The 57363-nt window shown below is 69.5% G+C and carries 50 protein-coding genes and 1 pseudogene (1 of these 51 only partly in view); 33 read left to right on the forward strand and 18 right to left on the reverse strand.

Annotation, left to right across the window (positions count from 1 at the left end; all coding sequences use genetic code 11):
* On the forward strand, positions 1–300 hold a 300-nt coding region (gene tnpA / locus ACWGKS_RS20300; RefSeq protein WP_452523522.1), incomplete at its 5' end, for an IS200/IS605 family transposase.
* Positions 301–542: 242 nt separating this feature from the next.
* Here the strand turns inward: tnpA and ACWGKS_RS20305 are convergent.
* Positions 543–734, reverse strand: a complete 192-nt coding sequence (locus tag ACWGKS_RS20305; protein ID WP_358509714.1) for a hypothetical protein — start codon at positions 732–734, stop codon at positions 543–545.
* Positions 735–1155: 421 nt separating this feature from the next.
* Between ACWGKS_RS20305 and ACWGKS_RS20310 the strand changes: the two genes are divergently transcribed.
* Positions 1156–2280 carry a calcium:proton antiporter gene (locus ACWGKS_RS20310; protein WP_358509533.1) on the forward strand — a complete coding sequence of 375 codons (1125 nt, stop codon included), beginning with the start codon at positions 1156–1158 and terminating at the stop codon, positions 2278–2280.
* Between the two features lie 7 nt (positions 2281–2287).
* On the opposite strand, the gene ACWGKS_RS20315 is transcribed toward ACWGKS_RS20310, so the two are convergent.
* A complete protein-coding gene (locus tag ACWGKS_RS20315; RefSeq protein ID WP_452523524.1) occupies positions 2288–3136 on the reverse strand; it encodes an SGNH/GDSL hydrolase family protein in 849 nt (282 codons plus the stop codon).
* A gap of 112 nt (positions 3137–3248) precedes the next feature.
* Between ACWGKS_RS20315 and ACWGKS_RS20320 the strand changes: the two genes are divergently transcribed.
* Genes ACWGKS_RS20320 through ACWGKS_RS20330 form a run of 3 tightly spaced genes read left to right on the forward strand, consistent with a single transcriptional unit; the run spans position 3249 to position 5856 of the window.
* The gene (locus ACWGKS_RS20320; protein WP_358509539.1) at positions 3249–3923 is read left to right on the forward strand and encodes a response regulator transcription factor; all 675 of its coding nucleotides are present in this window, start codon (positions 3249–3251) and stop codon (positions 3921–3923) included.
* A complete protein-coding gene (locus ACWGKS_RS20325) occupies positions 3923–5362 on the forward strand; it encodes a HAMP domain-containing sensor histidine kinase (RefSeq protein WP_358509542.1) in 1440 nt (479 codons plus the stop codon). The genes ACWGKS_RS20320 and ACWGKS_RS20325 overlap by 1 nt, the downstream gene beginning before the upstream one ends.
* 20 nt (positions 5363–5382) lie before the next feature.
* Positions 5383–5856: a hypothetical protein gene (locus ACWGKS_RS20330; RefSeq protein WP_452523526.1), complete on the forward strand. Its 474-nt coding sequence runs from the start codon at positions 5383–5385 to the stop codon at positions 5854–5856.
* Between the two features lie 16 nt (positions 5857–5872).
* Here ACWGKS_RS20330 and ACWGKS_RS20335 read toward each other — a convergent pair whose 3' ends face one another.
* On the reverse strand, positions 5873–7087 hold the full coding sequence (locus ACWGKS_RS20335) for an acyltransferase family protein (RefSeq protein ID WP_358509547.1): 1215 nt from the start codon (positions 7085–7087) through the stop codon (positions 5873–5875).
* 251 nt (positions 7088–7338) lie between these two features.
* Here ACWGKS_RS20335 and mtr point away from each other — a divergent pair, with 251 nt between their 5' ends.
* From mtr to ACWGKS_RS20370, 7 genes are all read left to right on the forward strand, one after another.
* A complete protein-coding gene (mtr, locus tag ACWGKS_RS20340; protein ID WP_358509549.1) occupies positions 7339–8748 on the forward strand; it encodes a mycothione reductase in 1410 nt (469 codons plus the stop codon).
* A gap of 271 nt (positions 8749–9019) precedes the next feature.
* Positions 9020–12451: a phosphodiester glycosidase family protein gene (locus ACWGKS_RS20345; protein WP_452523529.1), complete on the forward strand. Its 3432-nt coding sequence runs from the start codon at positions 9020–9022 to the stop codon at positions 12449–12451.
* Between the two features lie 209 nt (positions 12452–12660).
* Positions 12661–13749, forward strand: coding sequence for a hypothetical protein (locus tag ACWGKS_RS20350; RefSeq protein WP_358509555.1), 1089 nt, complete (start codon positions 12661–12663; stop codon positions 13747–13749).
* A 398-nt stretch (positions 13750–14147) separates the two neighbouring features.
* On the forward strand, positions 14148–15173 hold the full coding sequence (locus ACWGKS_RS20355) for an iron-siderophore ABC transporter substrate-binding protein (RefSeq protein ID WP_358509558.1): 1026 nt from the start codon (positions 14148–14150) through the stop codon (positions 15171–15173).
* Complete coding sequence (locus ACWGKS_RS20360) at positions 15170–16216, forward strand: FecCD family ABC transporter permease (protein WP_358509560.1); 1047 nt, start codon at positions 15170–15172, stop codon at positions 16214–16216. Before ACWGKS_RS20355 ends, ACWGKS_RS20360 begins: the two co-directional genes overlap by 4 nt.
* Positions 16213–17265 (forward strand): FecCD family ABC transporter permease, encoded by a 1053-nt coding sequence (locus ACWGKS_RS20365; RefSeq protein WP_358509563.1) that lies wholly within the window; start codon positions 16213–16215, stop codon positions 17263–17265. The genes ACWGKS_RS20360 and ACWGKS_RS20365 overlap by 4 nt, the downstream gene beginning before the upstream one ends.
* Positions 17262–18074, forward strand: coding sequence for an ABC transporter ATP-binding protein (locus ACWGKS_RS20370; RefSeq protein ID WP_358509566.1), 813 nt, complete (start codon positions 17262–17264; stop codon positions 18072–18074). Before ACWGKS_RS20365 ends, ACWGKS_RS20370 begins: the two co-directional genes overlap by 4 nt.
* 70 nt (positions 18075–18144) lie before the next feature.
* On the opposite strand, the gene ACWGKS_RS20375 is transcribed toward ACWGKS_RS20370, so the two are convergent.
* The 3 genes from ACWGKS_RS20375 to ACWGKS_RS20385 form a co-directional block, all read right to left on the reverse strand.
* Positions 18145–19143 (reverse strand): iron-siderophore ABC transporter substrate-binding protein, encoded by a 999-nt coding sequence (locus tag ACWGKS_RS20375; RefSeq protein WP_358509569.1) that lies wholly within the window; start codon positions 19141–19143, stop codon positions 18145–18147.
* Positions 19144–19245: 102 nt separating this feature from the next.
* Complete coding sequence (locus ACWGKS_RS20380) at positions 19246–20040, reverse strand: ABC transporter ATP-binding protein (protein ID WP_358509571.1); 795 nt, start codon at positions 20038–20040, stop codon at positions 19246–19248.
* Between the two features lie 11 nt (positions 20041–20051).
* Positions 20052–22454, reverse strand: a complete 2403-nt coding sequence (locus ACWGKS_RS20385; RefSeq protein ID WP_452523533.1) for an FtsX-like permease family protein — start codon at positions 22452–22454, stop codon at positions 20052–20054.
* Positions 22455–22828: 374 nt separating this feature from the next.
* Here ACWGKS_RS20385 and ACWGKS_RS20390 point away from each other — a divergent pair, with 374 nt between their 5' ends.
* Complete coding sequence (locus ACWGKS_RS20390) at positions 22829–24586, forward strand: ABC transporter ATP-binding protein (RefSeq protein WP_358509577.1); 1758 nt, start codon at positions 22829–22831, stop codon at positions 24584–24586.
* A complete protein-coding gene (locus ACWGKS_RS20395; RefSeq protein ID WP_452523535.1) occupies positions 24583–26391 on the forward strand; it encodes an ABC transporter ATP-binding protein in 1809 nt (602 codons plus the stop codon). The genes ACWGKS_RS20390 and ACWGKS_RS20395 overlap by 4 nt, the downstream gene beginning before the upstream one ends.
* Before the next feature lie 75 nt (positions 26392–26466).
* Here the strand turns inward: ACWGKS_RS20395 and ACWGKS_RS20400 are convergent, their stop codons facing one another.
* The gene (locus ACWGKS_RS20400; protein WP_358509580.1) at positions 26467–26766 is read right to left on the reverse strand and encodes a WhiB family transcriptional regulator; all 300 of its coding nucleotides are present in this window, start codon (positions 26764–26766) and stop codon (positions 26467–26469) included.
* A gap of 358 nt (positions 26767–27124) precedes the next feature.
* A complete protein-coding gene (locus ACWGKS_RS20405) occupies positions 27125–27787 on the reverse strand; it encodes a histidine phosphatase family protein (protein ID WP_358509583.1) in 663 nt (220 codons plus the stop codon).
* A 140-nt stretch (positions 27788–27927) separates the two neighbouring features.
* On the opposite strand from ACWGKS_RS20405, the gene ACWGKS_RS20410 reads away from it, so the two are divergent.
* Entirely contained in the window at positions 27928–28611 is a 684-nt protein-coding gene (locus ACWGKS_RS20410) for a GntR family transcriptional regulator (RefSeq protein ID WP_358509586.1), read from the forward strand.
* Between the two features lie 80 nt (positions 28612–28691).
* Positions 28692–30002 (forward strand): MFS transporter, encoded by a 1311-nt coding sequence (locus ACWGKS_RS20415; protein WP_358509589.1) that lies wholly within the window; start codon positions 28692–28694, stop codon positions 30000–30002.
* A gap of 68 nt (positions 30003–30070) precedes the next feature.
* Here the strand turns inward: ACWGKS_RS20415 and ACWGKS_RS20420 are convergent, their stop codons facing one another.
* Both ACWGKS_RS20420 and ACWGKS_RS20425 read right to left on the reverse strand, forming a co-directional pair.
* A complete protein-coding gene (locus ACWGKS_RS20420; RefSeq protein ID WP_358509592.1) occupies positions 30071–31165 on the reverse strand; it encodes a cytochrome P450 family protein in 1095 nt (364 codons plus the stop codon).
* Entirely contained in the window at positions 31147–32472 is a 1326-nt protein-coding gene (locus tag ACWGKS_RS20425) for a cytochrome P450 family protein (protein ID WP_358509594.1), read from the reverse strand. The genes ACWGKS_RS20420 and ACWGKS_RS20425 overlap by 19 nt, the downstream gene beginning before the upstream one ends.
* Before the next feature lie 209 nt (positions 32473–32681).
* Here ACWGKS_RS20425 and ACWGKS_RS20430 point away from each other — a divergent pair, with 209 nt between their 5' ends.
* Positions 32682–33476 (forward strand): SAM-dependent methyltransferase, encoded by a 795-nt coding sequence (locus ACWGKS_RS20430; RefSeq protein WP_358509597.1) that lies wholly within the window; start codon positions 32682–32684, stop codon positions 33474–33476.
* A gap of 169 nt (positions 33477–33645) precedes the next feature.
* On the opposite strand, the gene ACWGKS_RS20435 is transcribed toward ACWGKS_RS20430, so the two are convergent.
* Positions 33646–33903, reverse strand: coding sequence for a DUF397 domain-containing protein (locus tag ACWGKS_RS20435; RefSeq protein ID WP_358509600.1), 258 nt, complete (start codon positions 33901–33903; stop codon positions 33646–33648).
* On the reverse strand, positions 33890–34756 hold the full coding sequence (locus ACWGKS_RS20440; protein ID WP_358509603.1) for a helix-turn-helix domain-containing protein: 867 nt from the start codon (positions 34754–34756) through the stop codon (positions 33890–33892). Before ACWGKS_RS20440 ends, ACWGKS_RS20435 begins: the two co-directional genes overlap by 14 nt.
* 231 nt (positions 34757–34987) lie before the next feature.
* Between ACWGKS_RS20440 and ACWGKS_RS20445 the strand changes: the two genes are divergently transcribed.
* Positions 34988–35554: an ATP-binding protein gene (locus tag ACWGKS_RS20445; protein ID WP_358509606.1), complete on the forward strand. Its 567-nt coding sequence runs from the start codon at positions 34988–34990 to the stop codon at positions 35552–35554.
* Positions 35555–35662: 108 nt separating this feature from the next.
* Complete coding sequence (locus ACWGKS_RS20450; RefSeq protein WP_452523540.1) at positions 35663–35944, forward strand: hypothetical protein; 282 nt, start codon at positions 35663–35665, stop codon at positions 35942–35944.
* 406 nt (positions 35945–36350) lie between these two features.
* Here the strand turns inward: ACWGKS_RS20450 and ACWGKS_RS20455 are convergent.
* The 4 genes and pseudogenes from ACWGKS_RS20455 to ACWGKS_RS20470 form a co-directional block, all read right to left on the reverse strand.
* Positions 36351–36551: pseudogene (locus ACWGKS_RS20455) on the reverse strand (hypothetical protein); the annotation flags it as partial.
* A gap of 75 nt (positions 36552–36626) precedes the next feature.
* A complete protein-coding gene (locus ACWGKS_RS20460; protein WP_358509608.1) occupies positions 36627–38591 on the reverse strand; it encodes a caspase, EACC1-associated type in 1965 nt (654 codons plus the stop codon).
* Entirely contained in the window at positions 38588–38980 is a 393-nt protein-coding gene (locus ACWGKS_RS20465) for an effector-associated constant component EACC1 (protein ID WP_358509611.1), read from the reverse strand. Before ACWGKS_RS20465 ends, ACWGKS_RS20460 begins: the two co-directional genes overlap by 4 nt.
* A 320-nt stretch (positions 38981–39300) precedes the next feature.
* The gene (locus ACWGKS_RS20470) at positions 39301–39684 is read right to left on the reverse strand and encodes a winged helix-turn-helix transcriptional regulator (RefSeq protein WP_358509614.1); all 384 of its coding nucleotides are present in this window, start codon (positions 39682–39684) and stop codon (positions 39301–39303) included.
* A gap of 113 nt (positions 39685–39797) precedes the next feature.
* Here ACWGKS_RS20470 and ACWGKS_RS20475 point away from each other — a divergent pair, with 113 nt between their 5' ends.
* Entirely contained in the window at positions 39798–40655 is an 858-nt protein-coding gene (locus ACWGKS_RS20475) for an SDR family oxidoreductase (protein WP_358509617.1), read from the forward strand.
* Positions 40656–40712: 57 nt separating this feature from the next.
* Here the strand turns inward: ACWGKS_RS20475 and ACWGKS_RS20480 are convergent, their stop codons facing one another.
* Both ACWGKS_RS20480 and ACWGKS_RS20485 read right to left on the reverse strand, forming a co-directional pair.
* Positions 40713–44090, reverse strand: coding sequence for a hypothetical protein (locus tag ACWGKS_RS20480; RefSeq protein WP_452523543.1), 3378 nt, complete (start codon positions 44088–44090; stop codon positions 40713–40715).
* Between the two features lie 161 nt (positions 44091–44251).
* Entirely contained in the window at positions 44252–44773 is a 522-nt protein-coding gene (locus ACWGKS_RS20485; protein ID WP_358509622.1) for a hypothetical protein, read from the reverse strand.
* Between the two features lie 468 nt (positions 44774–45241).
* On the opposite strand from ACWGKS_RS20485, the gene ACWGKS_RS20490 reads away from it, so the two are divergent.
* From ACWGKS_RS20490 to ACWGKS_RS20550, 13 genes are all read left to right on the forward strand, one after another.
* Complete coding sequence (locus ACWGKS_RS20490; RefSeq protein WP_358509625.1) at positions 45242–46504, forward strand: ABC transporter substrate-binding protein; 1263 nt, start codon at positions 45242–45244, stop codon at positions 46502–46504.
* Positions 46501–47484, forward strand: a complete 984-nt coding sequence (locus ACWGKS_RS20495; protein WP_358509628.1) for a carbohydrate ABC transporter permease — start codon at positions 46501–46503, stop codon at positions 47482–47484. Before ACWGKS_RS20490 ends, ACWGKS_RS20495 begins: the two co-directional genes overlap by 4 nt.
* A complete protein-coding gene (locus ACWGKS_RS20500) occupies positions 47481–48350 on the forward strand; it encodes a carbohydrate ABC transporter permease (protein WP_358509631.1) in 870 nt (289 codons plus the stop codon). Before ACWGKS_RS20495 ends, ACWGKS_RS20500 begins: the two co-directional genes overlap by 4 nt.
* 261 nt (positions 48351–48611) lie before the next feature.
* Complete coding sequence (locus tag ACWGKS_RS20505; RefSeq protein WP_358509634.1) at positions 48612–48920, forward strand: hypothetical protein; 309 nt, start codon at positions 48612–48614, stop codon at positions 48918–48920.
* A 232-nt stretch (positions 48921–49152) separates the two neighbouring features.
* Entirely contained in the window at positions 49153–50181 is a 1029-nt protein-coding gene (locus tag ACWGKS_RS20510; RefSeq protein ID WP_358509637.1) for a Gfo/Idh/MocA family oxidoreductase, read from the forward strand.
* A complete protein-coding gene (locus ACWGKS_RS20515) occupies positions 50165–51043 on the forward strand; it encodes a sugar phosphate isomerase/epimerase family protein (protein ID WP_358509640.1) in 879 nt (292 codons plus the stop codon). Before ACWGKS_RS20510 ends, ACWGKS_RS20515 begins: the two co-directional genes overlap by 17 nt.
* Entirely contained in the window at positions 51040–52338 is a 1299-nt protein-coding gene (locus ACWGKS_RS20520; RefSeq protein ID WP_452523548.1) for a M20/M25/M40 family metallo-hydrolase, read from the forward strand. The genes ACWGKS_RS20515 and ACWGKS_RS20520 overlap by 4 nt, the downstream gene beginning before the upstream one ends.
* Complete coding sequence (locus ACWGKS_RS20525; protein WP_452523550.1) at positions 52335–53471, forward strand: Ldh family oxidoreductase; 1137 nt, start codon at positions 52335–52337, stop codon at positions 53469–53471. The genes ACWGKS_RS20520 and ACWGKS_RS20525 overlap by 4 nt, the downstream gene beginning before the upstream one ends.
* Positions 53468–54388, forward strand: coding sequence for a Gfo/Idh/MocA family protein (locus ACWGKS_RS20530; protein ID WP_452523552.1), 921 nt, complete (start codon positions 53468–53470; stop codon positions 54386–54388). Before ACWGKS_RS20525 ends, ACWGKS_RS20530 begins: the two co-directional genes overlap by 4 nt.
* Positions 54385–54855 (forward strand): DUF6917 domain-containing protein, encoded by a 471-nt coding sequence (locus ACWGKS_RS20535; protein WP_452454999.1) that lies wholly within the window; start codon positions 54385–54387, stop codon positions 54853–54855. The genes ACWGKS_RS20530 and ACWGKS_RS20535 overlap by 4 nt, the downstream gene beginning before the upstream one ends.
* 154 nt (positions 54856–55009) lie before the next feature.
* Positions 55010–55540, forward strand: a complete 531-nt coding sequence (locus ACWGKS_RS20540) for an EF-hand domain-containing protein (protein ID WP_358509655.1) — start codon at positions 55010–55012, stop codon at positions 55538–55540.
* Between the two features lie 74 nt (positions 55541–55614).
* Positions 55615–56820: a DegT/DnrJ/EryC1/StrS family aminotransferase gene (locus ACWGKS_RS20545; protein WP_358509658.1), complete on the forward strand. Its 1206-nt coding sequence runs from the start codon at positions 55615–55617 to the stop codon at positions 56818–56820.
* On the forward strand, positions 56817–57363 hold the 5' end (the start) of the coding sequence (locus ACWGKS_RS20550; RefSeq protein ID WP_358509661.1) for a DegT/DnrJ/EryC1/StrS family aminotransferase. It continues 599 nt past the right edge of the window; only the first 547 of its 1146 coding nucleotides appear in the window; its start codon is at positions 56817–56819; its stop codon lies off the right edge, out of view. Before ACWGKS_RS20545 ends, ACWGKS_RS20550 begins: the two co-directional genes overlap by 4 nt.

Consider the following 57363-nt stretch of genomic DNA (forward strand, 5'->3'; position numbering starts at 1 on the left):
TGCGAAGAGATCATGCGAGCCGTCTGTGCCGACTTCGAAACCGAGTTGGTCGAGTTCAACGGCGAACGCGATCACGTCCACCTGCTCGTGCGCTACCCGCCCAAGGTCGCCATCTCCCGACTGGTCGGCTCTCTCAATGGCGTATCCGCCCGCAGGCTCCGCCAAGAGTTCCCCGGCCACCTTCGCAAGTACTTGCGGGGCGACCACTTCTGGTCCCCGTCCTACTTTGCCGCGTCCTGCGGCGGCGCCCCGTTGGTGATCATCAAGGAGTACATCGAGAACCAGAAGCGTCCAGGCTGAGGTCAACAGTGCAAACCCGTGCTCTGGTGCGGGTCACCGCTATCTTGAGAAGCGATTCCTCCCGGGCGTGAACGCCCGGGGTTCCTCGCTAGATCAGGCTGAAAACGCCGCGAGGACCTCCTCGGAGGTCCTCGCGAACCCCGCCTGAGCCGGGGCGTCGAAGGAGGGCGGGTCCTCGGGGTGTCCGGGCGTCGGGACCCCGTTCCCGCTGTGCGCGGGACGACCGCCGCCCGGACGCGGCACTAGGCCCGCTGGTGCGCCTTCCATGACCGGTGGAGTTCACGCCGACGCTCGTACTCCCTCTTCAGGCGTTGCCGCGGATCGGTTTCAGTGCTCAACGCAGGCGGGCCCATGACGTGCAGGAGCGCGTAGTTGATGCGGAACCCCGTCCTGTACAGCAACGAGAACGAGTCTTTTCCACGCGGCTTGTCCATCGCCGTCCATTCACTGTTCGCCGGGATCGCGGAAGCGGGCCGCGAGGGTGTCATCGAGCAGGGAATCCATCGCCGTGAAATCTGCGGCCTTCCCCGTCCAGCAGCGTATCCGCCCGGTTCTCACCGTCCTGGTCGGCCCGTCCCATACGAGAGTCGAGCGGAGGACGTGGCGCGGGAAGGTGGCCGTTCCGGTGGTGTCCTGGCGGGGGACCCGACTGAAACGGGCTAGGGTCGGAGCACGGTTACACGACCCGACCACCGCGAGCGATCCGTGGGTGGGCCGGGTACCATCGGGCGTTGAAGAGCCCCGGTCGGGACGACCTACCGGTGATAGCGCGAGCAGGGACGACCCAGCAGAAACGGACACCTGTCTGTGTCTTTGTCTTTCACGGCTACTCTCCGCACCGTCATCACCCCCGGTGTGATCCTCCGCCTCCTCCTGGGCTGGGGCGCGTTCCTCGCCCTCCTGGTCGCGCGACCGTTGCTGTCCACACATCTGCCGACGCCGGTACTGGTGAGCGCGCTGGCGGCGATCATCACCGTGATCGTGGTGTGCGCCTTCGGTGTGGTCGGCGAGGCCGAGCACCTGGCACGCCGTCTGGGCGACCCGTACGGCACGTTGGTGCTGACGCTGTCGATCGTGCTCATCGAGGTCATCCTCATTTCCGCGGTGATGCTCGGCCCGGGTGAGCACGCCACCATCGCCCGCGACTCCGTCATGGCGGTGTCGATGATCATCTTGAACCTCGTCATCGGCGTCGGCCTGCTCGTCGGCGGGATGAGGCACCGCGACCTGCGCCCGAACCGCACCGGCGTGTCCGCCTACCTGTCACTCCTGGTCGTCCTCATCACGGTCGCCTTCGCGCTGCCCGGTCTCATCGGCGTCGACGGTGCCTACACCGCCGGGCAGGCGATCCCGATCATCCTGCTCACGGTGATCCTCTACGCGTTCTTCCTGTACCGGCAGATGGGCGCCCAGCGCGAGGACTTCCAGGAGGTCGCCCCCGGGCCGGGTCCTTCCGAAACCGTCGACCCCGCCGCCGGGCAGGTCACCGAAGAGCGCCCATCGGTGCTCGGTGTGATCTCCCGACACCGGGCGGAGGTGACCCTGCGAGCGCTCGTCCTGGTGACCACGGTGATCCCGATCGTGCTGCTCTCCCACGACATGGCCACGCTTCTCGACGACGGCCTCGATCGGGCGGGCGCTCCGGTCGCGCTCTCGGGCATCCTCATCGCGATGATCGTGTTCCTGCCCGAGACGATCACGGCGATCCGCGCCGCGCACATCGGGGAGATCCAGCGTGTGAGCAACCTCTGTCACGGTGCCCTCGTCTCCACGGTCGGGCTCACCATCCCCGCCGTGCTCACCACCGGTCTCCTGACCGGGAAGACGGTCGTCCTGGCGGAGAGCCCGGCCGACCTGGCGCTGCTCGCGGTGACGCTGCTGTTGACCCTGACGACCTTCTCGGGAAATCGAGTGACCGCGCTGCACGGCGCCGCCCACCTTCTGGTGTTCGTGCTCTACGGGCTCACCGTCTTCGCTTGAGGGCCGGTCAGCACGCTCCGAACCGGTCGTCCGAGGCCCAACCGGTGTCGGCCCACTCCTCGGGCGCCGCCGGGGTGATGTCGGGGAATCGACCTTGCAGCTCGTCGAGCATCCAGTGGGTCAGCCGGGCGGCGCCCTGGGGGCACAGGTGGATGCCGTCGGGGTTGCGGTCGGGTTCACCGTCCCTGCTCGCCCGGTAGTCCTCTCCCCAGACCTCACCGGCCTCCAGGACCTCGGCCCGGCCCTCGGAGTCGGCCGCGACCGAGCGCGCCACCTCCGGGGCCCGGTCCAGGTCCTCCATGTGGGGTTCGTAGAACTCGTCGGGTTCGATCGGTGGCATGGTGACGAAGAGCAGCGTCGCGTCGACCTCGGTGACGGTGTCCACCAACTTCTCGTAGCCCTCCCGTTGCTCCTTTTCGGTGCCCCAGTCGTATCCGGTGATCTGGTAGATGACCAGGCCGGGTTCGGCGGTCTCGACCTCCTCGGGCAACGTCTCCCACTGTTCCTCGGAGAACGGCCCGACGACGTTGCCCCCGCCATCGGAGGCGAGTGACTCGAACTCGACCCCGCTCGCTTCGAAGGCCGCGTCCAAGGCGAGTGCGACGTCCTGGCCAACGGAGTCGCCGAGCAGGAGGACCTTGGGCGGTGCCGTCGTGGTCCGTGCGTCCGAGGCCGGGGGCGTGGACGGGGTGTCCGCTTCGGAGGAGCCGGTACAGGCGGTCGACGCCAGAGCCAGCGAAGTCAGGGCGGCGGTCGTGGCCAGGGCCGTTCGACCGCGGGGAGAGATGGAGGCGGGCCCGGTGATCGTCCCGGTCCGCGTGGGTGACGTCGTGTCGGGGTTCTGTGTCGTGGTCATGGCACCGATCGTCCCCAGGCGGTGTCCCGGTGCCTGCGCCGTCATGTCGCGGATGTGTCGCAGAACCTCCGCCGCCCCGCCCGGGAAGGTCACGACGACCCATACTGGACGCGTGACGGAGATCCTGCTCATCGAAGACGATCCGCTGCTACGACGCGGAATGCAGCTCGCCCTGTCCAGGCACGGCCACGAGGTCCGCACGGCGGACACGGGCGAGGAGGGGCTGCGCGAGTTCCGCGAGAGGAGACCGGGCATCGTGGTGCTCGACCTGATGCTGCCGGGCATGGACGGGTTCCAGGTCTGCCGTCGCATCCGGGCCGAGGGCGAGGTGCCCGTGATCATGCTGACCGCCCGAGGCGACGACTTCGACGTCATCGGTGGCCTGGAGGCGGGTGCCGACGACTACGTGGTCAAACCGGTCCAACCCACCGTGCTCGACGCACGCGTTCGCGCCGTGCTGCGACGCACGGTCGACGTGTCGAACGAGGTGCGGGTCCACCGCGACCTGCGCGTCGACACGGTGTCGCTGACGGTGACGGTGGGCGAGGCGCCCGTCATGCTGACCCCGACCGAGATGCGCCTGCTGCTCACCCTGTCCCGGTCGCCCGAGCGGGTGTACAGCAGGCAGCGACTGCTTGAGGAGGTCTGGGAGCACGACTACCTCGGCGACTCCCGGCTCGTGGACAACTGTGTGCAGCGACTGAGGGCGAAGATCGAGGCCGACCCCGCAGCGCCGGTGTACGTCCAGACCGTGCGCGGGTTCGGTTACCGGTTCGGGCCGGTGTGATGGGTCGCTGGTGGCCCCGAGGTCTGCGCCCTCGCCTGTTGGCGGGCTTCGCGCTGGTCACGGTACTGGGGTCGCTGGCCGCGACCTGGGCCATCACCGAATCGGCCGGCGAGGCGCTGGTGGCCTCGAACCAGCGGCGAATCTCGGAGACCGTCTCCGCGCAGATCGGCGCGGTCGCCCACGAGGTCTCCCATCCGCCCGACCAGGCCGCGCTCGACCGTCTACGCGACAGTGTGGGCACCGACACCCTGGTGGTCTTCGAGGACCTGCGATCGGTCGACGGGACGGAGACCGACCTGATCACCGACGGGTTGCGCGAGGCGGTGCGGGAGGGGGACCGCGTCGTCACCCAACGCGTCGTCGACGCGGACCGACCATGGCTCCTGGTGGGCGCCCCCGTCATGATCACCGCGCCGGACGGTGAGCGCACCCCGTCCGGGATCGAGGTGTACGCCGTGCGGGACCTGTCGGCGGTGCAGGAGGAGGTCGACGCCCTGGTGAGGGCGGCGGCAGTCGCGGGCGCGGCGGTGCTTCTCCTGGCCGCCCTTTTGGCCCTCTTCACCGCACGTGGGGTGCTCCGCCCGGTCCGCGAGCTCCGAGACACCGCGCGGAGACTGTCCGCCGGTGACCTGGACGCGCGGACCGAACCACAGGGGGTGGACGAGCTGGCCGAACTCACCGTCACGATCAACGAGATGGCGGAGTCGGTCCAGGGCTCCATGGCGACCATGGAGAGGATGCGGGCCGACGCCAGGAGGTTCGCCGCGGACGTCTCCCACGAGCTGCGCACCCCGCTGAGCACGTTGACGGCGGTGACCGAGGTCCTGGCGGCCTCAACGGAGGACATGGCGGAGGACGCCAGGGAATCGGCGCGGATGGCCATCAGCGAGACCCGACGGCTGGTCCGATTGGTCGAGGACCTGATGGAGGTCTCCCGATTCGACGCCGGATCGGCCCACCTGCGAGAGGAGGAGGTGGACATGGTCTCGGCGGTCCGCGACACCCTGCGGGCCCGAGACCGGCTCGACCAGGTCGAACTCCACGCTCCTGAGGAGTTGCCCGTGCGCGTGGATCGTCGACGGCTGGACGTGATCGTGGCCAACCTGGTCGGCAACGCCCTGCGGCACGGGGAACCTCCTGTGCGAGTGGGCGTCTTCGCCGACCGGACCCATGTGAACCTCGTGGTGACCGACGGAGGACCGGGCTTGGCCGAACACGTGGTGCCGCACGTGTTCGACCGGTTCTTCAAGGCCGACGCCGCACGTACCCGCACCCCGGGCAGCGGGCTCGGACTGGCCATCGCGCTGGAGAACGCCCGCCTGCACGACGGTGACCTCACCGCCGGTAACGGTGACGATGGTGGTGCGCGTTTCGTACTGCGGCTGCCCAGAGCACCCGGGGACATCGATCCGGGCCGGGAGCGGGGGGTGCGGGGGTGAGATCGGACTTTTCTGCGACGGTGGTGTGTGCGCTGGTGTCGGTGCTCCTGGTCGCCGCGGTGGGCTGCGGGGTCCGGCCCTCCGGTGTCTCCGACGCGGGTGAGGCGCCCACCGGTGTGGCCCCCGGGATGACGTTGTACTTCGTGGACGACAACGATGAACTCCGGCCCCAATTTCGGCGAACCCAGCGCCTGGGCACGGTTTCCGACGCGGTGTCGTTGTTGTTGACCGGCCCGGGCGATTCCGGGGTGCGAACGGAGATCGCGTCGACGTCGGTCACCAGCGTCGAGGTGACGACCCACCCCGAGGCGATCGAGTTGCGGGTGCCCCTGGACATCGGCGACGTGACCCCGATGGGCATCGACCAGATCGTGTGCACCGCGCGGACCTCTCATGTGCAGAACGGCGGATCCGAGCGAACGCGTGTACGGATCCGCTTCGTGCAGTTCACCCCCGAATCGGAGGTACACCGCACCTGCCCCCTGTACGAGTGAGCGCCGCGTCGGAGCGTCAATCCAGTTTGGTCACGTCCACCGTGGCCGGTGGGGGAGCGGGGAGGAGCAGCCACAGCAGGGCGAGGGCGACCATGACGGCCGCGAACGCCACCAGGCCCCCGCGTCCCCTGGCCCATTTCGCGTGGAACCGGACCGGATCCTCGACGAGGTACTTCGACAGCACGGCCGCACCGATGGACACGGCGCTCACGACCAGGGTCCAGGTCCATCCGTGGAGCCCGGTCACCTCGGGGGAGAGCAGCACGATGACCGGCCAGTGCCACAGGTACAGGCTGTAGGAGATCAGTCCCGTCCACCGCAACGGCCCCCAGGCCAGGATCCGCGCGACGGTGGTCCGCGGCGCGTGCGCGATCACGGCGATCAGCATGGCGGCCGCCATCGAGTGCGCGAACAGGCCGCCGGTGAACAACCATGGCGAGGTCGTGCCGTCGACCAGGACCCAGGACACACCGAGTCCGAGCGCCGCCACGACCAGTGCGGCTCCCGCCCATCGATCGACCCCTCGGGCCAGAGCGTCACGGACGGGAGGTGTGGCGACCAACGCGCCCAGCAGAACGGAAAAGGCCCGGGTGTCGGTACCGATGTAGACACGGGTGGGGTCCGCCGGGTCGACCAGACAGATCATCAGGACGAGGGAGAGGGCCGAGCCCGCGGCGGCGACCCCCGCCACCCAACGGTCGGGAGCGCTGAGGAGCCGCGCGGCCACCAGCAGTAACACCGGCCACACCAGGTAGAACTGTTCCTCGACCGCGATGCTCCACAGATGTTCGAACACGCGGGCCGAGCCGAAGGCGTCCCAGTACCCCGCCGACTCCGCGATCAGATGCCAGTTGAGGACGTTGAGCTGTACCCACGGTCCGTCCGCGAGCGTGGTGCGCACCATGTCGGGCGGCCCGAAGGACCAGACCAGCAGGGTGACGGTGGTGAGCATGACGACCAGGGCAGGTAGCAGTCGGCGGATCCTCCGCCCCAGGAACGCTCCGAGCGACACGTTCGCGCTCTCCCGGATCTCGCGCAGCAGCAGGTCCGTGATGAGGTAGCCGGAGAGGACGAAGAACAGGTCGACCCCGAGGAACCCACCGGACAGGTGGCCGGTGTGGAACAGCAGCACCCCGATGACCGCCACGCCCCTGAGCCCGTCCAACGCGGGTACGTGTGTTCTGCGGGTGGGAGGGGCCGGGGAGCGCGCGGTGGTCGGGTTCCGAGTCATGTGGAGAAGGGTGTCCGGCGCCGATGTTCGCCTCGTCCCCGGGATGTCCCGACTCCGTCGCAGAGCCCCTCGGGTGGTCGGACGAGGGGCTCTGCGACGGATCGGAATATCGCCGTCCGGGCCGTCCTTGGGTACTCGTGTGCGCTCGGATCGGGTGTCGGGGTCCCTGAGACCCTGGGGTGTCCAGGGTGGGGCCGGGCATCGGGTCCACCCTGGACGCGCACGCGCAGAACCCGTAGTGAGGACATGACATGGACGCCCCTGCCAGTGACATCGTGGTGGATCACCACTACGACCTGGTCATCATCGGTACCGGATCGGGGAACTCGATTCCCGGCCCCGAGTTCGAGGACCGGTCGATCGCGATCATCGAGAAGGGGACGTTCGGCGGTACCTGTCTCAACGTCGGCTGCATCCCGACGAAGATGTTCGTCCACGCCGCCGACACCGCGCTGGAGACCGCCCAGGCCGGGCGGCTGGGTCTGAACGCCCGGGTCGACTCGGTGGACTGGCAGGGCATCGTCGGCCGGATCTTCGAGGACCGCGTCGACCCGATCGCCGCCGGTGGCGAGGAGTACCGTCGCGGCCCGAAGACCCCCAACATCGACGTCTACGACCAGCACGCCGTGTTCGTGGGCGAGCGTACCCTGCGCACCGGTCAAGGCGATGAGCAGAAGATCATCTCCGGTGACCAGGTGGTCATCGCCGCCGGTTCTCGACCCTTCGTCCCCAACGCCATCGAGGCCTCGGGGGTGCGCTACCACACCAACGAGGACGTCATGCGGCTGCCGGAGCCGCCGAAGTCGCTGGTCATCGTGGGCGGCGGCTTCATCGCGATGGAGTTCGCCCACGTCTTCGACGCGTTGGGCTCCGACGTCACGATCATCTCCCGCTCGGCGCTGATGCGCGGACTGGACAAGGACCTGGGCGAGCGGTTCAACGCACTGGCCGCGGAGCGATACCGCCTCATCTGCGGCCCCACCGCGATCGGCGCCGACGAGTCGGAGGGCGAGGTGACCGTCCGTCTCGACGACGGCTCCTCCGTGACCGGTGACGTGCTGCTGGTGGCCACCGGGCGGGTGCCCAACGGCGACCGATTGGACCTGGCCTCCGGCGGGATCGAGATGACCGACGAGGGAGGCGTCGAGGTCGACGAGTACGGCCGCTCGACCTCGGCGAAGGGCGTCTGGGCCCTAGGCGACGTGTCCTCGCCCTACATGCTCAAACACGTGGCCAACGCGGAGATGCGGGCGGTGCGCCACAACCTGCTCCACCCGGACGACCTGCGTAAGATGCCGCACGACCACGTTCCCGCGGCCACCTTCACCCACCCGCAGATCGCCACCGTCGGGATGACCGAGGCCCAGGCCCGCGAACGGGGCCACAACGTGACGGTCAAGGTGCAAAGGTACGGGGACGTCGCCTACGGCTGGGCGCTGGAGGACACCACCGGTATCTGCAAACTGATCGCCGACCGCGACACCGGCAAGTTGCTCGGCGCGCACTACATGGGTCCTCAAGCGGCCACCCTGATCCAGCAGATGATCACCGTCCTGGCCTTCGACCTGGACGTGCGTCGGGTCGCGACGGAGCAGTACTGGATCCACCCGGCGCTGCCCGAGGTCACCGAGAACGCCCTACTGGGCCTGGAGTTCGATTGATCGAGCGTTCCGACGGGTCGCGGTGACCGTTCCCGCGACCCGTCGGGTACATGACGAGCACGCCGCCTCCAGGTGAAATCTGCCTGAGAGGCGGCCCGCCCGGCGGCGACGGTGAAGAGGCCTCTGTGCAGGTGCCCGGCGCATCGCCGGTCCGGGCCGAGGAGTCGATCGGAATTCGGGGTGCGTTGGCTTCCTACCCAAGAGGGTCGCCCGGTGGTAGGAAGTCAACGCAAAGGGTTCCCCCCGTACATCCCCCGCCCGGAGGCTTCCCATGGATCGCCGGTGGTCGATTCGTTCACGCACGCGTGCCATCGTGGCCGCGGGCTCCGCTCTGGCCCTCACCCTCACCCTCACCTCGGTCGCGAGCGCGGACACCGATGATCCGCGCGAGCGCACCGGGTTCAGCGAGACCGTCGAGATCCCACCGGCCGGCTCGGTCGCCCGGGCCGAGGACCCCGCGCCGAGACTGGAGACCTTCGACACCGAACGCCCGGTCGCCCCCGGTGTCACGCTGAACTCCTTCGACGCCTACGGGCCCGACGCCTACACCGGGACGCCGAACTGGTTGCAGGGCGACCTGCTGACCACCGACCTCACCGGCGGAGTCAGCGTGGACTACCTGTTCCCCGGACAGGTGACCGAAACAGCGCCGGTGAGCGAGCAGGCGGACGAGGTCGAAGCGGTCGCCGCGGTGAACGGCGACTTCTTCGACATCAACGCCTCCGGTGCCTCGCAGGGCGTGGCCGTGCGGGACGGTGAACTGATCCAGTCGCCGATCGCCGGCGACTACCGGGAGTCCGCCGCGATCTTCACCCCCGACGGGCTCGGCTCGATCGGTGAGGTGTTCTTCGAGGGCACCGTGGAGCTGCCCAGCGGCGAGGCGCCGTCGCTGGACGCGATCAACAAGCCGGCGCTGGGCACGGGCGAGATCGCCGCGTTCACCCCGCTGTGGGGAAGCTACTGCCGTTGCCGGGCCACCGAGGACGCGACGCGGACGCTGGAGGTCGTGGTCACCGACGGCGTGGTCGCCGAGATCGTGGACGAGCCGCGCGAAGGAGAGATCGCCCACGACGCCTTCGTCCTGGTCGGTCGGGAGGACGGCGCCCAGACCCTGTCCGCACTGGAGGTGGGCGACGCGGTCGGTATCGACTACGACGCGAGGGCCGCCCAGGACCAAGAGATCCACGCCGCGCTGAACGGCCGTCAGATGCTCGTCGTCGACGGGCAGGCCCAGGAAGCGAGCGAGAACGACAACACCCCGGGCGCCCCGCGCATGGCCATCGGCTTCTCCGAAGACGGCTCGCGGATGTACCTGCTCAGCGTCGACGGTCGGCAGCCGTCCTTCGCCGAGGGGGTGGGCCTGGACGAGTTGGGTCGGATGATGGTCGAGGCCGGCGCGCACACCGCGGTCAACCTCGACGGCGGCGGCTCGGCCACCATGGTCGCGCGCACCCCGGGTGGGGACCGTGTCCAGGTCGAGAACCGCCCCTCCGACGGGGAGGAACGCTCCGTGCCCAACGGGCTCGCCCTGTTCGCCCCCCAGGGCAGCGGCCGGCTCGACGGGTTCTGGGTGCGGACCCGGGTCGAACCCGAACGCGCCGAGGGCTCCGGCCACGTCGCGCCCGGCCGCCCCGACCGCGTCTTCCCCGGCCTGACCCGGACACTCACCGCGGCCGGCCATGACGAGACCTACGCGCCGGTGGAGAGCGACCCGATCTGGCGCTCCGACGACAACGGGGTCGGTTCGGTGGATCGGGAGGGCGTGTTCACCGCCCACGCGGCCGGTACCGCCACCGTCACCGCCAGGGAGCGCGGCGCCACGGGCGACGTCGACCTGACCGTGCTGGGCGAGCTCACCCGGATCGAGACCACCCCCGAACGGGTGGGACTCACCGACGCCGAGGCCGCCACCGTGATCGAGGTCATCGGCTACGACGCCAACGGATTCACCGCGCCGATCGAGGCCGCCGACGTCGAAACGAGCATCGACGAGTCCGTCGCGGAGGTCTCGGTGACCGAGGACGGGAGGTTCGAGATCCGGGCCGTCACCGACAGCGGAGCGACGCTCGCCACGATCCGGGTCGGTGAGGTCGAGACGACCCTCGCGGTCACCGTCGGTCTGGACGAGGTCGTCGTCGCCGACTTCGAGGACGCGGCCGACTGGTCCTACTTCGGTGAGCGCGCCGAAGGGGAGGTCGCGGTGGCCGAGGGGCGGGAAGGCGACGGGGTCGGTCTGACCTACGACTTCACCACCTCCACCGGGACCCGTACCGGCGGCGCCCTGCCACCCGGTGAGGAACTACGGATCCCCGGCCGGCCGCGGGAGCTGCGTGCCTGGGTGCACTCCGAGGGCAACGGGGAGTGGGCGAGCATGCAGGTCTGGGACGGGACCGGCCAGTTGCTGCCCGCGATGCGCGCCGGATACCTGGACGAACCGGGCTGGCGGCAGGTGGCCTTCGAAGTGCCACCGGGCACGCGATACCCGATCTCACTGCGCCGGATCTACTTCGCCGAGACCGAACCCGACGCGAGTTATCACGGCGAGGTGATCGTCGACGACCTGACCGCGATGGTGCCGCCACCGTTGGACGTGCCGCCCACCGAACCGGTCGTCGACCCGGTGGTGGCGCCCGGCGAGACCGTGGCCGGGCAGGACTGGCGGTTCGCCGTGTTGTCCGACGCCCAGTTCGTCGCCCGAGACCCCGACAGCGAGATCGTCGCCAACACCCGGCGCGCGCTCCGCGAGATCCGAGAGAGCGACGCCGAGTTCCTCATCATCAACGGTGACCTCGTGGACGAGGCCGCGCCGGAGGACTTCGCGCTGGCCCGACGCATCCTCGACGAGGAACTGGAGGGTGAGCTGCCCTACCACTACGTACCGGGCAACCACGAGGTGTCCGAGGGGACGTTGGAGAACTTCCGGGACGCGTTCGGGGAGACCCGTCGGGTGGTCGACCACCACGGCACCAGGTTCATCCTCCTGGACACGGCACGGCTCTCCTACCGGGCCGGCGACTGGTCGCAACTGCCGCTGCTGCGCGAGGAACTCGACGCCGCGGCCGAGGACCCCGCCGTGACCTCGGTCGTGGTGGCCCAGCACGTGCCCTTCCGCGACCCGCTGCCCTCCAAGGCCAGCGAGCTGTCGGACCGCAAGGAGGCGACCACCGTCGAGAACTGGCTGGCCGACTTCCAGTCCGACAGCGGCAAGGGCGTGGCGTTCATCGGAGCGCACGTCGGCGTCTTCCACGCCGACCGGGTGGACGGTGTGCCCTACGTCATCAACGGCAACGTGGGCAAGAACCCCTCGGCCGGTCCCGCGGACGGCGGCTTCACCGGCTGGTCGTTGTGGGGGATCGACACCGGTGGTGACCCCACGGCGGACTGGGTGACGACCCAAACGCGCCCCCACGTGGACGGGCTGGAACTGGACGCGCCGACCTCGGTCGCGGTCGGAGAAAGGGCCGAGGTCACCGCGACGGTGGACAACGACGGCACCGCGCTGCCGGTCACCTACCCGGTGAGCGCGGACTGGTCCGGTTCCGAGGACGTCCACATCGGGCCGGTCGACGAGGCCGACGCCGATCACGTGGCCGCCTTCGATCCGCGGACCGGCCGGTTGAGCGCGTTGGCAGAGGCGACCATCGAACTCGACGTCACCGTGAACGGCGTCACCGAAGGGGTCGTCATCGAATTGACGCCCTGACCTCGGGCTTGCACGGGAGCGCCTCAGGGCCGTCCGCCGGTAGGAGGAGACCCTGAGGCCCCCGGTCTCGGTTCGGCGCCTGTCGGCACCCAGGGAAAGCGCATACCCGCCAGGAAAGCGCACGTCATCCCCGCAGCGGAGAGAAGGCGCTTACCTGGGTCGGTCTCACATCGAGACGGGTTGTCGGCGCGAGCCCCTAGCCTCTCGCCATGACGCGATTGGTGTGTACCGACGAGACGATGTCCGGCGATCGTGAAGAGGCGCTGATACACGACTTCGACGGGTTCTACGAGTTCGAGACCGCGTTGGTGGCCACGATCGAACGGGAAGGCGCGCCGGCGGCGTGCGAAATGCTCCTCGCGGACAAGGAGGGGATCGGCACCTCGGAGAACCTGAGGAGACTTTCCGAGAACATCCGACTCCTGATGCTCGAAGCCTTCACGGACCTGTACGAATCGGCTGGTTCGGCGGCCCGACGCGAGTCCATTCTCCTCACGCACGCGTTGCTGTCGTTTTCCTCGGGCAGGCCGGATGATCGTTTGGCGAGCGCACGCCAGGAGGCTTTGAAGGCCGTTCCGAGAAGACGCCACGGTATCCACTTCGCAGTGGAAATGGCATGGGTCGAGCTGGCCTCCGGGCGGGGTGTCCCAGTGGACTTGGGCGCGGAAATGCGACGCGCGGACGCCGCCGGCAACTCCTTCAAGGTGAAAGAGCTGAAGAAGACCGTGCCGATGCTGGACGATCACCACCCGCCGCTCAACGAGGGCCAACCGTGGACGGATCGCGCGCTCGCCGAACTCGTGGAGTTGCCGGCCGCATGGACCGATCTGCTCAGGCACGCGGTCACCGCGAGGGCCCCTCGTCCTGGCGCGGCGTGGGAGAGGAAGGGTCGGGCGCTGCTCGCCGAGCTCGACGCGGAGGCGTTCCGGGACCGGTCCCTGGGCTGGCTGTCGTTGGCGAGCGATCCGCGCACGGTCGAGAATTTCGACGACCACAACCACTTCGCGACCCGTGGCCTGGTGTGGCTGCTGTCGTTCCTGCCGCAAGACCCACGGACGGTTCGCGGTCTGGGGTCGGTGCTGGAGGAGTCCTTGCGAAAGGCGCCGGGCATCGGGCCGGCCCTGCCCAAGCTCGCCAACGCCTGCGCGAACGCCCTGGGCGCGATGGAGGGACAGGCGGCTCTGGCCGAGCTCGCCCGGCTCACCACCCGGGTGACCTACAAGTCGACCCTCAGGCTCCTCGAAAAGGCTTTGGACGCGCGGGCTCAGGCCTTGAACGTGAGTCGTGAGGACCTCTAGGAACCGACCGTGCCGGCCTGCGCTGGTACAACGCCACCGGCAAGCGGGTGAAATCGGTTTCGGCCCCGGTCCGTGGTCGTGAGCGCCGTCGCGGCCACGGACTCGGCTGACCGGAACGTCGGCTGGAGCCGGTGTTCCGGGGGCCGAACGCTGCGATTTGTCCGTTTCGCGAATGTCTGTGTCACATCTGCGTGATTGCACGGTCGGGCCTTGCGCTCTAAGTTCGGTTAGGCAACCCTTACCTTTCGGGGTGGTCCTCGGTGCGCGCACCGAGCGGCCTTTCTCGGCGCATCCCCATGACCTCACCGAACGTCGCCGCGTCGAACCGATGAGTCATGCGCTCAAGGGCGGGTTGCGCCGACTCCAGGGGCATCTGGCCCCACAACCGAAAGGACACCATGCGCCACGTGACAAGGACGGTCGCCCTCTCCACGGCCGCGCTGTTGGCGGTCGGACTCGTGGCGTGCTCCTCGGACACCCCCGACGAGGAGGCCCAGGCCTCCGGGGACTGGACGCCGATCACCATCGAGCACGCCCTGGGCACCACCACCATCGAGTCCCAGCCCGAGCGCGTCGCCACCGTCGCCTGGGCCAACCACGAGGTCCCCCTCGCGCTGGGCGTGGTCCCCGTCGGTATGGCCGCCGCCAACTTCGGCGACGACAACGACGACGGTGTCCTGCCCTGGGTGGAGGAGAAGCTGGAGGAACTCGACGCCGAGACCCCCGTGCTGTTCGACGAGACCGACGGCATCGACTTCGAGGCCGTGGCCGACACCGCCCCCGACGTCATCCTGGCCGGCTACTCCGGCCTGACCCAGGAGGAGTACGACACCCTCAGCGAGATCGCCCCCGTCGTCGCCTACCCCGAGACCCCGTGGGGCACCGCCTGGCGGGAGATGATCGAGTTCAACAGCAAGGGCCTGGGCCTGGAGGAAGAGGGCCAAGAGCTCATCGGCGAGCTGGAGACCGAGATCGAGGCCACCGCGGCCGAGTACGCGCAGATCGAGGGACGGGCCACCATGTTCCTCACCCACGTGGACACCACCGACCTCAGTGAGGTCAGCTTCTACACCGCCCACGACACCCGGGCGATGTTCTTCGAGGACCTGGGCATGGCCACCCCCGGCAGCATCGCCGACGCCACCGCCGAGACCGACCAGTTCGCCCTGACCCGCACCGCCGAGCAGGCCGACGTCTTCGACGACGTCGACATCATCGTCACCTACGGCGGTGACGACCTGGTCGAGTCCCTGGAGGGCGACGAACTGCTGTCCCAGATGCCCGCCGTCGAGAACGGCGCCGTGGTGAACCTGCCCGGCGACGACCCCCTGGGCACCGCCGCCAACCCCACCCCGCTGTCCATCTCCTGGGTCCTGGACGACTACCTGTCGCTGCTGGCCGAGGCCGCGGACGGGGCGCAGTGACCTCGACCCTCACCCCGCCGCCCGCCGGGGACGTCGCCGCCGTGCGACGCCCCCGGCGGCTGCGGGCCCTCTGGCTGCCCGCCGTGGCCCTGGTCCTGGTCGCCCTGATGTTCGCCTCCGTGGCCGTGGGATCGCGCGAGGTCGGCTGGGCCGACATCGTGGCCGCCCTCGGCGGTTCGGCGGAGGGCTTCGACCAGGCCGCCGTCGCCAAGCGCATCCCCCGCACCCTGCTGGCCGTGCTCGCCGGCGCCGCCCTGGGCGTCGCCGGCACCGTCATGCAGGGCGTGACCCGCAACCCGATCGCCGATCCGGGCATCCTCGGTGTGAACATGGGAGCCTCCCTGGCCGTGGTCGTGGGCATGGCCACCTTCGGTCTGAGCTCGGCCGCCTCCTACGTGTGGGTGGCCATCGTCGGCGCCGGGGCCAGCGCCGTGTTCGTCTACGTGATCGGCTCCCTGGGGCGGGGCGGAGCGACCCCGCTCAAGCTGGCCCTGGCCGGAACGGCGACCTCCGCGGCCCTGGCCTCGTTCATCAGCGCCGTCGTGCTGCCGCGCAACGATCTGGCCGGAGGAGTGCGTTCCTGGCAGATCGGCGGGGTGGGCGGCGGAACCTACGACAGCCTGAACCAGATCCTGCCGTTCGTCGCGGTGGGCTTCGTGCTGTGCCTGTTCTGCGCGCGCGGGCTCAACATGCTCGCGCTGGGCGACGACCTGGCCGCCGGCCTGGGCGAACGCGTCGCCGTGGCCCGCGGGACCGCGGCCCTGGGCGCCGTCGTGCTGTGCGGGGCCACGACCGCGGTCACCGGCCCCATCGCCTTCGTCGGTCTGGTGGTGCCGCACGTGTGCCGGCTGCTGGTGGGTCCCGACCACCGGTGGCTGGTCCCCTTCTCCGCCTTGGGCGGGGCCGCCCTGCTCACCGCCGCCGACATCGTCGGCCGGATCGTGGCCAGGCCCGCCCAGATCGACGTGGGCATCGTGACCGCGCTGGTCGGCGCCCCGTTCTTCATCTACATCGTCCGCCGTCAGAAGGTCCGTGCCCTGTGATTCCGTCCCTGCCCACCACCGGGTCCACCCTGGAGTCCGTGACCCGGGGCCGCCTGCGCCGCGCGCGCAGGCGGGGCACGGTCATCGTGGTCCTGGCCGTGCTCGTCGTCGCCGTGTTCGTCCTGACCCTGATGGTCGGCAAGACCTTCTACCCGCTCGGTGACGTGTGGCGGGTGGTCTTGGGCCAGGACGTGCCCGGAGCCTCCTTCACGGTCGGTCGACTACGGCTGCCCAGGGCGGTGCTCGCCGTGGTGGCCGGGATGAGCTTCGGCCTGGCCGGTGTCACCTTCCAGACCATGCTGCGCAACCCGCTGGCCAGCCCCGACATCATCGGGATCAGCTCCGGGGCCAGTGCCGCCGCCGTCTTCGCGATCGTCGTGCTCGGGCTGAGCGGCACCGCGGTGTCGGTGGTGGCGATCGTCGCCGCGCTGGGCGTGTCCACCCTCGTGTACCTGTTGTCGTTCAAGGGAGGGGTGGCCGGGACCCGGCTCATCCTCATCGGCATCGGTGTGGCCGCCATGCTCGACAGCGTCGTCTCCTACATCCTGGACCAGGCGCCCGACTGGGACCTGCAGGAGGCCATGCGCTGGTTGACCGGCAGCCTCAACGGCACCGACTGGAACCAGGTCCTGCCGGTGGTGGTCGCCCTGGCCCTCATCGGTCCGGTGCTGTTGTCCCAGGCCCAGAACCTGGCCCTGTTCCAGTTGGGCGACGACACCGCCTCGGCCCTGGGCGTACGGGTGAACCGCACTCGGTTGCTGGCGGTCACCGCCGCAGTGGGACTCATCGCCTTCGCCACCGCCGCGGCCGGTCCCATCGCGTTCGTGGCGTTCCTTTGCGGCCCCATCGCCGCCCGCCTGGTGGGCCCCAACGGGTTCCTGCTGCTGCCCTCGGCCCTGGTGGGGGCGTTGCTGGTGCTGGTCGCCGACCTGGTCGGCCAGTTCCTGTTGGGCACGCGCTTCCCGGTCGGTGTGGTCACCGGCGTGCTCGGTGCCCCCTACCTCGTCTACCTCATCGTCCGTACCAACCGCGCCGGAGGATCCCTGTGACCACGGACCACTCGCTGATCGTCGAGGACCTCACCCTGGGGTACCAGGACCGCGTCGTCATCGACGCCCTGGACCTGGCCATCCCGCCCGGCCGGATCACCGCGATCGTGGGCGCCAACGCCTGCGGCAAGTCGACCCTGCTGCGGTCGATGTCGCGGCTGCTGGCGCCCAAGGGAGGGCGGGTGCTGTTGGACGGCGAACAGGTGCACCGGATGCCCTCCAAGGAGGTGGCCCGCACGCTCGGTCTGCTTCCGCAGTCGCCGATCGCCCCGGAGGGCATCACCGTCGGTGACCTGGTCGGACGCGGTCGCCACCCCCACCAGCGGGTGCTGTCCCGGTGGAGCCGTGAGGACGACGAGGCCGTCGCGGAGGCCTTGGACGCCACCGGCATCGCCGACCTGGTCGACCGGCCCGTGGACGAGTTGTCGGGGGGACAGCGTCAGCGGGTGTGGATCGCGATGGCCCTGGCCCAGCACACCGACCTGTTGTTGCTGGACGAGCCCACCACGTTCCTGGACGTCAGCCACCAGGTGGAGGTGTTGGACCTGCTCACCGACCTCAACCGGTCGCTGGGCACCACGATCGTGCTGGTGTTGCACGACCTCAACCTGGCGGCCCGCTACGCCGACCACCTGGTCGCCCTGGCGCGGGGGAGACTGCACGCGGAGGGGACGCCCGAGCTGGTGCTCACCCCCGAGACGGTGGAGGCGGTGTTCGGGCTGCGCAGTCGCATCATCGTCGACCCCACCTCCGGCAAGCCGCTGATGTTGCCCATCGGCCGACACCACGAGGTCGTGGAGGCCGGCTGACCCCGATCGGCGCACGAAGAAGGGGGCTCCCACCACGTGATGGGAGCCCCCTTTCGGTGTTCGCGGGGGATCAGTCCTCCAGGGACTCCTGGATCATCGGGACGACCTCGTCCAGGGCGTGGTGGACGCCCAGGGTGGAACCGCTGGAGAAGGCGTTGGCCAACTGCGGGTCGTCCAGGACGATCAGTCGGCCGTCCTCGGCGGCGGGGATGCCCTGCAGGACCGGGTCCTCGTTGAGGAAGTCGGCGGTGTCACCGATGGGGAAGACCACGGTCAGGTCGGCGTCCAGCTCCTCGACGAGCTCCGAGCTCAGGTCGACGTAGAACGCCCCGTCGGCCATCTCCTCCAGCTCGGGCTTGTACTCGAAGCCCAGCTCGGTGAGCACGTCCACGCGGGTGTCGCCGGGCACGTAGGCGCCGTACTGGCCGTCGAAGTAGGCGCCGACCGCGATGGTCAGGTCCTCGAACTCCGGGTTCTCCTCGCGCAGCTGCGCGAACCGCTCCTCCAGCTCGGTGATGAGTTCCTCGCCCCGCGGCTCCTCGCCCAGGACCTGGGCGACCTGGCGGGTCTGACCCTGCCAGGTGGTGCCGTAGGTGACCTCCACGTCGGAGGGAGGGCCGACCACGGGGGCGACCGGGGAGAGCAGGTCGTAGCGCTCCTGGGAGTTGTCGGATCGGGTGTCGAGGATGACGTCCGGCTCCAGGGAGGCGATGGCCTCCAGGTTCGGTTCCATGGTGCCGACCTCGGCCGGCTCTGAGTCGAGCAGCTCGGCGGCCCAGGGACCCACGTAGGGCGCTCCGTAGGCCTGCCAGTCGGCCACGCCCACCGGCTGCACGCCCAGGGCCAACGCGGTCTCGGCGTCCGACCAGCCCATCGCGACGACGTTCTCGGGATGGTCCTCGATCTCCACGTCACCGAACAGGGTATCGACGGTGACGGGGTATCCCTCGGCGGTGGGGCCGGAGGAATCGGAGGAGTCCGTGCCCCCGCCACCACAGGCGGCGAGCAGGACGGTGGACAGGGCGCCGGCGGCGATCATGCCGACACGAGTGGGCGGACCGGGGATCAATGGAACCTCGCTGAATGGCGTTTAGCTTAGCCTTGCCTAAGCGTGATTTGACCAGGTTATCGCCATCCCGAGGCCTATGTGAACACGGGGCCCGCGGCCTGGTCAGAACCCCAGGCCACGCAGCCACGCGATCAGGTCGTCCTCACGCTCACTCGCCCGTTCCGGACTCCAGGACCCCATCTCACGCGAGTCCACCAAGGCCCCGTCGCGCAGGTAGACCACACGATCCGCCCGCGCCGCGCAGCCCGGGTCGTGCGTGACCATGACCAGCGTCGTTCCCGACAGGTGCACGTCGGTGAGCGCGTCCATCACCTCCTCGGTCATCCTGCTGTTCAGCGCGCCGGTGGGTTCGTCGGCGAACAACAGGGACGGTTCGCACACCAGGGCGCGGCAGATCGAGGCCCGCTGCAACTGGCCGCCGGAGACCTGGGTGATGCCATGCCGGCGCACGTGTGCGATCCCGAACCGCTCCAGCAGCGCGTCCACGCGGGCGATCGCCCCCTTCTTGTCCTTGGGGGCGGCCTGGAGGGCGGGCAACAGGATGTTGTCGCCGATGTTGAGATTGGCCAGGAAGTGCGCCTGCTGGAAGACGAATCCCATCCGAGTCAACCGGACCCGGCTCATCTCCCGGTCGTCCAGGGACGTCAGGTCCCGCCCCTCCAACAGCACGCTCCCCTCGGTGGGGCGGTCCATGCCGCTGATCGTGTAGAGCAGCGTCGACTTGCCCGAACCCGACGCGCCCATCACGACGAGGAACTCCCCGCTCGCCACGGACAGGTCGACATCGTCGATGACCCGGGTGGGCGGGTCGGTGGAGTGGTAGGTCTTGGTCAGACCCCGAGAGGCCAGCGCGATCCGCGCCCGCTCCGTCAAGGGCTCTGTCGTGGGCTGTGTCATGGAAGGGCCTCTCAACCTCGGAGCCACGTGCTCTTGTCCACGCGGCGGAGCGGCGCGGTGAGCGCCACGGCGATCAGGTGTCCGGTGGTGATCAGGGCCAGGGGATAGGCCACGTACACCAGCCACGGGTTCGGCAGGAACTCCAGGTGCGCGAGCCCCAGCCCCGCCGCGGACAGCAGCGAACCGACCATGGGTTCCCCGGCCGTGGCCGCGAACACCGTGCCCAGGACGGTGCCGACCACCACGGCGAGGAAGGTCTTGCCGCGCACCTGGGCGATGATCTCCCCGGTGGAGAAGCCGATCGCGGACAGTACGCCCATCCGCGTGCGCTCCCGCGTCAGGCGCAGCCGCAGGAACAGGCCGGTGATGAGCGCCGCGACCCCGAGCGCGAAGACGAAGGAGACCAGGGCGGCGCCCTGCAGGGCCCCGGTCACCTGCGACAGGGTCTGGCGCACGTACTCGCGCATCGGGATCACCGTGGCGGTGTCGAAGCGTTCGTCGTACTCCGTCGCGATCGTGGCGGCGTCGGTGCCCGGGTCCGTGTTCGCGTAGACCATGTGGCCCGCCGCCCCGGTGACCTCCTCACCATGGGCCTTGGCGGTGAACCCTCCGCTGGTGACGTCCTGGTAGACGCCGCTGACGGTGAGCGTGGTCTCCTCCCCACCTCGGCGCACGGCCAACCCGTCACCGATCGAGAGCCCGTACGCGTCCGCGTTCAGCACCGACAGGGCGATCTCGCCGGGGCCGGGGCTCCCGCCGCGCGCGTACGCGATCGCGTCGGGGTCGTGCTCGCCCACCTCCACCCGCAGGGTCTCCCACCCCTCCTCGCCCTCGGCCTCGTACAACAAGGTGGAGAAGGCGCGCACGTCGGTCAGTCGTTCGTCCTCGCGCATGCTCCTCAGCAGTTCGTCGCGGACCTCGTCGACGTCCTCGGAGAAGAGCAGGTCGGCGCGCAGGTCGCTCTCCGCGGCCCCCATATAGGTGACGAAGCGAGGGCTCTCGAAGGTGCCGAGCAGGTTGGCGGGCAGCGTCATCAACACGGTGGCCAGGAAGAACACGAGGGGGAGCAGCACCCACTGGCCGGCCTCGGCGCGCAGGTCCAGCAGGGCCAGACGGCCGTTCACCCCCAGCCCACGGGTCGAGGCGAGGGCGGTGCCGCGCACCCGTCGCGCCCGCCTCCGGTCCCGGCGCGCGGCCCGTTTCTCGTCCAGGACACTGCCGTGGACCAGGGCGCCCACGACCTCGATCCGACGCACCCGGCGCAGGACGGCACGACACAGTAGTAGGACGAACGCGTACACCAGGGCGAGCGCGGCCACCGGCACCACGAACGAGGCGAGGCCCAGCGGCGCTTCGGCGTAGTCCATCCGCGCGCCCCGTGTGAGCAGACCCGTGGCCACGATCGCCGACAGACCCCCGAGGACACACGCCAGGGCGGTCAGGACGCTGTACTTGGTCAGGTACAGCCCGGAGATCGCCCGATCGGGCAGACCGATGGCCTTCATCGCGCCGATCTCGCGGACCTCGTCCTCCAAGGTCCCGCGGATCACGAAGCGCACGTTGAGCAGCGCGATCACGATGAGCAGCAGACTCACGAACACCAGCGCCATCGCGACCAGTCCGTCGCCGAACGCGTTGACCAGGCGGATCATCTGGTAGGTGACGGCCTGTCCGTTCTTGGGCAGCGCCTCATCGGCCTCATAGGCGCGCTGGAGGTCGGCGGCCGAACCGGCGTCGTTCAGTCGGTACTCTACGATGCTCTCGGGGGCGCCTACGCCCGCGTCCTCCAGAGTCTCGAAGTCGGCCTCGGAGACCACGAATCGGGTCGCCGAGGACAGTGACGAGGCCATCTGCGCGTCGCGCACGAACCCGGCCACGCGCAGCTCCAGGGAACCGGAGTCGGTGGCGATCCGGAGCACGTCGCCGACCCGCAGGTCGAAGGCGGTGCGGTGGGCCACCGGGAGGTGGATCTCGCTGGGGGAGGGGTGCGGGGCGGCGCCGGTCTCGTCCAGGAGGAGGTCGAACTCCTCGTTCTGGGTCGTGAAGAGTTGGTCGATGAGACTGTCGGAGAGGTCACCGGACTCACCGGTGTGGGAACGCTCCCAGGACAGGGCCGCGCCATCGAGTCCGATCGCCTCGACGACGTGCCAGGCCTCGATCTCCGGGTGCCGGTCGGCGAAGCGCTCCAGTGCGTCGGTGTCGATGTCGCCGACGTGCATCTGCAGGAAGTGGGGCGGCCTGGCCTGTTCGAAGAGTTCGTCGACCGACCCGAGCATGCGCTCCATGACCATGGCGCCGGTGGCCATGAGGAACGCGCTGAGCGTCAGGACCACCAGGAGCGCCAGGTGCACGCCCTTGTTCCCGGTCAGGTCGTTGTAGGCGTAGCGCAGATATAAGGAGCCCTTCGTCTCCACCGTGATCTCCCTGCCTCGTCCGGCCGCTGGAGTACCGGTCCGTGGGTTCCGGGAAGGGAACCCGTCCGATCAACGTAGGCCGATGCGAGGGTCGGGCGCATCGGGGGAGGACCCCGCACTGTGACGGAGACAACCCCGATTATACCGAGGGTCCGTGCCCTGGTAAGGGTCCGGGACGAGGCGGCTTCCCGGGCACGTCGACACCCACCGTGAGTGAGGTTAGGCTTACCGATGGTCTGCCGGGAGAAGCGGGCATACGGCGTCGAATCGCACATCCCATGGTCGGGTGTGCCACCCGACCCGGCTACCCTGCCCGAGGATCGACCACCCCGGGCGGCCACCGAGAAAACGACGATCAGGGACGACGGACGAACATGACCACAGCCGAGGGACGGGCCGCTCCCGAACCCGCCTCCCCCACCTCATCCGCACCCGTCCCCACCAGCGCGTCCGCCCTACGTTCACGCTCCCTGCGCCGGCATCGCGGCCGCATCACCCTCGGCGTCGCCCTGCTGTCCACGCACCAACTGTGCGAGGTGCTCGTCCCCGTCGTCATCGGCCTCACCATCGACACGGCCGTCGCCACCGGCGACATCACCGCCCTGCTGTGGTGCGTGTCCGGGCTGATCCTGCTCTTCACCTGCCTGGCACTGGCCTACCGCACCGGCGCCCGCCTCACCCTGGGCGTCGTCGAACGCGAGGCCCACCTGCTGCGCCTGGAATCGGCCCGCCGCGTCCTGCATCCGCGAGGACAACGCAGCGGTCTGCGCTCCGGCGAACTACTGTCCGTGGCCACCTCCGACGCCGAACAGGCCGCCACCTATGCCCGCGCCTGGGCCGCGGGCATCGCCCAGGTCACCGCGATCGTGGTCACCACCATCGTGCTGCTCACCATCAACGTCCCGCTCGGTCTCGGAGTGCTCCTGGGCCTGCCCCTGATGCTCCTGCTGCTGCGTGTGCCCGCCGCACGCATCGCCCGACGCACCGAGGCCAAGCAGGCCACCGCCGCGCGTGCCACCGCCATGGCCACCGACCTGGTCGGCGGCCTGCGCGTGCTCATGGGTATCGGTGCCCGCCACAACGCCTCCCTGCGCTACGGCCGGTCCAGCGACCGCGCCCTGACCGCGTCGGTCGGCGCCGCCGCCAGCAACGGCGTCTACAAGGGACTGGTCACCGCGTCGGGCGCCGTCTTCCTGGCCTGCGTGGCCGGTGCCTCCGGATGGATGGCCCTCCAAGGACACCTCACCATCGGCGAACTCATCATCGTCGTGGGCCTGGCCCAGTTCCTCGCCGAACCCATCCAGGGGTTGGGGATGGTCGGCCAGATGTTCGCCATCGCCCGAGCCTCCGCCCGACGCCTGGTGCGACTGCTCAACGCCCCCGACGCCGTCACCCCCGGCGAGCGAGACCTGCCCCAAGGCCCGCCCGAACACGAACCCCTGGTCGAACTCCGCGAGGTCGGCCACCGCACCCTGGACGGCGTCGACCTCACCCTGCGCCCCGGAGAGTTCCTCGGCGTGCTCGCCACCGACCCCCGCGACGCCGAGGCCCTCGTCGACCTCCTGGCCGGTCGCGCCGCCGACGCCCGCGGAACCACCCTGGTCGCCGGTGTCCCCCTCGCCGAACTCGACCTTGCCTCCCTGCGCGGTACCGTCCTGGTCGAGGAACACGGCAGCTTCCTGTTCGAGGGCACCCTGCGCTCCAACCTGACCACCGGCGACCTCGACGAGGACCACCTGCTCACCGCACTCGACGCGGCCGCCGCCGGTGAACTCGTCACCGGCCACCTCGACGGCCTCGACCGTCCCATCACCGACCGCGCCGGCAACCTCTCCGGCGGCCAACGCCAACGCGTGGCCCTGGCCCGCGCGCTGGCCGCCGCCCCGCCCGTGCTCGTCCTGCACGACCCCACCACCGCGGTCGACGCCGTCACCGAGGAGGCCATCGCCCAGGGCACCGCCGCGCTGCGCGCCGCCCACGGCGGCGGCACCATCGTCATCGCGAGCAGCCCGGCGCTGCTCGCCCGCGCCGACCGCGTCCTGGTCCTGCGCGAGGGTCGCGTGCGCGCGCAGGACACCCACATCCGACTGGCCGAGGACGACCCCCACTACCGCGAGGCGGTCCTGCGTTGAGCACCGAAACCATCCACCACGAGGTCGAGGACCCCCTCGAAGGCCCCCGAACCCCGACCGCGACCACCGAACTGCTGCCCACGGCCACGGCCCGCCGCACCTGGGCGGTGTTCCTCCAAGGGCTGCGCGCCCGCCCCGGAACCTCCGCCCTGGCGCTGCTCACCGTCCTTGCCGGCAGCGCCGCCGGACTCGTCGCCCCCTGGGTACTGGGCGGCATGGTCGACGACATCAACGACGGCGCCGGGGCCGAGGCCATCCTGCGCTCGGCCGCGCTCATCGCCGCCGCCGCGGCCATCGGTGGCGTCCTCGTCGGACTGGGGGCCTGGCAGGTCAGCCGGCTCGGCGAGACCATCCTGGCCCGCCTGCGCGAACGCGTCATGCGCCGCGTCCTGCACATGCCCGCCGTCCGTCTGGAACGCGTGCGCATCGGGGACCTGCTCTCCCGCGTGGGCGACGACGTCGCCGTGGTCACCAACGCCATCGCCCGCAACGGTCCGGAGGTCGTCACCGCCCTGGCCACCGTCGTGCTCACCACCGCGGGCATGGCCGCCCTGGACTGGCGTCTGGGCCTGGCCGGACTGGCCGCCCTGCCGTTCTACGTGTGGGCGGTGCGCTGGTACATGCCGCTCTCGGGCCCCTTCTACGCCCGCGAACGCGTGGCCATGGGCGAGCGTTCGCACGCCATGATGGGCGCCCTACGCGGACGCGACACCGTGCGCGCCTACCGGCTGGAGGCCGAACACGAGGAACGCATCGCCGACCGTTCGCTGAGCGCCATGCGGCTCACCCTGGACGTGTTCCGCCTGTTCACCAGGCTCGGAGCCCGCATGAACGGCTCCGAACTGGTCGGCCTGGGCACCGTGCTCGTCGTCGGGTTCTGGTTGGTGCGCGGTGACCTGGCCACAGTCGGGATGGTCACCGCCGCCGCCCTGTACTTCCACCGGCTGTTCGGACCCGTCGGGTTCCTGGTGATGACCTTCAACGACGTCCAGCAGGCGGGGGCGAGCCTGGCCCGCCTGGCCGGGGTGGTGGACCTGCCGGAGGCGGAGGACCCCGGCGCCGAGGAGGGGCCGGCCGGGTCGTCCTTGCACGTGGACGCGGTGAGCCACGTCTACGCCACCGACGCGCCCAAGGCCCTGGACCGGGTCTCGCTCACCGTCGCCCCGGGCGAGCGCGTCGCCCTGGTGGGGGCCAGCGGCGCCGGAAAGACCACCCTGGCCGCCGTGGTCAGCGGCCTGCGCACACCCACTTCGGGCACCGTGTGCCTGGGCGGGATCCCCCTGGAGGAGATGGGGGAGCGGCGAGTGCGCGAGCACGTGTTCCTGGTCAGCCAGGAGACGCACGTGTTCGCCGGAACCCTCCTGGAGGACCTGCGCCTGGTCCGGGCCGAGGCCACCGCCGCCGAGGCCGAGGAGGCGTTGGAGACGGTGGGCGCCCTGGACTGGGTGCGCGCCCTGCCCGAGGGGATCGACACCGTGGTGGGCGAGGGCGGACACGCCCTCACCGCCGAGCAGGCCCAGCACCTGGCCCTGGCCCGGTTGGCGCTGGCCGACCCGGACCTGGCGGTGCTGGACGAGGCCACCGCCGAGGCCGGCAGCTCCGGCGCCCGTCGACTGGAGGAGGCCGCCGTGGCCGCCACCAAGGGCCGCACCACCCTGGTGGTCGCCCACCGGCTCACCCAGGCGGCCACCGCCGACCGGGTGGTCGTCATGGACCAGGGCCGGATCGTGGAGCAGGGGCCGCACGAGGAACTGGTCGCCCTGGAGGGCCGCTACGCACGTCTTTGGCGCAGCTGGCAACGCTGACCCGTGTCGATACCGCTCCGGCCCCGCGCTCAACCGAGCGCGGGGCCGGAGCGTGGGGTAAGACCCTCCAAGGACTCAGGCGGCGTTGGCGCGGCGCAGACGACGGCGACGCTCGGAGGTGCGCTCGTCCTCGTTCTGGCCGCCCCAGGTGCCGTACTTCTCCGGGCGTGAGACCGCGTGGTCCAGACAGGAGGTGCGCACCGGGCACCCCGCGCAGACCTGCTTGGCCCGGCGCTCACGCATCTCGCGCTGTGGCCAGGACTCCTCTTCGGGACCGAAGAAGAGCGCGAGGTCCTCGCCTCGGCAGGCTGCGGCGTCCTGCCACCCCCAGCTCGGGGTCGGGAGCAACGCGGAACGACGACGGGGCCGGGACATGTGGGAACCACCTTTTCGAACAACACAGGCCAAGAGGGCGATTACGGGTCACCGATGGCTGATCGCCGTGCGATCGCCAATACGCCGGAGGGACGCCTACGGCGCGAATATCGTGCGATGTGCGGGTGCGGAGAATGGCGGCCGCTGAGGCAGGTGCGGTCGGCGGGGATTTCTCACGCGAATCGGCGGCGGAAGTGGTGACGGCTTCCGCCCGCCTTGTGCCCGTCATCATGCCACCATTGCTTCGGGCTGTCCGGTCAATGCGCGATGGGTCGACCGAACGTTATGGAAATCTGACCTCGTGTGTCGAGCGCGTGGTGCCGAGTCGTATCAAGTCGACCGTTCCGGTCGATCGGGCTCAGGCGCTGACGGCCTCGCCGGTCGGATCGCTGCCGTCCTGGTTCAGCAGGTGGGCGCCGCCGACCGGGCCGCTGCTCCAACCGAGAAGACGCCAACCCGAGTCGGGGTCGCCCTCGATCTCGACCAGGCCGGTGTTGGCCAGCGGGGTGCGCGCGACCGAGGTGACGTCGATACCGGCGACGCGGGCGCAGGCCCAGGACCGGATCGCGGCGCCGTGGGAGACCACGACGACGTCCTCCCACCCCTGCTCGGCGATCCGACGCACCGCCTCGTCGTAGCGGTCGAAGAAGGCGCGCCCGTCCGAACCACCCGGCATACGCAGGTCCACGTCGCCGCGGGCCCAGGCGAACACCGTGTCCACGTAGGTCCGGTGCGCCGCCGGATCCGCGCCCATCTCCAGCGAGCCGGCCTCGACCTCGCTCACCCCCTCCATGATCACGGCCTCCTTGCCGAAGGCGTCGACCAGTGGAGCCGCGGTGAGGTGGGTGCGCAGCAGCGGAGAGACCACGAGCGCGTCGATCTCGCGCTCCTGGAGCGCGTTCGGCACCGCCGCGGCCTGCCGGTGGCCCAGGGTCGTGAGTCCAGGCCCGGGAGCGAGTGTGTCGAGGAGGCCGGCGACGTTCGAGGGGGTCTGACCGTGACGAAGAAGGGAAAGGCGCATGCCCCCATGGTCGGCCATCGGCGCCGCGAAACCCGAGTACGGGTGAGGTGGGTTTGGTCTCAGCCGCACGGTACCGATTCCACGGCCGAAGCTCCTGGTGTACGACTAGTATCTATGTTGTATCCAACCTGGGAGGTCTCGTGGGCGCGAGTGGTGTCGAAGGGCAAGTGCCGCTGGTCGGAGCGGCCACCGCCCCCGAATCGGCGGCGGGTCGGGCCTACACCGTGGTCCGCGACCGGATCCTCGACGGGGAGTACGAGGACGGCAGCATGCTCAGTGAAGGAGGGATCGCCACGGAACTGGGGATGAGTCGGACCCCGGTGCGCGAGGCCTTCCTGCAACTCCAGGCCGAGGGCTGGATGCGCCTGTACCCCAAGCGCGGTGCCATGGTCCGGCCGGTGCCGCCGCACGAGTTCCGCGAGGTGCTCCAGGCGCGCCAGATCATCGAGTCCGCCGCGGTCCGGAGCGTGTGCGTGTCCAAGAGCCGTTCCAAGCGCCTGGTGCGACGCCTGCGCGAGGTGACCGAAGCGCAAAGGCGTGCCTGGGAGGCGGACGACCTCGCCGCCTTCACACGCGCCGACGTCGAGTTCCACCGGGAGGTGGTCGCGGCCGGCGGAAACTCGATCCTCCAGAACTTCTACCAACTCCTCCAGGACCGCCACCGGCGGATGACCACGCAGTCGATCAGCGATGACACCGACCGGGCGGAACTCGTGCTCGCCCAGCACGCCGGGCTGACGGAGCTCATCGAGGCGGGCGACGCCGAGGGGTTCGCCCAGGCCACCGCCGAGCACCTGAACGACATCCACGGTTCCACCGTGTGACCCCCGCCCCCTGAACCCTCGGACACGAATCCGACCCCGACCCCCTCCCTGACCCCGAAACGCAGGAGGAAACAGCGACCATGGCCACGATCGAGGCCCACAGACCCCGGCCCGCACGCGATCGAAGGAACGCGGACGGGACCGCCCGACGTCGACTTCCCGGGTGGCTCGCCGCCTGCGGGATGCTCGTCGCCGTCGCCTGGGGCGGCAACGAGTTCACGCCGCTGCTGGTCATGTACCGCCTCGACAGCGGCATGAGCGTGCAGGTCGTGAACATCCTGCTCGGCGCCTACGTGCTGGGGATCGTGCCCGCGCTACTGGTCGGTGGCCCGCTGTCCGACCGTTACGGGCGCCGCCCCCTCATGATCCCGGCACCGATCCTGTGCGTGATCGGCAGCGCCCTGCTGGCCTCGGGCCCTGACTCGGTGGCCCTGCTGTTCGCCGGACGCGTGTTCTCGGGACTGGCGCTCGGCCTGGTGATGGCGGTGGGCACGAGCTGGGTCAAGGAACTGTCCCAGGCGCCGTTCGACCCCGAGGCGTCGGCGGGGGCCGGGGCGGTCCGGGCCTCGCTCTCGTTGACTCTCGGGTTCCTGTTGGGGGCCGTGGCCGCCGCCGCCATCGCCCAGTTCTCCCCGTTGTCGGCCGTCCTGCCGTACGTGGTCAACATCGTGCTCACCGTGATCCTGGCGGTGGTCATGCTGGGCGCCCCCGAGACCCACTCTCCACGGGCGCGTGGAGACGGTGCCGCTTCGGGGCGTCTCCTGGACGACATGCTGGTCCCGGCCGCGCTGCATCGCCGGTTCCTACTGGTGGTCGTGCCCATGGCACCGTGGGTCTTCGGCACCTCGGCCACCGCCTACGCGGTCCTGCCCAACCTGGTCGCCCACCGGGTGCCCGGCTACGAGGTCGGCTTCTCCGGACTGCTGTGCCTGGTGGCGTTGGCCTGCGGTGTCCTCAGCCAGCAGGCGGCCAAGTGGGTGGACAACCCGCACTCCTCCCGGGCGGTCGTGCTCGCCCTGGGACTGACCGCGCTCGGCATGGCCCTGGCCGTTCGGGCGGCGAGCACCCTGACCGTCCCGATGGCGCTGGTGGCCGCCGCGGTGCTCGGCGCCGCCTACGGGCTGCTGCTGGTCTCCGGTCTCCAAGAGGTCCAGCGCATCGCGGGGCCCGACCGGTTGGCCGGGCTCACCGCCGTCTACTACTCGCTCGCCTACCTGGGCTTCTTCGTCCCCGCGGCGTTGGCGGGACTGGCCCGCCGGTTCGACTACCCGACCATGTTCGCGGTCGGGGTCGCGCTCGCAATCCTGAGCGTCGTGGTGGTGGCGTTGTCGTGGCGCCGCCACCTGCCCACCGCACTCGACCCGGAGGACCTTCGAACGTCCCGGGTCTGACCCGGTCGGGTGTGGACGACCCCGGGCCGATGGACACATGGTCGCGTCCCCGGCCCAGGGCCGGGGGTTCAGGAGGTGCGGACGGGCAGGACGGACCAACCACTGGCCACGATGGAGGGCTCGCGCACGGCCTCCCCGGACAAGGCCAGACCGGGGAAGCGCTCGAAGAGCATCTCCAGGGCGGTCGTCCCCTCCAGACGGGCCAGACCCGCGCCCAGGCAGAAGTGCGGCCCGTAGGAGAACGCCAGGTGGCCGCGCTGCTCGCGGGTCAGGTCGAACCCCTCGGCGTCGGCACCGTGGTGCTTCGGGTCACGCCCGGCCGGGCCGAAGCCCATGAGCAGGGCCTCCCCGGCCGGCACGGTGACGCCGCCCAGGGTGACCTCCTCGGCGGTGTAGCGCAGCGGCAGGTACTGGATGCTCGCGTCCCAGCGCAGGGTCTCCTCCACCACGTCCGACCACGAGGCCCGGCCGGAGCGGACCAGTTCCAGCTGGTCGGGGTGGGTGAGCAGCGCGTACACGGAGTTGCCGATGAGGTTCATCGTGGTCTCGTAGCCCGCGCCGATCATCAAGATGAGCGTCCACACCAGTTCGCTCTGGGAGAGCCGCTCCTCGCCCTCGGCCCGCGCCTCCAACAGGGCGCTGGTCAGGTCGTCACCGGGGTTCTTCGCCTTGGCCGCGGCCAGGTCGGCCAGGAACGTCTGCATCTCGCCGTGGAGGCGGACGGCCTCTTCGGGGGTGGTGCTCGCGTCGAAGACTGTGTGCATCATCCGGTGCAGGACGTCCCGGTGCTCGGGGGCCACCCCGAACAGTTCGGAGATGACGGTGATGGGCAGTGGTAGGGCCAGTGCCTCCTTCAGGTCCACCGTCTCCGTCCCGGCCGCCGTGATCTCCTCCAACAGCTCGGAGGTGATCTCCCGGACCCGAGGCCGCAGCGCCTCCACCCGGCGCGGGGTGAACGCCTGAGAGACCAGTGTGCGCAACCGGCGGTGCCGGTCACCGTCGGCGGTGAGCATGTTGTCGGGCGCCACCCACGACACCAGCGGCCAGTCCATGGGGATCTCGCCGTCGTTCCACGCCCGCCAGTGCCGCAGCTCCTTGCGCACCCCGGGGTGGGCGAGCGCCTCGGTCAGCACCGCGTGGTCGGTCACCGCCCGAACAACCACCCCACCAACGATCTCCACCTCGACGACGGGTCCGAGCTCGCGGAGGCGGGCGGCCTGTCGGGGGAGGTCCTGGGGGAGGAGGACGGGGCGCTGTTCTGCCATGACGGGGTTCCCTTCGAAATGCCGGGTGTGAAGGTGACGGGCAGGGTGGACAGGGCTCGGGCGAACGGCGAGACCCGCCAGTGCGGGGTCGGATCGCTCGGCCGGAGTCGGGGCAGGCGCTGGACCAGTGACTGGACGGCGACCTCGGCGATGGCCTGGCCGAACCCGCGCGCGGGGCAGCGGTGCGGACCCACACCGAAGGCCAGGTGGGCACGGTTGTGCCGTTCGACGTCATCGGAGGCGCCGGCCATCGCGTGGTGCGCCGCGGCGTAACCGAGCAGGATCGGTTCTCCGGCCCTGATCACGCCGCCGCGCTCGACGGGAACGTCCCGGGTCGGGTACAGCACCGGGTAGTTGGTGATCGGTGGTTCGCGCCACAGCACCTGGTCCACGAGCTCGGCCACACCGACCCGGGTGCCGCCGAGGGCACTCGCGGTCTCGGGGTCGGTGAGCAGGACGTGCACGCTGGAGGCGACGAGGTTGGCGGTGGGTTCGGCGCCCGCACCGAAGGTCACCACCATCTGGTGCAGGATCTCCTCGTCGGAGAGCCCCGCCCGGTGCTGGAGAAGCCACGTGGTGATGTCCTCGCCGGGTTCGGCGTGCTTGGCGGAGACGGCGTCGGACAGGGCCCGCTCGTACTCCTGGTTGGCGCGCAGGACGTCGGTCCCGTCCCACAGTTCGCTGATGGAGGTGAGGACCCGTTCGGCCACGTCCCTGGAGAAACCGAACAGGTCGGCCATCACCATGAGGGGCAGCATCCGGGTGTACTCGGCGACCAGGTCGGCCTCGCCCTGTTCGACGAAGGCGTCGATGAGCGCGTCGGCGTGTCGTCGCGTGACGTCACCGACTCGGCTCTCGGGCACTCGCCCCAGGGAGTCCACCACGACCCGCTTGAGCCTGGCATGCTCCTCGCCGTCGGCGTACAACAGGTTGGGGCGGTGGGCCATCATCGCGGCGACGGGGGAGTCGTCGGGGACGCGGCCTTCTCTCCAGTCGCGCCAGAGCCGTGAATCGCGGCGGAAGGTCCGGGTGTCGCGGCACCAGGCCGTGATGGTGGCGTAGTCGGTGACGATCCATGCGTTGACGCCGGGGGCGATCTCCGCGGGGTGAACGCCGCCGTGCTCAGTGGTCAGGTGACGGTGGATCGTGTGGGGGGCGGCGTGGTACTCGGGATCGAACAATCGAGCGTGGGGGCAGGTGGTCACACGTGTCCTGAACTACGTGGGCGGCTGGTGGGCGGGACAAGTGTAAAGGGAGTTTCGGGATTTTTGTCCCATCCCGCGGGTGGTCCCGGAACCGGACACCACCCGTTCCGTTCGATGCGTTGGAATCCCTTGCGGCGTAGGGGTTTGCGTGTGGTGCAGGGTCCGTAGGATCGGAACATCCATGACACGCCGACCGACGATGGGACGCAATGAACGAAAAGGACACGGACATCGACACCACGGTTCCGCATTCGGCCCGGGTGTGGAACTACTGGCTCGGAGGTAAGGACAACTATCCGGTCGACCAAGAAGCGGGGGACCGGTTCCTGAAGGTCTTCCCCGGTATCGCTCGCATGGCGCGCTCCTCACGGTCCTTCCAAGGGCGCGCCGTCCGTCACCTCGCCGGTGAGCGCGGTATTCGCCAGTTCCTGGACGTGGGTACCGGGCTTCCCACCGCCGAGAACACCCACGAGGTGGCCCAGGCGGTGGCTCCGGACGCCCGGATCGTCTACGTGGACAACGACCCGCTCGTCCTCACCCACGCGCGCGCCCTGCTGACCAGCACGCCCCAAGGGCGGACCTGGTACGTGCACGAGGACCTGTACAAGCCCGAAGCCATCCTCGAACAGGCCGGACGACTGCTGGACCTGGAACGGCCGGTGGGCCTGATGCTGATGGGGGTCCTGGGGCACGTCCAAGAGTACGACGAGGCCGTCTCCATCGTGCGCCGGCTCTTGGCGGGCCTGCCCCCGGGCAGTCACCTCACCATCAGCGAGGGCAGCAACGTGCACAGCCAGGAGAACGTTCAGGCCCAAGACGAGTACAACGAGAGCGGCGCGGTCCCCTACATCCCGCGCAGCCCCGAACAGATCGCCGGATACCTGGAGGGTCTCGAACTCCTCGATCCGGGCGTGGTCTCGGTGACCCGCTGGCGACCCGCCGTCGCAGGTGACGAGGGACCCGCTGAGGTCGACCAGTACGGGGGTGTCGGTCGCAAGGTCTGACAGCTGGTAGGGGAGTGGGACGACCCGGCGGGGGTTCCGTCCTAGAGGTGGCCGGCTCTGGCGCCCTTTGGCGATGATCTTGCTCGTAGCGCCCATTTGGGCGCCCGAATGGGAGCTACAAGCAAGATCATCGCAGTTCAGAGCCGGATGTGGGCGGGGTCAGGCCGGGTCAGGGCTGAGGGGCGCGGGCGGTGGTGAGGAAGGCGTCCCACTCGGAGGAAGAGAAGGGGATGTGGCCGTTGGCGGGGTGCTTGGAGTCGCGGATGACTGCGCCGCAGGGGAGTTCGGCCACCTCGACGCAGTTCTGGCCAGCGCCGCTGTAGCTGCTCTTTTGGAATTTGGTGGGGGTGTGTGCAACCTCTACGCACTCCGCGCGGTCGCCGCTGTAGCTGGACTTGAAGAAGGTCAGATCGTCAGTCGTGGACATGCTGTGTGTACGACTCCAGGGTCTGCTGTAGGAACTGAATACTCTCCGCTGGGCGGTGAGCGGCTGCGTTCAGGTTAGAGAAGATCGTTACATATCGCTGTACTGAGGCACTCTCTTGGACAAAGAGGCTGTCCGTCGAGGTCTCGGTGTAGACGATGCTCGGATCGAGCTCGCTAGGGAAGTCCAGGAGAAAGAACGACCCGGATAGCGCTGCATGCATACCAGCCTGAAACGGCAAGACCTGGATGTTCACGTTATGACGCATCGCCATGTTGATCAGGTGCTGAAGTTGTTCCTGCATCACGGACAGGTCGCTCACCTGCCGGTGGAAGGCTGCTTCGTCGATCACCGCCCACAGGTGTAGCGGATTGTGTCTGGAGAGAACGTGCTGACGCTGGATACGAGCGTCGACATGGCGCCTGACTTCTTCATCTGTGTAGGCACCTCCGCCACGGAAGACGGCTTCAGCGTAGTCCGGCGTCTGAAGCAGGCCGGGGATGACCTGGCACTGATACATGCGGATCATCGAAGCCTCAACCTCGAAGTCTGGCAGGGCGTTACCGCCGAACACATCCTTGTACTTTGACCACCAGCCCTTCTCCTTCGACTCCTGAGCCAGTTCTTGGAGGGCGGCGCGTATGTCAGCGGAAGCTCCATAAAGCTCAGCGAGTGCATCGATGTCGCGGGGCTTGACGCGGCGGGCTTCAGCGGACTCGATGTTGCTCAGTGTGGAGGGAGGGACGGAAGCTTCCTTGGCGGCTGCGGAGAGTTGGAGGCCGCGATCCTCTCTCAAGCGGCGGAGTTCCCGGGCGAGCCTTTGTCGTCGCACGGTGGGACTGATCGGATGGTTCATGGGGGAAGCCTATCCAGAAAGTTTTCGTATATCGAGTTTTAGTATTGACAGCATGTATATCGCGATTCATGATGGGGGTGTAGTCAGTGACCAATGGATCACTCAGGGTTCATCTGTCCAGGCTATGCCTTGCCCGTTCCGCGCGTCACGGCCTCCGTGAGACTCCTTCAACGGGTGCTTCGCACGATCCCCCGACTCATGTGTCCAACCATGCCAAGGAGTGTGTTCGTCATGCCTGAAACCGCCTTCGCGCCCACCGTCCCGGTCCCGGTCCCGGGAGAAGCCATGGTGCCGTTGGCCAGCTTCATCCGGCCCTTCCAGCGCCACTACTTCTCCGGTCTCCCGGAGCGTCCCAACTACCGGGCGCGCAGCTACGACTTCGCCGGCGTCCCTGCCCTTATGCCGCTGGTGCGGGCGTTCCTGGACACCTGCGCGGCCACCGAAACAGGCGACTACCGGTACCTGTTCACCCTGCTGGGCAGCGAACTCGCCAACAACGCGCTCCGACACAGCCTGTCCGGACAGCCCGGCGGCACCTACACCCTGCGGGTGCGCCGCGACAAGGAAGGACTCCGCCTGGCCTGCCGCGACCGGGGCGGGCTGTGCACCCGCAACGCCCGCCTGATCCCGGCCCCGGGCGGGCTGAACCTGGGAGCCGAATCCGGGCGGGGCCTGGCCATGGTCGATGCCTTCGCCACCACCTGGGGCGACAACGGCAACGCCGAGTACCGCACCGTCTGGCTCTACCTGGCCTACGACCTGACCGCCGGCGGCTGGAACACCGCCGCCCACAACTGATCGACGTGTCGCAGACATGAGACGGGCCCAGGAGAGCGCGCCAACGCTCTTCCGGGCCCTGAACCCCCAGAAACCAAACAGAGCATGTGTCAGGAAAACGAGGATCTGATGAACCACCCTATCCCCGCACCCCGTCGCCCCGTGGACACCCGCCCCACCAACTCCACCGGCACGACCTTCACCCCCACCCCACCGCGCCCGACACCCACCACCGGCCCGGCCTGCGCTACCTGCACCCACCGCACCTGCCGCACCCAACGCGCCCGCACCCTGCCCCGCCTGGGCGGACACCGCTCCGAGTACGCCCGCGAACACGCCCAAGCCGCTCAGATCCAGGCCCAGAACAGCCACCTGCTCATCTACTTCGGCGAAGCCACCCAGTCCTTCTAGATCGCCACCCCCTCCGGCCTGGCCGAGGTGCCCGACGCCGCGACCCTCGCCCGACTTCTGACCCTCGACCCCGTTCCTACGGCCCTACCTGAATCCGACGAACCCGAACCTGAACCCGGTCCTGATCTGACCCTCCCCGTACCCGGGCCGGGCGATGCCGGCGCGCATCACCCGGCCCGGGGAAAGCCCGGGGCATCCCGTTGTACCGGCCACCATCTCGCACCCTGAATCAGGGTGCCGTCAGAAGCAGCCCAGATATGGGACGACCTCACGAGGCCAACAACAGGCGGCCCTGATCTCGCGGTGGTTTCGTGATGCCACGGCCATCGATGCTCTGTCCAGGGACAACCACATCTCCCAAGCCACCGGCTACCGCTGGATCGTTGATGGAGGTTTGGTGTCCTGGTCAGTCGTCGTAGGCGATCAGCGACCGCTTGACCGGGGCACCGGTCAGCCAGTTGTGCCAGATCGATGCGTTTAGCGCGCAGATTTTCTGGCACACCCGGGCCCACAACCCCTCGGTGGTCCGGGCACGGTGCCGCTCCAGGCCGAGCTGGTCCTTCAACGTCTAGATGATCGCCTCGATGCACTGGCGTAGCCAACCGGGAACCCCCCGAAGGGACCTGACCACGTTTCCTCTCCGGCCCCAGAACCCGGTCACCTACCCGAAGGGCTTTCGGGATCAGCCAAGACTGACGGCGAGCGAGTAGAGGCGGGTCGTCTGAGCGTCGCGCCCGTTGTTGTCGGAGACGAGATAGAGGGTGCGCCGGCCCTTGTACGGCCCTTCCTCCACCTCAGGGCCCAGAGCCATGCCCTCGACGTTGTCCAGGATCTGGTTCGGCTGGGTCTGCTTGGAGACGATATCGCCCTCGGGGCAGTCAGCCATGTCGAAGAGGAGTTTCTTCTGCGTGAGTAGGTCGACGGTGTCCTTGCGCAGAGCCATGCCGGTCACGTCTGGTGACTCGCCGAGGTCCACTTCATAGACGCGGATGCTACTCCCAAGCCCGGTGAGGTGGCCACGTTCGAGGGCGAGCAGGCGGTTCTCGTCGATCGCGACCAGCTCCACGAGATAGAGGCCCACTTCTGTCCGGTATCCGTACTGGCTGTCGAGCTCGTATTCGCCTCCGGGCTCGCCCCGATAGCGCTGGACACGTAGTTGGTGGCGTCCGTGTACGTCTTCGTCACTGAGTAGTGGGCCCTCCAAAGCCGTGTACAGGTAGTCCCCGTCGGGGGTAACGGTGAGGGATTCGAGATTGCGCCCGCGTTGCGCTTCTCCGTCCGGGGCGGGACGGAAACTTTCTGGGAGAGGGAGCTGGTCGCCTATCTGCTTGCCGTCATCGATTCCGAACCGGCGGATGGAGGGTTGGCCCTCCGCGGCGACCAGGATGGTTTCGCCGCCATTTTCGATGACCAACCCCTCGCCGTCGAATTCGTCGAACTGCTCGCCGTCCGGCCCGTACAGCGCCGTCATGCCGGTGACAGTGGGCTCCAGGTCCTCTGCGTCTCCGAGTGTGAGGGTGAAGAACTGGGCGGGCTCATTGTCGCGGAGGACGAGTGCCTGGGAGTCGTCCCCTGTGAGGGCGAGGGCGGAGAGGCCTGCGACCGGACTCCCCATGTACTCGTTCTGGGGTGGCTGATCGAGTTCATCCGAGACAGCGAGGAGTTGTGCCCGACCCTCCTCATCACAGGGGCCGGGGATCGGTGCGGTACCGGAGAGCGGATCGTTCCATTCGCGCACTTGATAGCCGCTCACAACCCCAAGAGCGAGACCGAGGAGCAAGGCGGTGGTGGCTGCGATGAACATCGTGCGGCGTGACGCGGTCGCGGCGGGCTGCGGGCCGGGAGGCGGGTTCTGCCGGTTGCGGACGAAGAATAGGTTTCCAACACCGTTCTCATCCAGTCGTTGTGGCTCAGGAAGGCCTTTCTTGAGCAGTCTCCTTTTGAGCAGGGCATAGACCTGGTTGAGAGTGAGTAGTTCTTCTTGCCTGACCTCAGGATCACCGTGGGCGAGAACATCGATGAGTGCCCCGGTGAAGGCGGTGTGTACAGATCGCGGAGGAGCCTCGGCCTTCTCCTTGTCAGTGGTGGAGGTCAGTACGTAAGAACCTTCGATCTCGACCTGCCGTTTGTCCGGAACGGTCGTTCCGGCGCCGGCCATCGCTCCGTCCAGCGCTTTGCCGCTGTAGCAGCAGTCAAGGATCACGATTCGCCGTTTGACGCTTTCTCTGGAATCCCTGAGAATCTCGCGGAGTACCCCATATGTGAGCGAGGTTTCCCTGTGACCGTGCACCGAAGTCGTGAGTGTCAGAAAGAGTTGGTCGTCACCGAACTCCAAGAGACCGTGTCCGGCGTAGTAGACAAGTAAGGTGTCTTCGGCCTGCTCTGCGGCTTCACGCACGGGACCGGTCAGATCGCCCGCTCGGGAGGGGTTCCGCACCACCCAGATCCGATCATTGGGGATTCCCCAGATGTCCGGGTCCGTCAAGATGCCTTTGAGGTCATCCAGATTCCGTTCCACGGACCTCAGGATCGGCAGATCCTGATAGTCATCGACTCCGATCAGGATGCACGCCGACCGTGTCGGATCCAGCCGACCTGGCCCGTTCTCCGCCGTGTCCAGCGGCTCCGAGGGCGTCTGTGCCGTCATTCCTCTTCCTCCCCTTCCTCCCCGGGGTCGTCCTCCTCGCTCAGTTCTTCGAGGGCACGTAGAACCGTGGACATGTCACGGAGCTCTACCTCGGTGAGGGTGATCTTGATGTCACCTCGCTCAAGCGTGAACGAGCAACGCGAGGGGTAGGCGCGGCGCCAGGACGCGATCGCCACGGCGAGCGCACCGTATTGGGCCACGGCGTCGAAGGCGAACTGGACAATTTCAAAGGTACCGCCCATGGTGTCCGGTCGTTCGGGGGTTTCGACCGTTTGTTCCATCGCGATGCCCGCGGTGCGCAGTTCTCCCCCCTTCGCCTTCAACCAACGATGTAGCGATGTGAGCTCGGTGATGTTGTTCGGACCGTGAACTGACAGTTGGACGTTCATGCCGTACCCCATGGATTCTGGTTCGGTGCTGAGTGTCTACATCGCTGGTCTGAGCTGGACCAGGGCCGAAAGTGGGAGGGCTGAGGTGGAAGCTGCCGGAACCGATGGCTACCTTCACAACGAAGGAGGCCGTACCTACGTTCCCTGACTCCAGGATACGGAGAAACAACGCGGGAATCGGATCCTTCATGAAGGAGAGTGATAGAAATTGGCGTGCGGCTGTTTTGGTTCTATTGTTTGAGTGCTTCTTGGGGTCCGTAACGGAAGGAGTGGTCCGAAAAATCTCTTGTGAGTCAGGGGGCTCATGTGTAAGCCGTTGTTCACTCCTCCCGCTGCTCGGAGTACTCGCCCGCCCATTCCAGGAGGGGGATGAGCAACGCGGTCACCTCTTCGCCGGGGGCGGTCAGTCCGTACTCCACGTAGGGCGGGACCACCGGGCGCGAGTCACGATGGACCAGGCCGTCCGCCTCCAGGGTGCGCAGCGTCTGGGCGAGCATCTTCTCGCTGATGACGGCGATGCCGTGGCGCAGTTCGCTCCACCGGCGCGGCCCCTCGGACAGGGCGACCAGGACCAGCAGCCCCCACTTGCCGGTGACGTCGCGGATCAGGGCGCGGGAGGGGCAGTCGCTGCTCAGGATGGGGCCCCCGATCAGGGGAAGCGCGCGCCGGCCCACGGCCTCTTCTTCGGTTTCCGTTCGACTCATGATCACAACTTACCAAAAGGTGCGTACCCCACCCAAGGAATGTGGTGTCGGCCGGTGCCGTTGTCGATCGACAGGACACACCGTCCCCAACCGTCACAGAACAGAGGAACAGCATGTCCGTCGTCGTCACCGGTGCCACCGGCCACCTGGGCCGCCTCGTCGTCGAATCCCTCCTGGAGCGCGGCCTGCCCGCGGGTGAGATCACCGCGACCGGCCGTGACACCACCAAGCTGGCCGACCTGGCCGAGCTCGGTGTCGCCACCGCGCGCGCCGACTTCGAGGACCCCGCCTCCCTGCGCGCCGCCTTCGCCGGGGCCGACACCCTCCTACTGGTCTCCGGCAGCGAGGTCGGCGAGCGCGCCCGCCAGCATCGCAACGCCATCGAGGCCGCCAAGGAGGCCGCTGTGGGCCACATCGCCTACACCAGCGTCCTTCGGGCCGACCGGAGCGCACTGTCCCTGGCCCCCGAACACAAGGCGACCGAGCAGATCCTCGCCGAGTCCGGTCTGCCCCACACGCTGCTGCGCAACGGCTTCTACAGCGAGGTCTACGTCAATCAGTTGGAGCAGGCGCGCGAGCACGGTGCCGTGGTCGGCAGCGCGGGTGAGGGACTCCTGTCCAGTGCCTCGCGGGCGGATTACGCCGAGGCCGCCGCCGTGGTCCTGCTCGACCCCGCCGCGCACGCCGGCGCCGTATACGAGCTGGCCGGTGACCAGGCCTGGACCTACACCGACCTGGCGGCGGCCATCGGGGAGGTCCTGGGTCGTGAGGTCGCCTACAACGACCTGAACGAGGAGCAACACCGCAAGGTGCTCACCGGAGCGGGCCTGGACGAGGCCACGGCGGAGTTCGTCGTCGGCCTGGACACCTCCGCCCGGGAGGGTGAGCTGTACGGCGAGCCGGGCCATCTGTCCAAGCTGATCGGCCGGCCCACCACCCCGATCGTGGACACCCTGCGCGCCGGCGCCTGATCCACGTCAGCCCGACCGGGGCCGCCCCGGAACGACGTCCTTCCGGAGCGGCCCCGGTCAGGCGGGGGAGGGGACCTCGGTGCGGGAGCGGTGGAGTTCCAACAGGAGCCGGGTGGTGTCGGCGTCGCGCTCGACCCCCGGGCGCCCCCGTCCCCGCAGCAGGTCGATGGCCTCCTCCACCCGTCCCGACTCGGCCAGGTGGCGGGCCAGCCGCCGCCTGGCCCTGACGTCGTTCCGCGCCAGGCGGCGCAGCCGGCGCACCCGCCCCAGGCGCGCGTAGGCGTCGGCCAGCGCGGCGCCGATCTCCTCGGCGCGGTGATCGAAGCCCAGTTCGAGGGTGCGCAGCGCGCGATCGGGGTGCCCATCGGCCGTCTGGGCGTCGGCCAGGGTCAACGCCGCGCCCGCGTCACCCTGCTTGGCGCGCCGCTCCAACTCCTGCCACCGGCCCAGGTCGCGCAGGACCACGGCGAGCCGGCGCCCGGCCCACTCGCGCCCACGGTCGGCCTGACGACGCAGCTCCGGCAAGGCCGCCTCCGGCCTGCCGTCGCCCAGGTGCAGGTCGATGATCTTGGCGTCGATGCTCCACAGGTGCGTGCCGACCTGTTCGCGGTGCCGGTCCTTGATCTCCTCCAAAACCTGGACGGCCTTCTCGGTGTCGCCCGCGCGGGCGTACAGGTCGGCCTGGCCCAGGAACGCCCAACAGTGCTCCCTGACCTGGTAGGACTCCAGGACCCGGGCGGCGCCGGCCAGGTCCCCGCGGGCGATGAGCGCCGGGGCCAGACGCTGGGCCGACCACCAGTCACCCCGCTCCGCGCGGGCGGTCAACGCCGACAGGTTCCCCTCCTCGGCGAGCGAGGACGCCAACCGTTCCGAACTCCACCAGTCGCCTTCGGCCGCACGCGCGGCCAGCCCCTCCAGGTCGCCGCGCTCGGCCAGCAGTGCCGCCAGGTTGTGCGCGGCGTGCCAGCGGGGCGCGTCGGCCAGGGCCGAGGTTCCCAACCGCTCCAGCGCGTGCGCGGCGGTCCACAGCGCTCCGTCCGGCACATGGTGCAGGGTCGGCAGCCGCGCGACCTGGGCGGCCGGATCCTCCCACCCGCCGCGGTCGGCCATGGTGGCCAGTTCCCCGGTGGCGCCACAGGCGGACAGGGCGTCGGCCAACCGTTCGGTGACGACGTGGTCACCGGTGGCCGCCAACAGGCGCACCTGGTCGAGTTCGCCGCGTTCGACGAGGTCGTCGGCCCACCGAATGCGTGCCGGGTGGCTGCCCTCGCGCGCCAGGTCGCGCAGCCGCCGTCGCCCGCCGCGTTCGGTGAGCACGTCGGCCAACCTGACCTCGGCGGTGGAGCTCTCCCGTTCGGTGACCAACCGGTGCAGCGCCTCCACGTCACCGCGCTCGGCGTACAACTCGACGAGGTTGTGCAACTCCACGCTCTCGTCCAGGCGCCGCCCCTGGGGGTCTCCGCCCTGCCCCGCCGCCCCGTACAGGCTCTGGACGTGCGCGGTCAGCCGGGCGATCTCGACGTCGTCGGCGAGGTGGTCGCGAACCAGGGGGTGATGGAACCACCAGGCCGACCCGTGTCCGCGCACCAGGCCTGCCTCGCCGAGCCGGTCGACGAATCGGTCCAGCCGCAGGGGCAGCCGCCCGCGCGCGGCCAGGAGCAGGTGGCTCACCCGGAAGCGGAACCAGGGCCACAGCCCGAACGGGTGGGCACAGGTGAGCGCGCACACCAGGAACGCCGAACAGGCGACCGACAGGGGACCGGCCACGCTCGGGACGGCCCAGGCGGCGACCGCGAAGCACACCCCGCCGAACAGACCGAACCCGAGACCGAGCCGCAGGGCGGCGGCCGGCGCGTCGCCGGGACCGACGTCGATCGGAGGACCGTTGCGGGGCCGGTTCAGCAGGCCCTGGACGAACCCGAGCACGACACCGAACAGGGCACCCAGCAGCGGCCCCATCGTCCCGCCGACCACCGCGACGCCGACGAGGGTTCCGTACGTCAGGGCCGAGAGCGCGTGCGCGGGGCGATCCCACTCCATCCCCCGGGTGTTGTCCTTCGGGTGCCCCTCCGTGCACAGGTCGGTGTTGCGCCACAACGGGGAGAACACGCCCAGGGCACCGAGGACGAGGAGCGCGGCCAGCGCGATCGGAGACTCGGGGGAGGCGCCGACGGCGCCCGTGCCCAGGACCGGGGCGGCGAGCGCGGCGATGGTCACCGCCGTCAGGGCGGGCAGCAGGGCGTGGGTGAACCACCGGGGCACCAGCCCGACGTGCATGCGCCACCAGTGGAAGCGCTGCCGCCCGGTGAAGTACAGGTGGTAGGCCAGGTGCGCCGCCCACCCGCGGGCGCGCCCCGGGTCGATGTCGTCGTCATCGAAGGCCTGTCGGAGGCGTTCGTGGACCAGGTGGCGCAGCGGGGAGGAGCGTTCGGCGACCTCCGCCAGTTCGGCCGGTTCGGTGCCCGGTGAGCGATGGACGACGCGGGCCAGGTCCAGGGCCAGGGGCGAGCGCAACGCGTGGGCGAGGGGGCCGCGGCGGTGGTGTTCGAGCCGCTCCACGACCGGTGCCCACCGGGGCTCGTCGACGGCGATGCCCGGGGCGGGTTCGGTGTCGGTGAGGAGGTCGAGCGCTTCGGAGGGCTCGACCGGGGCGAGCGTGATCCGGGCGAAGCCGGGCAACGCGTGGGGCGAGAGCCGTTCGAGGGCCGCGAACTCCCGTGTGCGACAGGTGAGGACCACAGGGGCGCCGAGGGCGCCGAAATCCTCGATCGCGGCCAGGGCGGTGGGACGCCAGGCCGGTCGGACCCGGTCCAGGCCGTCCAGAACCACGAGGACGCGCCCTTGGTGGATGAGCGTGTGGAGTTCCCGCTCCGAGGGCGGATCGGTGCCGGGATGGAACCCGCGACGGGTGGTCCGGGCGGCGTGCAGGGCCACGTCCTCGTTTGCCTCGGGGTTCCAGACACCCAGGTCCAGGACGAGCGCGTGCCGTTCGGGGTCGCGTTGGGCGAGCCGTCGGGCCAGGGTGGTGGCCAGGTAGGACTTGCCGGAGGCGGGTTCGCCCAGCACGAGCAGGTGGGGACGATCGAGGTCCTCGAACACGGCGTCGATGTCGTGGAGGGAACCCTCGCGGGCGGATTCGTCCGGAGAGGTGAAGACGGAACGGAGCGGGTGGGCCGGTGCGGGCCCGGGATGGTGCGGCCCGAGGCCTTCCGGCTCTCGTGGGCGGTCGTCGGTATCGGCACCGGCCCGCGGCGACCGGCGCGGGCCCACGACGGCCCAGGCCGTGTAGGCCGCCACCGCGGCCGCGGCGACCCACACGGCGGGTTCGCCACCGGGTGTGATGGCCTCCCCCTCCAAGAGGAAGGGGCCGGCCGTGAGGACACCCGCGAGGATCGCGCCGAAGGCGATCCGGGTCTTCTTCCCCGCTTCGCGCATGGGGCACATTATGTACCGATCGAGGCGACCCTATCGGGGTGGTTCCGATTATTGGTCGCACAATCGCGACCTAGCGTGGTGCGGAGGTCATGGGTGGGACTTCTGGGGCGCGAGTTCCCTTTTCGGCGGTGGACGATGCTTCGTCCGAGGACGTTTCGGACTCAGCACTCCGGTGGAAAGTCGTCGGGGCTGATGACGGTTCCCTCGTCGCTTTCGTGGGTGCCCAGGAGCACCCCGTCCTCGGCGGCCAGGGTGTCGGTGTCGAAGCGCAGGGACGCGATGTCGTTCTCCCGGTCGTCCTCCGCCCCCTTCGCCGAGGTCACGCCCAAGGTGTACTCGGTGTCCGCGCCCTCGGGGACGACCCGGTAGGCGGGAGCCCCTGATTCGTCGGTGATGTCCCAGGCCTCGCCGGGGGCGGACAGGTCCACCTCCACCGGGCTCTCCGAGAACTCCTCGTTGGCGGTCAGCCGCCACCGGTGATCCTCCGAGGACAGGTCGATGCGCGCGGGAGGGCTCTCCCCGCACCAATCGATCAGGATGACGGGGAAGTGGTGGCGGGCGGAGAAGTGGCCGGTGGCCACGGCCCCCACGGCACCGCCGTCGGCGCCGCACGAGGTCAGCAGCAGGGCGGTCAGCGGCAGGGCGGCCAGTCGTGGTGTGGTGGCTCTGTCGATGGCGGACATGCCGCGATTGTGCCAAGGTTCGTGCCCCCGAGGTGGGCCGGTTCCGGCGCGCGGTGCCGCCCTCGCGAGGGAGAGCACAGGTCAGGGTGGGCCTGGGTGCCGTTCGTGATGTGGGGTCGGCTTCGGCGTGTCTTCCGGAGACCTTCCCGGCCATGCCCTTCCGTGTGCCCGGGGAAGACGTGAACGAGAAAAGGATATTCGGTATTTTGTGGGTCGAATGTCCAATAATTCGGACTGAGTGGTCCGATGTTCTGATCCGGTCGATCGGAGCGTTATCGAAAGGTCGCGTGAAGTTTTGTCTCGGTGATCGAGTCTCCTGTCAGGTCACGCCTCGGATTCGGATTCGTCCGCCTCTTGACCCTGATCGACCTGGATGCGAAAGATGGCACCGCAGTCAACTTCTGTGATGTGGGACACGAGGGGCGGGAAGCGGTCGTGGGACGGCCCGCCTCTACGAGAGGACAACTCATGCGTGCACGAGGGTGGTCGGTCGCGGCGGGGGCACTGGGTCTGGTGCTCATGGCTTCGGCGTGTGGCGACGGCGGTGATGGCGGCGGTGCCCAGGTCGAAGTGTTCTCCTGGTGGACCGGCGGCGGCGAAGAGGCGGGCCTGAACGCCCTCATCGAGCAGTTCGAGGAGGACAACCCCGACGTCGAGTTCGTCAACGCGGCGGTGGCCGGTGGTTCGGGCACCAACGCCCAGGCGGTCCTGGAGGGGCGCCTGCAGAGCCAGGACCCGCCGGACTCCTTCCAAGGACACGCCGGAGCCGAACTCCAGGACTACATCGAGGCCGGATACCTGGCCCCGATGGACGACTTCTTCGACGAACAGGGGCTGCACGACGCGCTTCCAGACCAGCTCGTCGAACAGATCACCTACGACGGGTCCGTCTACTCGGTGCCGGTGAACATCCATCGCTCCAACGTCATGTGGTTCAACCCCGGGGTGCTGGAGGAGGCCGGGGTGGACGCCCCGCCCGAGACCCTGGACGAACTCCTCGAAGCGCTGGAGGCGGTCTCGGAGGAGACCGACGTCATCCCCATGGCGGTGGGCGCGCAGTGGACCGTCTCCCATCTGCTGGAGTCGGTGCTGCTGGCCTCGCTGGGCCCCGAGGGCTACAACGCGCTGTGGGAACCCGGCGCCTCCTGGGACACCCCCGAGGTCGCCGACGCCCTGGGCACCTTCGAGGAGATCATGGAGTACACCCAGGAGGAGTCGGCGGCCGAGGACTGGCAGGAGGCGGCGCGTCGCGTCTCCGACGGCGAGGCCGCCTTCAACATCATGGGGGACTGGGCCGCCGGTTACTTCGACGAATTGGGAGCGCTCCCCGGCGAGGACTACGACTGGGCCGCGTCCCCGGGCACCGACGGCACCTACATGTGGCTCTCCGACAGCTTCACCCTGCCGGTGGGGGCGCCCAACGAGGAAGCGGCGATGACCTGGCTGGAACTGGTCGCGAGCCAGGAGGGCCAGGACACCTTCAACCCGCTCAAGGGTTCGATCCCCGCACGCGAGGACGCCGACCCGGCCCGCTACGCCGACAGCCCCTACCTGGAGTCGGCGCTGGAGGAATGGCAGTCCGGCCCCGAACTCGCGGGCTCCTTCTGGCACGGCGTGACCGTCGGCAATCGCTGGAAGAACGACATCGACACCGCCGTCGGCCTGTACCTCGGCGACGGTGACACCGAGGCGTTCAACGCCGCACTGAACGAGGCCGCGCAGTCCGAATGAGCAACTCGAACAACCCGCCCGGGGTCGCACCGCGCGACCCCGGGCGCACCACCGCGCCCGCGCGCCCGAGCAGGGTCCGTCGGGCGTTGACCCGTGCCCGCACCTGGCTGCCCGGACTCCTGCTGGTCTCCCCGTCGATCCTGCTCATCGGGGTGTTCGTCTACGGCATGATCGGGTGGAACACCCGGTTGGCGCTCAGCGACAAGCACGCGCCGATCCAGGACGGGGAGTTCGTCGGTCTCGTCAACTTCGTGGCCCTGTGGCAGGAGGCCCGTTGGCCGGCGGCCGTGGGCAACGCGATCGTCTTCACCGTGGTCTTCGTCGGCGGCGCGCTGTTCATGGGCTGGCTCCTGGGGCTGCTCCTGGACAAGGGCATCCGCGGCGAGGCGGTCTTTCGCACCCTGTTCCTGGCACCGATGGCGGTTTCCTTCATCGCCACCGGTGTGGTGTGGCGCTGGCTGATGAACCCCGCGCCCGCCGAACGCGCCACCGGGCTCAACGCGCTGTTCGTCCACTTCAACCTGGACTTCCTGGTCAACGACTGGTGGACCGCGCCGGACCTGGGCATGGCGGCCATGGCGCTGCCCGCGATCTGGCAGTTGGCCGGGTACATCATGGCGTTGTTCCTGGCCGGCTTCCGCGGTGTTCCCGAGGACCTGCGCGAGGCGGCCCGCGTCGACGGATGTTCCGAATGGGGCGTGTACCGGCACGTGGTCATGCCCCAACTGCGGCCGGTCCTGCTCAGCGCGATCATCATCCTGGGCCACATGTCGTTGAAGGTGTTCGACCTGATCATCGCGATCGCCGGGCAACAGATCATCGCCGACGTCCCGGCCGTGTACATGTGGGCGATGGTCTTCGAGGTCCGTGACCCGGCCAAGGGAGCCACCATCGCCTCCTACCTGTTGTTCGCGGTGGCGGTGTTCGTCATCCCCTACCTGGTGTGGACCGTGCGCAAGGAACGGAGCGAGGGCCGATGACCCAGAGCGCACCCGAACGGGTGATCGCGCCCGGAGGCGGGGTCGCCGGCACCACGCGGCGCGGACAGGCGGTCAAGTTCACCGTCCTGTTCGCCCTGGCGGTGCTGTTCCTGCTGCCGATGTACGTACTGCTGGTGACCGGGTTCAAACCCTTCGAGGAGGCCACCGCGGCCCGGGCCTGGTCGCTGCCGCAGGTCTGGAGCGTCGAGGGATGGGCCACGGCCTGGGAGGCCCTGGCCCCGGGGATGTACAACAGCGTCCTGGTGGCGGTGCCCAGCGCCGCCATCTCGGCGGTGTTGGGCTCCATGAACGGGTTCGTCATGGCGCGCTGGCGGTTCCCCGGCGCGGACACGGTGTTCACGCTGTTCCTGTTCGGGATGTTCATCCCCTACCAGGCGGTGATGATCCCGCTCCAACAGATGTTGGTGAGCGCGAACCTCATGGGCGGGGTGCTACCGCTGATCCTGGCGCACACCGTCTACGGCATCCCGATCTGCACGCTCATCTTCCGCAACTACTACGCGAGCATCCCCCAGACGCTCATCGAGGCGGCCAGGGTGGACGGCGCGGGCATGTTGCGCACCTACGCGTCGGTGGTGCTGCCGGTGTCGGCGCCGGCCTTCGCGGTCACGCTGATCTGGCAGTTCACCTCCGCCTGGAACGACTTCCTGTTCGCGGTCTTCCTCACCGGTCCCAACAGCTGGCCGGTGACGGTGCAGCTGAACAACGTGGCCGGGTCGATGGTGGTGCCCTACAACCAACAGATGGCGGCGGCGGTCCTGGCGTCGCTGCCGACGTTGATCGTCTACCTGGTCCTAGGCCGCTACTTCATGCGCGGTCTGATGGCCGGGGCGCTCAAGGGCTGATCCACGCACGGGCGTCGTCTCCGATCACGGGAGGCGACGCCCGTTGTCCTTTTCGGTGGAAAAAAGGGGAATGTGAATTCCCGTGTTCGTGCCATTGTGGTTTTATTCGTCGCTGATCGGTGGACCGAAACCGTCCGTTCGAGTATCGGTCTTGCGCGGGACCCCTGCTTCGGAGAAGATCTTCCTGATCATCCTCCGTGTCGCGCGTGAGGGAGGGGATCGTTTCCGTGAAACGTGCACGAAATGCGAAAGGAAGGTGGAATGAGGATTCCTTCCGCCATGGCCGCGCTGGTTCTGGGGAGTCTCGTTCTGGGTGCGGCGCCGGCTCACGCCGCCACCGGTGAGGTCGTGGTCTTCACCACCGAGTTCGAGGACCTGGTGCGCTACGCCGAACCCGCGTCGGGTGACTGCGTGCGCCTCCCCGCCACCGCGCACGTCCTGGTCAACCTGACCGACACGGACGTGAGCCTGCACGCCGGACCCCGGTGCGGCGGGCCCGGGGTGACCGTGGAGCCGGACCGTGGATGGCACGCGCCGCCCAGCGGACTGTTCAGCTTCTTGGTGGCGTGACCTTCGAAACCGAAGAAAAGGGATGGAACGCACTATAGGTCCATAGCGTCTTTTGTCCCTTTGTTCTCGGCCGATTGGGTATTGGCTCCTCCGGGTTCGGGACATGAGGGTCCGTTCTCGGAATTGACGCCCTTTCCCGCAGTGCACCAAACTGGCTCCTCGTTCGATGGTTCCGTTCGTCCGGAAAGGACACGGACCAGGGGAGCGAAGAACGGAAAGGTGCCCTCCCTTCATGCTGCACACCCTCATCGTGGGTCTGGGGAGAGCGGGACGAGGACTGCACGCGCCGTCGCTCGCCAAGGTGCGGGCGGCGGCCCCCGCCCTGTTCGCACCCGGGCCGGTCATGGGTCACGACCCGCACGCCGCCGAGGTCGACGGCATCCTCCCGTTCTCCCGTCTGGACGACGCGGCCCGTCATCGACCACCACGGGACACCGTGGTCCACCTGTGCACCCCGCCCCGGCTGCGGGCCCGGACACTGGAGCGACTGGCCCGACTCGGCTACCGCCGGATCATCGTGGAGAAACCCCTGGCCCCGGACCTGGTGGAACTGGCCGCGATCGCCCGGCTGCGCCGCCGTTGGGACCTGGACCTGACCGTCACCACCCCTTGGTCGGCCAGTACCCTGAGCGCCCGTCTCATGGCGGTCCGCCGCTCCCACGACTTCGGAGCCCTGCGCGCCATCACGGTGTTCCAGCACAAACCCCGGTTCAGTCGGACCCTGGAATCCCCCGCCCACCCCACCGCCTTCGACATCGAGGTGCCCCACGCCCTGGCCATGGCCGTCACCCTGGCGGGCGGGGCGGACGTGGTCGCCGCCGAACTGGACGACATGGTCCTGGGCCGCACCCGGCTGCCCGGCCTGGGCGGGGCGCGGCTGGACCTGCTGCACCACACAGGTGTGCGCACCCGCATCGAATCCGACCTGACCGCGCCCCTGCGCGAGCGGCGCATCGTGCTGGAGTTCGACGAAGCCGTCCTGACCGGCCACTACCCGTGCAGCGAGGCCGACCACACCGCGCAACTGATGGTGGCGGTGCCCGGCCGGGAACCGGTCCGTTCGATCTTCGTCGACGACGCCCTGCCCGAACTCCTGCACTCCTGTTACGCCCGCTACTCCCGGCATCGACGGGAACCGGGCGAACTACCCGTCCACGTGGAGGCGGTCCGACTGCTCTCCGAGGCCAAGAACCGCTGTTCCCTCCAGCCGTACTCCCCGCACACCACACGATGGGAGGTGGCCGATGTCGTCGGCGCCTGAACGACCTCGCCTGGCCGGAATCGGTGACGAGGCCGCCCCCGGACTATCGAGTCAGCTCACCGCCGTGCGCGAGCTCGAATGGGACCTGTTGGAGCTGCGCACCCTGGACCGCGTCCCCCTCGCCTCGTTGTCCGAGGCCGATTTCGCGTCGGCGGCCGAACGCATCCGGGCGGCCGGTGTGGAGGTCGTCGCCGTCGCCGCCAAGATCGGTGACTGGTCGCGTCCCATCACCGGTGACTTCGCGCTGGACGTGGCCGAACTCGACGTACTGGCCCGACGCTGCGCGGTCCTGGGGACGCGCACGGTGCGGATCATGTCCTATCCCTCCGGCGGGTCGAACGAACCCGAGTGGCGCCGCGAGGTGCGTACCCGGGTACGTGAACTGGTCCGCCGCGCCGAGGACGCGGGACTGGTCCTGGCACACGAGAACTGCGCCGGTTGGGCCGGAGAGGACGCCGACCGTGCCCTGGACCTGATCTCCCACGTCGACAGCCCGGCGCTACGGATCCTGTTCGACACCGGTAACGGGGTCGCCCACGGCTACGACGCGGCCGCGATGCTGCGCCCGCTCGTGGAGTACGTGACCCACGTCCACGTCAAGGACGCCATCGCCGCTCCCGACGGCGAAACCGCCTACGTGGCGCCCGGGGAGGGCGAGGCCGGGGTGGAGGAATGCCTGGCGATCCTGGCCGGCCACGGCTACCGGGGTGCCCTTTCCATCGAACCCCACCTGCGTCTGCGCCCCCACCTGGGAGCCCAGGGCATCGATCCCGGTCGCGGGGAGGAGGCCGCGTTCGTCGAGTACGGACGGACCCTGGAGAAGTTGGTGGACCGGGTCTGGCGCGGGGAGGTGATCCGATGACGCTGACCGACCGGGACCACTCCCTCCTGCTGCGCTTGTTGACCACCCCCACCGCGGGCCCACTGGAGGTCGGCGCCACCGGCCCGCCTCCCCGGCTGTGGCGGGCCCAGCACGACTACGCCGAGGCCGCGGCGCGGATCGGTTTCCGCGTGGTGCGTCACGCCCCCGCCGACCACACCGACCTGAGCGTCCCCGGTGTGCCCGAAACGGTACGCGAGGCCGCGGCGGACCCCGACTTCCTGACCTGCCAGCCCAGCCTGGTCCTGCGATTGGGTCCCGACACCGTCCCACCCGAGCGCACCGTGATGTTCAACGTGCACCTGGACACCGTCGCGGGCGGGCCCCCGGCCCACTTCGACGGCGAGGTCTTCCACGGCCGGGGCGCCATCGACGCCAAGGGCCCCGCCGTGGCGCTGCTGGCCGGGGTGCGCGCGGCCAGGGAACGTTCGGCCGCCCTGAGGCGGGACAGCGCGGTGATCATCCAGGCGGTCGCGGGCGAGGAGGGCGGTGCCATGGGTGTGCTGGGCACCCGACCGCTGGTGGAACGCGGCCACGTGGGCCGCCTCAACGTGTTCTGCGAACCCACGTCCGGGCGCTTCCTCACCCGCTCGACGGCGTCGATGACCGCACGGGTGTCCGTACGCGGCGACGACGCCATCGACGATCGCCCCCACACCGGGCACAACGCCTCGGTCCTGTTGGGCTTCATCGCCCAGAGCATGGGCCGATCCCTGGACGGGCGCGCCCACGACGGGGCGGTGTGCGTGGCGGGCCTGCGCACCGGGGACCTGCACAACCGTGTCTACGGCACGGGTGACCTGCTGCTCAATCTGTCCTACGCCGAACCCGAGGCCGGTCGAGCCCTGGAGGCGGCGGTCACCGACGCGTTCGAGATGGCCCTGAAGGAGTTCACCGACCTCTTCGGCGACGGAACCCTGTTCGCCCGCACTGCGGCGGACGCCCCGCGCATCACCCGACTGACCTGGCCCAAGCGGGGCCTGCCGGTCCTGGACGACCACGATCGATGGGGCCACGACCTGTTGCGGGGGATCGGCGTGCCCACCTGGCCCGCCGACGAGGCCGCCTTCACCTGTGACGCCATCTGGATGGCGGGGATCGCCGGCACCTGCACGGTCGTGCTGGGACCGGGAGACCTGGCCGCGGACGGGGCCCACGGGGACGACGAGCGCGCCCACCTGAGCGACCTCGACGGGTTCGCCGACACGGTGGCCCGCATCCTCGCCGCCTTCACCGACGAGGCCGGCGAGCCGGACGAGACCTACGGAGGACCGTGACCACACTGCCCGCACCACCGGAACCCTCCCCGACACGAGAGAGGGTCCTGGTCGACCACGACGCCCTGCTGGACTTCCTCACGGAGATCCTCGTGGGCCGGGGCCTACCCCGAGCCCGTGCGCGCGAGGCGGCCCGCGCCCTGTGCCACGGTGACCTGACCGGGATGGACTCCCACGGCGTGGCCAACCTGGCCCGTCTCTACCTGCCCCTGCTCGACGAGGGGCGGGCCGACCCCGACGCCGAGCCCCGGGTCATCACCGACCTGGGCGCGGCCGTGCTGATCGACGCCCGCCGCGCCCTCGGGCTGTGGGCGGCCTCGGAGGCGATGGACCTGGCCGCGGAGCGGGCCGAACGCCACGGGGTCGGGCTGGTGGCGGTGCGCGACGCCACCCACCTGGGCTGCGCCGGACACCACGCGCTGCGCGCGGTCGAACGCGGCATGATCGGCGTGGTGACGAGTAACTGCGGTGGTCAGCGCATCGCCCGACCACCCGGTGGCACCGTGGCGGTCCTGGGCACCAACCCGCTCAGCGCGGCGGCACCGGCCGGTTCGCTCCCCCCGTTCCTGCTGGACATGAGCACCACGGCCGCGCCCACCGGGCGGATCCGGCAGGCGGCCCGGGAGGGGCGGTCGATTCCGGAGGGGTTGTTGCGCGACGACCGGGGCGCACCGGTCACCGATCCGGCCGCCTTCGACGCCGGCCTGGCGCACCTGATGTGGCTCGGTGGCGAGGTGGGTCGGTTCAAGGGGTTCGGGCTCGGTGTGCTGGTGGAGGTGCTCTCCGCCGTGGTCTCCGGCTCCGGCCGGGGACCCCACCCGGACGCCCTGACGGGGGACGGCGGGCCCCACGGGCGAGATGACGACATCGGCTTCCTGATGTTGGCCATCGCCCCCGACGCCTTGCGCGAGGGCGCCCGCACCGACGCCGAGGAACTGTTCGGGGTCCTGACGGACTGCGAGCCCGTCGACCCCGACCACCCCGTGCGCTACCCCGGCTGGCACGAGTACCACCTGGCGGCCGAGCGCCGTGTACGGGGCGTGCCACTGCACGTCGACCTGTACGAGGAACTGGTGGAGACGGCCCGCCGGGCCAAGATCCGAGCCCCCGCGACCCTGGAGGAGGAGCGATGAGGACGTTGCGCGTGGGAGTGGTCGGCCTGGGGGTCATCTCCCGCTTCCACCTGAGGGCGCTGGCCACCTCCCCGGACTGGGACCTGGTGGCGGTGTGCGACCTGGACCCGAACGAGGTCGCCGCGCCCCCACCCGGCGCGACCGGCTACACCGACCACGCCCGGATGCTGGCGGAGGCCGGCCTCGACGCGGTCGTGGTCACCGCCCCCAACGACGCGCACGCCCGGATCTGCGCGGACGCCATCACGGCCGGGACCGCCGTGTGCGTGGAGAAACCGCTGGCCCTGGACCTGGCGGAGGGGGAGGCGTTGAGCGCCCTGGCCCGGGACCGGGGGGTGCCCCTGTTCACGGCCTTCCACCGCCGGTACAACTCCGAGTTCGAGGCGTTGCGGGAACAGGTCGCGGACAGCACGGTGACGGAGGTGACCGTGCGCTACCTGGAACGGATCGAGGAACACGCGGGACGGGACACCTGGTACCTGGACCCGGCACGGTGCGGGGGCGGATGCGTGGCCGACAACGGCCCCAACGCCTTCGACCTGGTGGAAACGCTGCTGGGTCGGACCCAGGTGTCCGGGGCGCGGGTGGTGTGCGACGAGGCGGGTGTGGACCGGTGGGCGGAGATCACGTTGACCGGTGGCACGGGCCGGGCCCGGGTGGTCCTGGACTGGTCCCACCCGGGGGAGCGCAAGGACGTTCGGGTGCGCACGGCCGACGGTCGTGAACTGACGGCGGACATGCTGGCCGACCGACCGGCCTTCAAGGAGTCGCTGTGGCACGAGTACGAGGGCGTGGCCGCCGACTTCGCCCGACGGGTCCGTCAGGGCCGGGTCGAGGACGGGGGCGGGACGTCCGCGTTGCGGTTGGTGGGCCAGACCTACCTCGCGGCGGCCGACGGAGAGCGGGTGGGACGGTGAATCCGCACGAGGACGGGGCCAAACGGGAGGTGACCGCGACCCTGGTCAAGGTGCTGAGGCATCGCAGGACCGAACGGGGGATGCGGTTGGAGCCGTTCGCGAGCCGGTGCCTGCGCGCGGGCGAGGTCCACGAACTGGTCGCCACCGAGCACACCGAGACCGCCGAGGGAACCCGGATCGACCGGGTCGGTTTCCTGGGGTTCGCCGAGATCACCGCGGCCGGGGTCGTGGATCGAGGGGACCAGGTGTGGATCGGCCCGCGCCGGGTGGGGGTGGTGCTGGGGTTCGACGCCTGCCACACGCCCAACCACTACAACGTGCTGATCCACGCCGCCCCGATGCCCACCGGAGGCGACCTGGGGTTGTGCCCGAACGAGCCCGTGGTGTTCCGGCAGGGGAGCGCGGACATCGTCGCCGAACTTTTCTCCACACCATACATAAACAATGTCGGAGAATGTCCGATATAAAATTAGAGTAGTCTCGGTGGTTTTCCCTGTGGGGTCATTGTCGGGCGCTCGATATTGGTAGGCTTCGAGTCGAGGGGGCGATTCAAGAATCGCCTTTATATTCCCCGCCCGGGGAGCTCCTTGTTTTCTCGCATTCATTATTGAAGGAGAACAGATGACGACTGCCGTCAAGGCCAACGACCGTCTCGAAGAGCGCTTCCGTCTCTGGGACCACAACAGCAACGGCGTGATCGAGCGCTCGGACTTCGAGCAGGAGTTCGAGGGCATCATCGAGCGCTTCGGCGTCGACGCCTCCGCGCCCGGTGCCGCCGCCCTCCGGGCCGCCTACCAGGGCCTGTTCGACCGTCTCGCGCAGGCCGCGGGTACCGAGGAGATGTCCAAGGAGGACTTCATCCGGGCCGCCGAGAGCGAGATCGTCAGCAGGGGCGACGCCGGCTTCTCCGAGGTCCTGCAGCCGACCATCCAGGCGATCACGACCATCATCGACACCGACGGTGACGGCGAGATCAGCCCGGTGGAGATGCAGCGGTGGTTCTCCGCCATCGGCCTGACCCCGGAGCAGTCCGACGAGGCCTTCCGTGAGATCGACACCGACGGTGACGGAACCCTCACGGTCACCGAGCTGGTCGCCGCGGTCCGCGACTACCACCTCGGCAAGAACGACATCCCCCTCCTGGGAGTCTGACACCCCCGCGGCGTCGACCCCCTTCGGTCCGGCCGCGTCCCGCGCGGCCGGACTCCGCCCCAAGGAAAAATGACATGAAGACGACATTCTCCTCCCCGGCCCCCAGAGAAAGGGGCGGGGAGCACACGGGTGTGCCCTTCTTCGACCAGTCCGAGTCCTTTCGAAGACTGTGGCCGGAGATCGAACACCACTGTGTCCGCGTCATGGACGACGGTAAATTCTCCCACGGCGCCATGGTCGCCGAATTCGAGCGCGCCCTGGAGGATTTCACCGGCGCCCGACACGTCGTCGGCGTCAACTCCGGAACCGACGCCCTCGTGCTGTTGCTGCGCGCCGCCGGGCTGAGCCCCGGCGATGAGGTGATCGTCCCCGCCTACACGTTCGTCGCCACCGCCACCGCCGTGGTGCACGCCGGTGGCGTCCCCGTCTTCGCCGACATCGAGGAGCACGGCTACGGCATCGACCCCGACTCCGTCGAGGCCGCCATCACCGAGCGCACCCGCATGGTCATGCCCGTCCACCTCTTCGACCGTCTCGCCGACATGGACGGTGTGGGCCGCGTCGCCCGCGCCCACGGGCTCACCGTGGTGGAGGACAGCGCCGAGGCCATCGGTATGCGCGCGAACGACGTACACGCCGGCCTGCTCGGCGCCGGCGGTGTGCTCTCCTTCTTCCCCACCAAGACACTGGGGGCCATCGGCGACGCCGGTGCGCTGCTCACCGACGACGACACCATCGCCGAGACCGCTCGGATGCTGCGCCACCACGGCCGGTCCGGGCGCACCCTGGCGGCGTTCCCGGGGATCTCCAACCCGACGGTCGTCACCGGCGGCAACAGCAAGATGGACGACATCCAGGCCGCCGTGCTGCTGGCCAAACTCGCCCGCCTGGACGTGGACATCGCCCACCGCGCCGCGCTCTCGCGCCGCTACGACGACCGGTTGCGCGAACTGCCGGGGGTGCGGGCCGTCCCCGGCGACACCCCCTCCCGCCCCGGCGAGGAACGCGTGGTCTACGTGTACCTGATCGAGGTGGAGGACCGCGACGGCCTCGTCGCCCACCTGACGGCCGCGGGCATCGACACCGAGGTCTACTACCCGCGCCCGCTGCACCTGCAGCCGTGCTTCGACGATCTGGGATACCGGCCCGGCGACCTGCCCCGTGCCGAGTCGGTGTGCGGGTCGGCCGTGGCGCTACCGCTGTACGCCGACCTGACCGGGGACCACGTCGACCGGGTCTGCGACGAGATCGAACACTTCCTCACCGGGAGGACGCGATGACCGTCACCGCCGAACAGACCATCCCCTTCTTTCCGGCCGACCTGTTCGAAGCCGATCGCGAAGCCCTGCTGGGGGCGCTGCATGAGGTCGGTACCGACCCCGAGCAGAAGTTCATCCTGGGTCGGCGCACCGCGCGGTTCGAGGACGCGCTGCGCGCCCGCCTGGGGGCCTCCGACGTCGTGGCCTGCTCCAGCGGCACCTCCGCCCTCACCCTGATCCTCTCCGCCATGGGCATCGGGCCCGGTGACGAGGTCGTCGTGCCCGCCTTCGGGTGCGCGCCGCTGGCGAGCACGGTCCTGTCCCAGGGCGCGACCCCCGTGTTCGCCGACATCGACCCCCGCACGCTGACCATGGACCCCGAGCACGCGGAGGCCCTGGTCACCGACCGGACGCGGGCGTTGATGCCCGCGCACATGTTCTCCGTCATGGCCGACATGCCGCGTCTGCGCGCTCTGGCCACCAAGGTCGGGGTACGGCTCGTGGAGGACTCCGCGCTCGCCCAGGGAGGCGTGCTCGCGGGCCGTCCGGCCGGCCGGTGGGGCG

Source organism: Nocardiopsis sp. NPDC055879, from assembly GCF_053615935.1.

Bases quoted from the DNA above. Each gene is read 5' to 3' on its own strand.
- ACWGKS_RS20515 (WP_358509640.1), top strand. From the start codon at position 50,165: ATGTCGTCGGCGCCTGAACGACCTCGCCTGGCCGGAATCGGTGACGAG.
- ACWGKS_RS20470 (WP_358509614.1), bottom strand. From the start codon at position 39,684: ATGAGTCGAACGGAAACCGAAGAAGAGGCCGTGGGCCGGCGCGCGCTT.
- ACWGKS_RS20530 (WP_452523552.1), top strand. From the start codon at position 53,468: ATGAGGACGTTGCGCGTGGGAGTGGTCGGCCTGGGGGTCATCTCCCGC.
- ACWGKS_RS20480 (WP_452523543.1), bottom strand. From the start codon at position 44,090: ATGCGCGAAGCGGGGAAGAAGACCCGGATCGCCTTCGGCGCGATCCTC.
- ACWGKS_RS20415 (WP_358509589.1), top strand. From the start codon at position 28,692: ATGGCCACGATCGAGGCCCACAGACCCCGGCCCGCACGCGATCGAAGG.
- ACWGKS_RS20475 (WP_358509617.1), top strand. From the start codon at position 39,798: ATGTCCGTCGTCGTCACCGGTGCCACCGGCCACCTGGGCCGCCTCGTC.
- ACWGKS_RS20315 (WP_452523524.1), bottom strand. From the start codon at position 3,136: ATGACCACGACACAGAACCCCGACACGACGTCACCCACGCGGACCGGG.
- ACWGKS_RS20400 (WP_358509580.1), bottom strand. From the start codon at position 26,766: ATGTCCCGGCCCCGTCGTCGTTCCGCGTTGCTCCCGACCCCGAGCTGG.
- ACWGKS_RS20520 (WP_452523548.1), top strand. From the start codon at position 51,040: ATGACGCTGACCGACCGGGACCACTCCCTCCTGCTGCGCTTGTTGACC.
- mtr (WP_358509549.1), top strand. From the start codon at position 7,339: ATGGACGCCCCTGCCAGTGACATCGTGGTGGATCACCACTACGACCTG.
- ACWGKS_RS20350 (WP_358509555.1), top strand. From the start codon at position 12,661: ATGACGCGATTGGTGTGTACCGACGAGACGATGTCCGGCGATCGTGAA.
- ACWGKS_RS20495 (WP_358509628.1), top strand. From the start codon at position 46,501: ATGAGCAACTCGAACAACCCGCCCGGGGTCGCACCGCGCGACCCCGGG.
- ACWGKS_RS20490 (WP_358509625.1), top strand. From the start codon at position 45,242: ATGCGTGCACGAGGGTGGTCGGTCGCGGCGGGGGCACTGGGTCTGGTG.
- ACWGKS_RS20450 (WP_452523540.1), top strand. From the start codon at position 35,663: ATGAACCACCCTATCCCCGCACCCCGTCGCCCCGTGGACACCCGCCCC.
- ACWGKS_RS20355 (WP_358509558.1), top strand. From the start codon at position 14,148: ATGCGCCACGTGACAAGGACGGTCGCCCTCTCCACGGCCGCGCTGTTG.
- ACWGKS_RS20465 (WP_358509611.1), bottom strand. From the start codon at position 38,980: ATGAACGTCCAACTGTCAGTTCACGGTCCGAACAACATCACCGAGCTC.
- ACWGKS_RS20335 (WP_358509547.1), bottom strand. From the start codon at position 7,087: ATGACTCGGAACCCGACCACCGCGCGCTCCCCGGCCCCTCCCACCCGC.
- ACWGKS_RS20545 (WP_358509658.1), top strand. From the start codon at position 55,615: ATGAAGACGACATTCTCCTCCCCGGCCCCCAGAGAAAGGGGCGGGGAG.
- ACWGKS_RS20540 (WP_358509655.1), top strand. From the start codon at position 55,010: ATGACGACTGCCGTCAAGGCCAACGACCGTCTCGAAGAGCGCTTCCGT.
- ACWGKS_RS20405 (WP_358509583.1), bottom strand. From the start codon at position 27,787: ATGCGCCTTTCCCTTCTTCGTCACGGTCAGACCCCCTCGAACGTCGCC.
- ACWGKS_RS20500 (WP_358509631.1), top strand. From the start codon at position 47,481: ATGACCCAGAGCGCACCCGAACGGGTGATCGCGCCCGGAGGCGGGGTC.
- ACWGKS_RS20435 (WP_358509600.1), bottom strand. From the start codon at position 33,903: ATGTCCACGACTGACGATCTGACCTTCTTCAAGTCCAGCTACAGCGGC.
- ACWGKS_RS20440 (WP_358509603.1), bottom strand. From the start codon at position 34,756: ATGAACCATCCGATCAGTCCCACCGTGCGACGACAAAGGCTCGCCCGG.
- ACWGKS_RS20485 (WP_358509622.1), bottom strand. From the start codon at position 44,773: ATGTCCGCCATCGACAGAGCCACCACACCACGACTGGCCGCCCTGCCG.
- ACWGKS_RS20325 (WP_358509542.1), top strand. From the start codon at position 3,923: ATGGGTCGCTGGTGGCCCCGAGGTCTGCGCCCTCGCCTGTTGGCGGGC.
- ACWGKS_RS20380 (WP_358509571.1), bottom strand. From the start codon at position 20,040: ATGACACAGCCCACGACAGAGCCCTTGACGGAGCGGGCGCGGATCGCG.
- ACWGKS_RS20305 (WP_358509714.1), bottom strand. From the start codon at position 734: ATGGACAAGCCGCGTGGAAAAGACTCGTTCTCGTTGCTGTACAGGACG.
- ACWGKS_RS20445 (WP_358509606.1), top strand. From the start codon at position 34,988: ATGCCTGAAACCGCCTTCGCGCCCACCGTCCCGGTCCCGGTCCCGGGA.
- ACWGKS_RS20390 (WP_358509577.1), top strand. From the start codon at position 22,829: ATGACCACAGCCGAGGGACGGGCCGCTCCCGAACCCGCCTCCCCCACC.
- ACWGKS_RS20460 (WP_358509608.1), bottom strand. From the start codon at position 38,591: ATGACGGCACAGACGCCCTCGGAGCCGCTGGACACGGCGGAGAACGGG.
- ACWGKS_RS20505 (WP_358509634.1), top strand. From the start codon at position 48,612: ATGAGGATTCCTTCCGCCATGGCCGCGCTGGTTCTGGGGAGTCTCGTT.
- ACWGKS_RS20510 (WP_358509637.1), top strand. From the start codon at position 49,153: ATGCTGCACACCCTCATCGTGGGTCTGGGGAGAGCGGGACGAGGACTG.
- ACWGKS_RS20345 (WP_452523529.1), top strand. From the start codon at position 9,020: ATGGATCGCCGGTGGTCGATTCGTTCACGCACGCGTGCCATCGTGGCC.
- ACWGKS_RS20430 (WP_358509597.1), top strand. From the start codon at position 32,682: ATGAACGAAAAGGACACGGACATCGACACCACGGTTCCGCATTCGGCC.